Genomic DNA, 57,671 nt, shown 5'->3' with positions numbered 1-57,671 from the left:
GAGCCCGTCCTTGGTGACGAGATAGCGGGCGGGCCTGAGACCGTTGCGGTCGAGCGTGGCGCCGATCTGACGGCCATCGGTGAAGACCACGGCGGCCGGCCCGTCCCAAGGCTCCATCAGCGCGGCATGGTATTCGTAGAAGGCGCGCCGGTCCTCGGACATCAGCGGATTGCCCGCCCAAGCCTCGGGGATCAGCATCATCATGGCGTGGGCGAGCGAATAACCGCCCTGCACCAGGAATTCGAGCGCATTGTCGAAGCAAGCGGTGTCCGACTGGCCTTCATAGGAGATCGGCCAGAGCTTGGAGATGTCGTTGCCGAACAGCTCGGAGTCGACCGAAGCCTGGCGCGCCGCCATCCAGTTCACATTGCCGCGCAGCGTGTTGATTTCGCCGTTATGCGCGACCATGCGGTAGGGGTGGGCCAGCGTCCAGCTCGGGAAAGTGTTGGTCGAGAAGCGCTGATGCACCAAAGCGATGGCGCTCTGGAAGCGCTCGTCGGTGAGGTCCTTGAAATAGTCGCCGAGCTGGGTGGCGAGCAGCATGCCCTTATAGGTGATGGTGCGGCTCGACACCGAGACCGGATAGAAGCCCGCCGTCACCGGCCGGCGCTCGACGTCGTTATAGATGACGTTGGAGATCACCTTGCGGATGATGAACAGCCGGCGCTCGAACTCGTCCTGGTCCGGCGTGGCGGCCGAGCGGCCGATGAAGGCCTGCATGTGGATCGGCTCGGTCGGCAGCACGCTCTCGCCCAGGCCCGAATTGTCCACGGGCACGGCGCGCCAGCCCAGGAACACCTCGCCTTCCTCGGCCACGATCTTCTCGACCACGCGCATGGCATGCACGCGGCCTTCCTCGTTGCGCGGCAGGAAGAAGAAGCCGACGGCGTAATCGCCGGGCGCCGGCAGCTCGAAGCCGAGATTGGCGCATTCGGCGGCGAAGAAGTCGTGCGGGATCTGTACGAGCATGCCGCAGCCGTCACCCGCCTTCGGATCGGCGCCGACGGCGCCGCGATGGTCGAGATTGTGCAGGATCTGCAGCGCCTGGCTGATGATCTTATGGCTCTTGCGGTTCTTCATATCGGCGATGAAGCCGACGCCGCAGGCATCCTTCTCATTGGCCGGATCATAGAGGCCCTGGGCCTGCGGCAAGCCGGGATCGCGCAGGACAGGCATGCGCGTCGATTTGGGATCTTTCGTCACGGTGGCATTGGTTTTCGTTGCAGCGTCGATCGCCGCTGCCGAAACCGTCTGCTGTCCGTGTTGGAAGATCGCGCTCATCGCCTGTTTCCTCTTCGCCTCAATCACCTGTTGCCGTCAGCCCGCACACTCGCCCGCTCATCGCCTGCCCATGCAAGGGTCGGGCCGCGACTATGCCGCCGGATTGTGAAAGCTGTCACTCAATTGTGCACCGCTCCGCGCTGAAACGCGAGAGCGGCGTTCTTGCCATACGGCCAAGCCGGGCCTGTGGGCCATCTTCGGCTGGTCCGCGGGCTGCCCCGAAAGGCGGCAGCATCCATAATGGGACAGCATAGCTGTCCTAATATGGATGGCTGACATGGCATAATTCCAAGCTGGGGACAAGCATATAAAAGCGGCAGCACGACTTTTTCTTGCGCGCAACCCCAGCATGGCAGCAAGAAACGAAATGTGATCACATCGAAGCGAGACAGAGAGTTCTGAAAAATCGCCATTATGGCGAGATCTTGTCAGGTCGATGCGAAGGTGTTTCGCGCCGGATAGGACGTCAGGGGCCTGCGTTCCCGTCAGGCGACGCCGACATCCGTCTGGCCGAAATCATTGCCCTTGAACAGCAGCGGCTCGCCCATGGCTTTGGCCAAGGCATAGGAGAAGCAGTCTCCGAAATTCAGTCCGGCCTTGTGACGCCCCTTGCCGAAATCGAGAAAGGCCTGACGGGCCAATTCCCCTTGATCGATCGTTACCGGTTCGACGACGATGCCGGCGCGACGAAAAAAGGCTTCGGCCTGCCGCATCCCCTCGGAGCCAAGCTGGTTCTCGATCACCATGGACAGTTCGACGTAACTCGCCACGCTGATACGGCAGATCTCTGCGTCGTGAATGCGCTGGACATAAGCCGCCGCTTCCGGCTCGCGATAGAGAATGGCGACGACGGCCGACGTATCGAGAATCATTTCGGCAGGCCTTTTTCGTCGTAGAGCAGGTCGGCATGATCGGCATAGGGGCGCCGCACATGCGAGGCGGCCCGATCGGCGATAGCCAGTAGTTCCGCGACGCTTGCCTTGGCCTTGCGTTGTTCGACCCTGGCGAAGCTGTCGCGCAGCGCCTCGATGACCACGCGTGTCATGTTCTCGCCCGTGGCACGGGAGATGGCCTGCGCCAGCCGATAGGCCTCGGGATCCTTGATGCTGAGGCTCATCGCAATCTCCATTCTAGAAAGGCCCCGAAATTTCTACCTTTCTACCCTGCCTGTCAATCAATAACGGCCTTGAGAGCCCAGCTCTGCGCCCAGGCCCTACCCCCGCATCCCCAGCATCCGCCGCACGATGATCGGCAGAGCGATCGCGGCCACCAGCAGCACGCCGAGAATGACGGCGATGACGATGCCGGGCACGTTGATCAGCGTCAGGCCGAAGGTGGTGAGGCCGAGCACGAAGACCGCGATCACCACGCCGGGCATGGTGCCGGAGCCTCCGGCGATCGAGATGCCGCCGAGCACCACCATGGTCACCACTTCGAGCTCCCAGCCCAGCGCGATGTTGGGCCGGGTCGAGCCGATGCGGGCGGTGAGCAGGGCCGAGGCGAGCCCGGACAGGAGGCCCGTCAGCACGAAGATGAGGAAACGGATGCGATTGACCGGGATGCCGGAGAAACGCGCCGCCACCGGGTTGTTGCCGATGGCATAGAGCATGCGCCCCCACACGGTGAAATGCAGCACGACGGTGAAGACCACGGCCAGGACCAGGAACAGGATGAAGGCCAGGTAAAGCGGCGGCTCCTGGACGATATAGAGCTGGGCGAGGTTGGTGTAGTCCTCCGGATAGGTGGTGATCGCCTGGTCACCCAGCACGACCTGGGCGATGCCGCGATAGAGCGACATGGTGCCGATGGTGACCACGATCGAGGGCAGGCCGAAGCCGGTGACCAGCCAGCCATTGAAGGCGCCGCAGACGATGCCGACGCCAAGGCCGATGGCGATCAGCATGACAGGCCCATAGCCCGCCTGCGCCCCATAGCCGATGGCGAGCGAGGCCAGCGCCACGATGGCGGCGACGGAGAGGTCGATCTCCCGGGTGAGGATCAGGAGTGCCATGCCGAGCGCGATGATCGCCTTCTCCGAGAAGTTCTGGGTCATGTCGGAGAGGTTGTAGAGATCGAGGAAATAGGGCGAGCCCAGCGCATTGACCACGATCACCGCCACCAGCAGCAGGCAGAGGATGGTCTCCCAGCGCAGCAGGCGGTCTGCCAGCGTGCGGGGCGCGCGGTCGAGCACCTGGTAGCGGGCGGTGTCCGTCATCACCGGGCTCCTTCTCTGGCGGCGGCGCGGCGGCGCGCCTCGGGCAGGATCAGCTTGCCGCCCTTGCGCTCGGCGCGGGCATTGACCACCACGGCCGCCAGGATCACCGCGCCGGAGATCGCCATCTGCCAGAAGGGCGAAACGTTGATCACCGGCAGGGCATTGACCACCACGCCGAGGAACAGGGCGCCGAGCAGCGCACCGCTGACCGAGCCGATGCCGCCGCCGATGGAAACGCCGCCGATCACGCAGGCCGCGATCACGCTGAGCTCGTAGCCGAGCGCGATCTCGGTATAGGCGATGCCGAAGCGGGCCACCCACAGATAGCCGCACAGGCCGGACACCGCGCCGGACAGGGTGAAGACCAGCAATTGCTGGCGGGCGAGATCGATGCCGCAATAGCGCGCCGCCACCGGGTTGCCGCCCACCGCATAGAGCCCGCGGCCGATGGTGGTGCGCCCGAGGAAGAGGGCCATCGCCGCCGCCACCGCAATGGCGAACCAGACCAGGCTCGACAGGCCGAGGAAGGTGGCATGCGGAAAGTTCAGGAAGGCCGGGGTCATCTTGTCGGAACTGATCCACTTGCCGCCCGAGACGATGAAGACGAGGCCGCGATAGATGGCGAGGGTACCGAGCGTCACCACGATCGAGGGAATGCCGACAAACGCGATGAACACGCCGTTGACGAAGCCGAAGAAGGTACCGACGGCGATGGCGACCAGGATGACCAGGCCGATCGGCAGGTCGGGCGCCGCGATCGAAAAGAGGGCGGCGACCATACCGCTGAGCGCCAGATTGGCCGCCACCGACAAGTCGATGCCGCGAATGAGGATCACCGTCATCTGGGCGAGCGCCAGCATGACGAGGATGGCGCTGTCCTTGAGCACGCCCATCAGGCTGTCCGTGCTCAGGAAGACCGGTGCCCGCAGCCCGATGGCCAGCACCATGCCTGCGACGATGAGGGCAAGAATGATCTCGCGGCCGTAGCGGCGCCACAGGGTTTTCATGCGTGGCCTCCCGTGGCTGCCGTGACGATGGCGGCGGCGTCCATCTCGGTCCGCGCGAATTCCTTCACGATGCGCCCCTCATGCATCACGAGGATGCGGTCTGACATGCCCATCACCTCCGGCAGCTCGGAGGAGATCAGCACCACGGCGAGGCCTTCCGCGGCTAGGTCCACCATGAAGTCGTGCACGGCGGCCTTGGAGCCGACGTCGATGCCCTTGGTCGGCTCGTCGAGGATGATGACCTTGGGATTGGTGGCGAGCCATTTGGCGATCACCACCTTCTGTTGGTTGCCGCCGGACAGTTCCTGCAGTTTCTGGTCCCAGGAGGCGGCCTTCACCGCGAGCCTGGTGCCCAAGCGGCGCGTATCGGCGATCTCCGAACGCTGGCTCAGGAAGCCGAAGCGGGCATGGCGTATCAGGCTGGCCAATGTGGTGTTCTCGCGCACGCCGAATGGCAGCACGGCGCCCTGGCTCTGGCGATCCTCCGGCACATAGGCGATGCCGGCGGCGATGGCGTCGGCGGGGCTTTTGATGGCACGAGCCTTGCCGCGCACGAGAATCTCGCCGGTATCAGGCCGGGAGAGCCCGAACACGGCCTGCATGGCCTCGGACCGGCCGGCGCCGACCAGCCCGTAAAGGCCGAGGATCTCGCCCTGGCGCAGCGTGAAGGAGATGTCGGCGAACTCGCTCTCATTGCCGAGATCCTTGACCTGGAGCGCGACGTCGCCGATCGGCACCTCGCGCTTGGGAAAGACCTGCTCGATCGAACGCCCGACCATCAGGCGGACGAGTTCGGCCGGGGTCGCCTCGCTGATCGCGCCATCGCCGACATATTCGCCGTCGCGCAGGCAGAGCCAGCGATCGGCGACGCGGAAGATTTCCTCGAATTTGTGGCTGATGAACAGGATGGCCCGTCCCTCGGCCTTGAGCTGGTCGATGATGCGGAAGAGATCGTCGATCTCGCGGGCCGAAAGCGCCGCCGTCGGCTCGTCCATGATGACGATGCGCGCCTCGTGGGACAGAGCGCGAGCGATCTCGACCAGATGCTTCTGGGCCACGCTCAGGGCTTTCAGCGGCTCGCCCGGATCGATGTCGGCATCGAGGCGCTTGAGCAGCTCGCGCGTCCGCGCATGCACGGCGCTCCAGTCCACCAGCCCGCCGGCACCCTTCGGCATATGGCCCATGAAGACGTTCTCGGCGACCGAGAGCTCGTCGAACATGATGGTTTCCTGGTGGATGGCGGTGATGCCGGCCGCCCAGGCGTCACGCGGGCTCGAAAACTGCAGGGCCTGCCCGCCGACCCGAAGCTCGCCCTCGTCCGGCGTGTAGATGCCGGTGAGGATCTTCACGATGGTGGACTTGCCGGCCCCGTTCTCCCCGAGCAGCGCCGTGACCTCGCCGGGATGAAGGGCAAGGCGCACGTCATGCAGCGCCCGCACGCCGGGGAAACGCTTGGAGATGCCGGAGAGGGAGAGAAGAGGGGTGGAGGTCATGAAACAGTCCGGCAACCGGGATCAAGCGCGACATTTACCGCGCCCTCGCCCCGCACGCGGGGAGAGGGTAAGGGTGAGGGGCTGTGCAAAGCGTAATCTTGCATCCGCTACGCTGCCCCTCATCCTTACCTTCTCCCCGTAAGAACGGGGAGAAGGGACGTTTGGCGTCGTGGCATGCTCAAAAAGCCTCGAACTCGCCCCAGCTATCGCTCAAACCTCAGAAGATCTTGGCGTATTTCTCGACGTTCGACTTGTCGAAAGTAAAGGGCTCGCCCATCACCGCCTCGCCGTCCTCGCCGATCTTGGTCTCGCCCATGCGCCCCATCTTCACGGTGGAGCCGGGCTTGGCGTCCTCGCCACCGATGATGCCGGCCAGGATCTGCGTGGCCGAATAGCCGTAATCGACGGGGTTCCAGATCGCAAAGCTATCGCAGGCGCCCTTCAGCACGGCGTCCTTCATTTCCGAGGGCAGGCCGAGACCGGTGATGAAGACCTTGCCGGCGAGGCCGCCGTCGATGATCGCCTTGGCGCCGGCGCGGATGCCGATGGTGGTGGGCGAGATCACGCCCTTGAGATTGGGATGGGTCTTCACCAGGCCCTGCATCTCGCGATAGGACTTGTCGTCCTGATCGTCGCCATAGACGGTGTCGACCAGCTTGAGCTTGGCGTATTCGGGCTTCTCCCACTCCCGCTTCATCGCGGCGATCCAGGAATTCTGGTTCGTCATGGTCGAAGCAGCGGAGAGGATGGCGACCTCGCCCTCGCCCTTGAGGGTCTTGGAAATCATCTGCACCTGCTTGGCACCGATCATCTCGGTAGAGGAGGCGTTGAGGTGCATGATGCGCCCGCCCTTGGCGATGGCGCTGTCGAAGGAGATCACCTTGATGCCGCGCTGCGCCGCCTTCTTGCCGACCGGCACCAGGGCGTTGGCGTCATTGGCGGAGACGATGATGCCGTCGACCTTCTGGGCGATCAGGGCGTCGATCACCGCGATCTGGTCCTCGGCGGTCGCCTTGGTGGGGGCTGTGTAGATGATCTCGATGCCGCCGAGTTCTTTGGCGGCCTGCTGGGCACCGTCGCGGCAGGCATCGAAATAGGAATTGCCGAGATTCTTCACCACCAGGGCGATACGCTTGTTGGCGGCGAAAGCCGGCGAGACCGCACCGAGCGGCAGGGCGCCCGCCAGCAGCGAGCCGCCCAGGATCTTCAAGGCGCTGCGACGAGATTGATCGTCGAACATGTCGTTCCCTCCAGTTTTATTTCCTGTTCTTGGCCAGCCGGCCTTGCCGGTCTGTCTGCCCGCAGGCGGCTTGACGGCCGGACTTGGCCGCCGACTCTCCCGCGCAGAGGCGCCATTCATGCCCGCCTCGCCGGCGAATGCAAGAGTCGGCTGCAATTTGTCTGATTAATTTTGGCCACGTCGCCATCGCCTTGCCCGGACCTTCGCGCGAAGGCCTTGATGACCGCGAGACCAGGGGCTACGACAGTCGAAATCACCCCTCCCCTCACATTGCCAATGGAACCGATGACTTCCCTTCCCACCTTTGCGGCCTGGACCGTCTGCGGCATCGACGAACTCGATCAGTTCAGCGGCTCCGGCGTCAGCCATGTGCTCTCGATCGTCGATCCCGACTGGCCCGACCTCGCGGCCTTTCGCGCCTATGGCGAGCACCAGCGCACCATCCTGCAATTCGACGACATCATCGACCCGATGCCCGGCAAGATCATGCCGGCGCGCGAGCACATGGCCGAAATTCTGCGCTTCGCCCGCGACGAAGCCGGCGCCGTCCTCGTGCCCGAACGCCTGCTGGTGCATTGCCATATGGGGGTTTCGCGCTCGACGGCTGCGATGGCGACGCTGATGGCCCGCTCCGATGCGAGCCTGGCGGAGGACGAGATTTTTACCCGCCTGCGCACGATCCGCCCGCAGGCCTGGCCCAACTCCGTCTTGATCGGCTTCGCCGACGACCTGCTCGGCCGCAGCGGGCGTCTCAAGGAGGCCCTTCGCCGGCACTATGCCTTCCAGAAACAGCACCGCCCCGACATGGCCGACTGGATGGTGCGGCTTGGCCGAGGGCGCGAAGTCGAGATGGCCGCCTGAGGCCAGCCCTTTGGCTTCGTATCAGGCCGTCGACGGGAGCGCCGCCCGCCATGCCGCCCTGTAGCCCAGCAGGGACTCGGTATCGGCATAGGCCATCGCCGGCCGTGCCGGCTCGCGTGCCGGCATATCGGGCCAGGTCGCGAGAAGAGAGGCGCCGTAGGCGGTGCCTGAACTGTCGAGGCTGGGCAGGACCGCCTGCCCCAGGCGTAGCGCCGCGAGCAGGCTGCAATAGACCGGATTGGCGGCAAAGCTGCCCTCGATCAACAAGGGGCCGCTGACAGCGCCGAGCGCCTCCAGGAGATAGTCGGTCAGCAGCACGCAATAGAGGCTGGCAAGCGCCGCCCGCATGCCCTCGCCGGCCGGCAGCGTGCCCCGGATCTCGCCGGGATGCGCCGGAAAGGGGCCGCCATTGGGCACGAAGCTCGGCAGCGCCAGCACACCGGCCGCCATCACGGCCGCGGCATCGGCAAGCGAGCAGGTCGGCGAGGCACCGTCGAGGATCACCGCATATTCCCGCCCGCCCATGAATTTGGCCGCCGGCACCGGCCGGGCCTCGACATCGGCATAGGCCTGCATGTCCCGGGCTGCGTCGAGCCGGCCGGGATCGGCGCCCAAGGCCATGATCACCGCCCAGGTGCCGGAGGAAACCAAGGTGAAGGGCGGCTCGAAGGCGATCAGATGCGGCAGGATCGAGCCGTTGGAATCGTGGATGCCGGCACGCACCCGCACCGTGTCGGGCAGGCCGGTCTCGGCCCGAACCTCGGGCCGCAACGGACCGAGCACGTCATAGGCCGCGATGGGCGGCGGGAACAGCGCCTGCCATCCGCAGCCGACAACCAGAGAGGACAGGCGCCTTTCACGAACGGCCCACAAATCGGAATGGCCGCCGATACCGGTGACCTCGTTGCGGGCGATGCCGGTGAGGCGCCAGGTGAAATATTGCGGATAGGGCACGATGTGCCGGACACGCGCGAAGGATTCGGGATGGCGCCGCTGCTGGTAGAAGATCTGCTTGCCGGAATTGAGCCCCGCCGACATCGGCGGCGACAGGGTTTCGGCAAAGGGCGGGCGGAACGGCGCATACTCGGCCTCGACCTCGCCGACGCCCTCGAACTCGTAGTCCATCACCGGCAGCGCCAGATCGTCCTCACCGATCAGGGCCATGGCAGCGCCATGGGTGGTGACGGCGATGTCGGCGATGGCATGCTCGGCGCCAGCCTGGCGCAGCCCTCCCATCAGGAAGCGCCAGATCGCCTCGACATCCGCATGCGGATAGGGCGGGCCGGCCAGCGGCCGGTTCGGCATCGAAGCCTGCCAGAGGCTGGCGGAGCCGTCGAACAGGACCAGCTTCACATTGGTCTTGCCGACATCGAGCACGGCGGTGACGGACATGGTCGGCTCGCAGGATTACGCCTCAATAGAGATCGGCATATTTATCGAAATTCTTGGCATCGACCACGAAGGGACGCAGCGTGGCGATACTGTTCTCCCCGAGCGCGATTTGGCCGAGACGGCCTGCGGTGACCAGGCTGCCCGTGCCTGTGGTCATGGTGTTCCTGGCCAGCGCCGCGGCAATCTGCATGGCGGCATAGCCGATATCCACCGGATTGGCGGTCGCGAAATATTCCACCGCCTTGGCCGACATCGCGGCCTTCAGCGTGGCCGGCCGGCCGAAGCCGGTGACGAAGACCTTGCCGGCAAGGCCCCTGTCCGAAACGCATTGCGCCGCCCCCACCAGCGCCGCCGGGCTGAAGACCAGCAGGCCCTTGAGATTGGGGCGCTGCCTCAGCACGAAGTCCGCGGCGGCATAGCCGGCCTTTTCATTGTCATTGTCATAGAGCGTGTCGGCGAGCTTGAGCTTGCCATAGGCCGGCTTGAGCCATTGCTGCATGGTCTCCGAAACCAGCCCCTGTCCATCCGCGCCATTGCGCGCACCGGCCAGGATGGCGACGTCACCGCCATCCTTGGCATCGTCGGCCAGCATCTGAAGGAAGGTCTCGGCTTTGCCGCGACTGCTGATGGGATCGACATGGGCCATGCGCGAATTGGCCGGCAGGGCCTGCTCGAAGGAGACCACCTTGATGCCGCGGATCATGGCGCGCTTGCACAGCGGCGCCAGCAGGCCGGCATCGATGGGGCTGATCAGGATGGCATCGACCTTCTGCTTCACGAAGCCGTTGATGAAGAGGGCCTGCTCGCGCACCAGGCGCTTTTCCGGCGCAGCCACGGCCATATCGAGCGTGCCGATCTGCGTCGCGGCCTCCTGGGCTCCGTCGGCGCAGGCCTTGTAGAAGGGATCATCCTTGACCGGCACGATCACCCCGACGCGCAGCCTGCCCTCGGTCACCGGCAAGACAGGCGTCGGATCGGCCTTGGGCTTGGGTTTCGGGCTGGGGGCCGAAAGAGCGCTGGACGACATGCCGGCTAACCCCAGCCCCCCCAGCAGCGTGACGATCTGGCGGCGGCTGAAGGTGTCGGTCATGGTAACTCCGTCCGGGGATGGTGCAAAAAACGGCAAAGAACACCGCAAGCCCGGTCGAAAGACCGGACCGGCAGCGAGAGCGGCCGAATCACGACCGCACCCATCTCATCACATGCCGTGATCTTTGCAATCACGGCGTTACCGCGAAATCGCCTTGCCTCAGGCCATCAGTTCGCGGGCCTGGCGCCCCGCGGCCTGCAGGGCTTCATAGACCTTGAATTTCTTCTCGTGGAAGGCGCGGATCTCGCCTTGCCCGGGCGCATAGGTAGCTCCGAGTGCGGACATGCCGCTCATCGCCTCGGCCAAGGCGGGATAGGCCTTGCCGGCCACGGCGCCGAGCATGGCCGCACCGAGCAGGACGGGCTCCGGCGTCTCGGCTACCGCAACCTCGATGCCGGTTGCGTCGGCGATGATCTGGCGGACCAACGGGCTCTGGGCCGCGCCGCCCGAGATGATGATCTGCTGGAGCACGATGCCCTTGGCCGCCATGGCCTCGACGATCTGCCGCGCGCCATAGGCAAGGCCGCACAGCCCGGCGACATAAAGCCTGACCAGGCTGTCGAGATCGTCCTCCAGATCCAGCCCGGCGATCACCGCACGGGCATCGGGATCGGCATGGGGTGCCCGATTGCCGAGAAACTCGGGCACGACGTGAATGCTGCGTGCCAGGGTGGCATCGCCGGCGAGATTGGCCTGCGCCTCCAGCCAGGCGAGCAGGGGGCGCCCGGCGGTTTCGGCCCGCTCCACGGCCTGGGCATAGGCGGGATGCAGAGTGAGGAGATGGTCGAGCGCCGCGCCGGCGGCCGACTGCCCGCCCTCGTTCAGCCAGAGGCCAGGCACCATCGCCGAGAAATAGGGGCCCCACACACCCGGCACGAAAGCGGCCTCGCGCGTGCTCGCCATGGTGCAGGCCGAGGTGCCGAAGACATAGGCGAGGCGCGCCGTCACGTCGGCACTCTGGCCGTCCTTGCCGGCCGCGCCGACGGTGCCGATGCCGCCGGCATGGGCATCGATCAGCGAGGCGCCGACAGGAATGCCCACCGTCAGGCCGAGATCGGCGGCTGCCGCCTCGGTCAGGCCGGAACCCAGCGGCGAACCGACGTCCACGATGGTGTCGCCGATACGGGCGAAGCCTTCATCGGCCAGCGCACCCAGCCCGATCTTGTGGAAATAGCCGGCGTCCCAGCGCTTCTCATGCGCCAGATAGGTCCATTTGCAGGTGACGGTGCAGACCGAGCGCGACAGCGAGCCGGTGGCGCGCCAGCTCAGATAATCCGGCAGGTCGAAGAAATAGCCGGCCGAGGCGAAGATCTCCGGCTTGTGCTCCCTCAGCCAGAGCAGCTTGGGCGTCTCCATCTCCGGCGAGATCACGCCACCGACATAGCGCAGCACCTCTTCGCCGGTCTCGTTGATGCGCCGGGTCTGGTCGAGCGAACGATGGTCCATCCAGACGATGACGTTGCGGTTGGGATCGTCGGACGGGCCGACGGAAAGCGGCTCGCCCTGCTTGCCCACCACCACCAGCGAGCAGGTCGCGTCGAAGCCGACGCCGGCAATGGCACCCGGCTCGACCGCAGCCTCGGCCAGCGCTCCCTTCACCGAGGCGCAGACCGCCTGCCAGATATTCTCGGAGGACTGCTCGACGATATCGCCGGGCTCGTGCCAGATGGTGATCGCCTGCTTGGCCGAACCGAGCAGCTTGCCGCTGGCGTCGAACACGCCGGCCCTGGCCGACCCCGTGCCTACATCGACACCGATGAAATACTGATCGCCCATCTCGCGGTTCGCTCCCGGATCTATGCTGCAGCCTTCCGCTGCTCTGAGCCTTCAGCTTAAAGGGGTGCCCGGGCTTGGCAACCTCGATTGGCTGGCGGGGCTGATACGAATTTCACCGAGCGCCATTGCTTTTCGATCGGAACACAAGCGAATTGGTGGGGGGACATCATGCCGTCGTGCAAACATTTGGATCGAACCCGCGAAGGCACTGCCCCGGAACGGCCCGCCATGGGCGATTGCCTTTTGACCAACGAAGAGCATCCCCGCCGCACCGCCAGCGTTTGGTAATCGCCGCTACGCCGAACTGCGGCGCACCACTTCAAAACCGATATCGACGATCTGTACGGGAATGGTCTCTTTGCGTATGCGCGCCAGCACCAATTCGCCGGCGCGTGTTCCAATGTCACGCCCAGCGATGCGTATCGTGGTGAGATCAAGGCCACTCGGTTGAGCGATCGAGAAATCACCAAAGCCGGCGACGGCGAGCGCTCCTGGTGTCTCGATGCCGCGCCGCTGCGCGGCCAGCAGCACACCGGCAGCAATGGCATCGAGGGAGCAAAACACGGCATCGGTATCGGGAAAACCAGCCAGCAACTGATCGAGGAGCGCTGGACCGCTTTCCATGCCGGCAACCACAGCGGCAACGGTAATTTCACGTGGCGCTATACCCAGGGCCGCCAATGCACTGCGATAGCCCTCGCGTCGCTGCAGGCCGCGCCGATCCTTCTCGTCACCAGGACCGATGAAAGCGATGCGTCGATAGCCATAGCCATGCAGCGCCATCGTCATTGCGCGACCGGCAGCCGGATTGTCGAAGCCGACCGCCATGTCGACCGGCTCGGCCGGCAGTTCCCAGGTCTCGACGACGGGCACGCCGGCTGTGCTCAGCAGGCGGCGTGCGCGGGGGGTATGCAGCGTGCCGGTCAGCACAACTCCATCGGGACGACGACCGAGGATCGCGCGCAGCAAATGCTCCTCGTCGGTCGCCGAATAATCCGACGAGCCGAGCAGAATGGAAAAGCCCGCCGCTTCGGCGCAGCGCGTGAGGCCCGCAATGGTCTGAGAGAAAATCGCGTTCTCGAACGTCGAGACCACCGCGGCGATCAACCCGCTACGCCGTGCGGCAAGACTGCCGGCCAGGAGGTCTGGCACATAGTCCAGTTCGGCCATCGCCGCTTCGATGCGGGCACGCGTTGTCGCCGCGACAAGTTCAGGCGTGCGTAGCGCACGCGAAACGGTCATCTGCGAAACACCGGCGCGTTGCGCCACATCGTCCATGCGGAGCCTGCGTTCTGTGTTGGGCTGTGATTTGGGGGCTGCCATGCGCCTTCGTTCACTTTATCCGCTTCGGCGCATCACCGCGCAAAGACCGACTCCGCCTCGTATTATTTTTCCTCTCACAACTCAACGCGCTTGACTCAAGATTATGTTACCGCAAACATGTTTGCGCAAACATGATTGCGCAAACAGGCGCTTCCCTTCGAGGAAGAAACGCCGTGCCGCAAGGAGGAAAAATGCTCAACGAAGACCAAATCCAGGCCTATCACGACGATGGCTATATTCTTGTCGAGGATGTCGTCACGGGTGAGGAACTCGAAGAACTGCGACGTCTGACCTATGAGAAGATCGATCAATCGCGAGCCGTGTCGGCAAGCGACGAGGTGTTCGACCTCGATGAGGGGCACTCGAAAGACAATCCGAAGTTGACGCGCATCAAGATGCCGCACATGCAGATGCCCGCATTCTGGGACATCTTGAAATCCAGCAAATTCCGCTCGGTTCTGGAAGCTCTTCTTGGTCCGGCCGTGCGCCTGCAGACCTCGAAGCTCAATACGAAGGCACCGGGCGGCGGGGCCGCCGTCGAATGGCACCAGGACTGGGCGTTCTATCCGCACACCAATGATGACGTGCTGGCAATCGGCCTCATGCTCGAGGACGTCAAGGAAGAAAGCGGCCCCTTGCTCGTCATACCGGGCACGCACAAGGGCCCGGTACTCAGCCACTTCGTCAACGGCGTATTCGCCGGCGCAATCGATCCGAGCGATCCTCTGTTCGAGAAGGACAAGATCATCACGCTGACAGGCAAAGCCGGTTCGATGACGGTCCATCATTGCCGTACATTGCATGGGTCCGCGCCGAACGTGTCGGATCGGGCGCGCCTCATCTGCTTCTATGAGATGTGCGCGGCCGATGCCTGGCCACTCGCGGGGGGCGCCGGCGCCTTCCTCAACATGAATCAGCGCCAGGTCTATGACGCGGTACAAAGCCGGATGATCTTCGGCGAGCAGACCATGCGTCCGCGCCTGAAAGACGTACCTGTCCTCCTGCCGTTGCCACCGGCGCCGGACGCGTCGTCGATCTTCAAGACCCAGAAGAGCGCGGGCGCGGTCAGCGCCTTCGCCAAGGCGGACCAGAAGGCCGAGCGCGCAGCATAAGCGTGCCGTGTCTTTGTGCGTAAAGCGCAGCCGGCGTCCAACGAGGCGCCGGTCATTCGATACAAAACAAATGCCTCCGGGGAGGATACTCCATGCCAAAAGCTGCGGCGGAAATGCATCCGCGCAAGGTCATCGTCGCGTCCTGCGTCGGCTCTGCACTCGAATGGTACGACTTCTTCATCTATGCGACGGCCGCCGGACTCGTGTTCGGCAAGCTATTTTTCGCTGATTTCGGTGGCAAGGGCACGCTGATCGCCCTCGCAACCTTCGGCGTCGGCTTCATCGCCCGCCCCTTCGGCGGCTTGTTCTTCGGTTATCTCGGCGACCGCATCGGCCGCAAGCCGGTGCTGCTGATCACTCTGATGATAGTCGGCATCGGCACAGTCTTCATCGGTCTGCTGCCGACTTACGAACAGATCGGCATCTGGGCGCCCATCCTTCTTGTCACCATGCGTCTGATGCAGGGTTTCGGCGCGGGTGCCGAGTATACGGGCGCCGTGATCCTGCTCGCCGAATATGCGCCAATCGGCAAGCGCGGCTTCTGGTGCTCGTTCGCACCCGCCGGAGTCGGCATCGGGATGATGTTGGCATCGAGCGCGTTCTGGCTCGTCTCGCAACTGCCGCAAGAGCAATTCATGGACTGGGGCTGGCGCCTGCCATTCCTGGCCAGCATCGTTATCATCGCGTTCGGCTTGTTCGTGCGCTACCGTATCGATGAAACACCGGTGTTCGAGAAGATAGCCGCCGAGCCGGAAAAGAAGTCGAAAAATCCTATCATCGAGTCGCTGACGAAGCAGCCGCGCAACTTCTTCGTCGTCCTCGGCGCGCGTCTTGCCGAGAACGGGTTTGGCTATCTGTTCCCCGTATTCGGACTTAGCTACGCGGTGAACACGCTCGAGTTCCCCAAGGATCAATCCTTGTTCGTGTTGATGACCAGCTATGTCGTGCAGGTAGCGTGCGTGATCGGCTTTGCGGCACTCTCAGATCGCATCGGCCGACGGCCCGTCTACATCGCTGGCGCGTTGTTTGGGTGTCTCATCGCGTTTCCATTTTTCTGGCTGCTCGAGTCGAAATCGTTCCTTGCTTCGATCGCCGCGTTCTGGCTGGCGCAGATAGCGGTCGGTATGATGTTCGGCGTTCAGGCTGCCTATTTCTCCGAACTCTTCGGACCGGCACGCCGCTTCTCGGGCTTCGCTTTCGCGCGCGAACTCGGGTCCCTTCTTGCCGGCGGCCCTGCCCCCGCATTGGCGACCTTGATGGTGTCGTGGGCTTCAGGTTCGTCTTGGCCGGTGGCGCTTTACTCCATCTTCCTCGGCCTTTGCACGGCCTATGCCGTATGGATGGGTCCGGAAACCTATCGCGACGATATCGCAGTCGACCAGCTTGAGAGCGACGCCACAACTCTGCGGGCGCGGGCGCAAGTAGCGTAGCAAGGAATAGGAACGAGAAGAATGACAAAGGTCCGGGTTCGCAAGCGCGAACTCGGCATCGCGAACTTTGTTGCGAGAAGGCACCCGAAGTGGCTCGTTTGGCAGCCTCGATCAGCAGACCGAGCCGATAGGAATTTCACCGGGAGACTCGTCGTCAACCTGCCACATTGACCACCTCGACCTCGACGCCGGCCTCCGCCAGCATGTCGTGCGCCGCGGGCGGAATGCCGTCATCGGTGATCAGCCGGCGGATGCGTGAAAGCGGCGCCACCGCCATCGAGCCGCGCGGCTCGAATTTCGAGGAATCCGCCAGGACGATGAGATCGGCGGCGCGATTGAGCAGCTTGGCTTCGGCCCGTGCGATCAGCGGATCGCTCTCGATCAGGCCGAGCGGGCCGATCGAGGCCGCGCTCATGAACATCTTCGAGGCCGTATAGTGCTGGATCGAATCCTCGTCGAAGGGCGAGAGGATCAGGCTCTGGTCGCGATAGATCTCGCCGCCGGGCAGGATGATGCGATTGTCGCTCTCCTGCATCAGCGCCGCGGCGATCGGGAAGGAATTGGTCAGGATCTGCAGGCGCGAGGCCCGCAGGAATTCGACCATGTGGAAGGTGGTCGACCCGCCATTGATGATGATGGATTCGCCGTCGCGGCACAGGGCCGCCGCGCGCTCGGCGATCGCTCGCTTTCGCTCGGCGTTGAGGGCCTGGCTGACGCCGAAGCGCCGCGCCTCGAGCTTGGCTCCTTCCGGCGAGGCCAGCGCACGGACACCGCCATGCATGCGCCGGACCATGCCCTGGGCGGCAAGATGGGTAAGGTCGCGGCGGATGGTTGCGGGCGAGGCCCGGGTGACGGCAGCGAGTTCGCGCGCCGAGATCACCGAGCGTTCTTGCACAAGCCTGACGATGGCCTGCCAGCGTTCCTGTTCGTGCATGCCCCCTCCACTCGCTCACAACCTCGTCCATCCGCTCATTCATGTCAATGATATGAGCGATTTGTTGCACTGCACGACAAATTTTACGCATCGTATGAGCGATAATGATTGACCGTGAGCGACAGCATTCATAAGGTCTAGCAACAATGACACAGGAAACGCATGCCATGGCCTCCGCACGACTCGCAGACCTCTGGGACGACGCCGTCGCAAATTCCCTCGATGAACCAGGCAAGCTGCTCTATCGCTCCAATCTGCTGGGTTCGGACCTGCGCATCACCAATTTCGGCGGCGGCAACACCTCGGCCAAGGTCAAAGCGACCGATCCGCTGACGCGCCAGGAGGTCACCGTGCTCTGGGTCAAGGGCTCGGGAGGCGACATCGGCTCGATGAAGCTCGACGGCTTCTCGACCCTCTATCTCGACAAGCTCGAAGCGCTGAAGGGGCTCTATCGCGGCCTGACGCATGAGGACGAGATGGTCGGCTACCTGCCGCACTGCACCTTCGACCTCAATCCACGCGCCGCCTCCATCGACACCCCCCTGCATGCCTTCGTGCCGAAGATCCATGTCGACCACGTCCATCCCGACGCCGTGATCGCCATCGCCGCCTCGAAGAACGCCGAGAAGCTGACGCAGGAGATCTTCGGCGGCGAGATCGGCTTCCTACCCTGGCAGCGCCCGGGCTTTGACCTCGGCCTCAAACTCTCCAAGCTGGCAACCGAGAACCCCCATCTCATCGGCGTGGTGCTCGGCGGGCATGGCCTGTTCACCTGGCATGACGACGCCAAGACCTGCTACCAGCTCACCTTGCGCATCATCCAGAAGGCAGCCGACTGGCTTGAAGCCAAGGCAAGCAAGCCAGCCTTCGAGGGCAGCAAGACCACGTCCCTGCCCGCTGCCGAGCGCGCCGCCATCGCCACCCGCCTGATGCCGGCCATTCGCGGCCAGATCGGCAAGGCCCAGGCCAAGGCCGGCCATTTCACCGATGCGGCGGAAGTGCTGGAATTCGTCAATTCGAATGCCCTGGACAGGCTTGCACCGCTCGGCACGTCCTGCCCCGATCATTTCCTGCGCACCAAGATCCGCCCGCTGGTGGTCCCCTTCGCCGGCGACATCGACGCCACCATCGCCTCGCTCGATGGCCTGATCGAGGCCTATCGCGCCGATTACGCCGCCTATTACGAGCGTTGCAAGCATGCCGATTCCCCGGCCATGCGCGATCCCAACGCCGTGATCTACCTGGTGCCGGGCGTAGGCATGCTCTCCTTCGCCGCCGACAAGGCGACGGCCCGCATCGCGGCCGAATTCTACGTCAACGCCATCAATGTGATGCGCGGGGCCAGCGGCGTCGACACCTATGTCGGCCTGCCCGAGCAGGAAGCCTTCAACATCGAATACTGGCTGCTCGAGGAAGCCAAGCTCCAGCGCATGCCCAAGCCCAAGGGCCTGGCCGGGCGCACCGCCCTGGTCACCGGTGGCGCCGGCGGCATCGGCCGCGCGATTGCTGCCCGCCTGATGCAGGAAGGCGCCAATGCCGTGCTGGCCGATATCGACCAGGCCTCTCTCGACGCGGCCGTCGCCGATTTCGGCAAGCTGTTCGGCAAGGACAGGGTGCGTGGCATCGCGATGGACGTCACCGACGAGGCCAGCGTGATCGCTGCCTTCGAGGAAACCGCGCGCAGCTATGGCGGCATCGACATCGTGGTCAACAATGCCGGCATCTCCTCGGCCGCTGCGGTCGAGGACACCACACTGGAACTGTGGAACCGCAACATCTCCATCCTCGCCACCGGTTATTTCCTGGTGGCGCGCGAGGGCTATCGCCTGATGAAGAACGAGGGCAATGGCGGCTCCCTGGTGTTCATCGCCTCCAAGAACGGCGTCTCCGCCTCGGCCGGTGCCTCGGCCTATTGCACCGCCAAGGCGGCCGAAATCCATCTCGCCCGCTGCATGGCCCTTGAGGGGGCACCGCACGGCATCCGCGTCAACGTCGTCAACCCCGACGCGGTGCTGCGCGGCTCCAAGATCTGGCAAGGCGAATGGCGCCAGCAGCGCGCCGCCTCCAACAAGATCGGCGAGGACGATCTGGAGGAGTTCTACCGCAAGCGCTCCCTGCTGCAGCGCTCCGTCTATCCCGAAGACATCGCCGAGGCCGTCTACTTCTTCGCCTCGGACCTCTCGGCCAAGTCCACCGGCAATTTCCTCAACGTCGATGCCGGCAATGTGGTGAGCTTCACGCGCTAAGATGCCAGGTTGCAATTGAACTCGTTAGACAGAATTGTTATTTTGTCTAACGAGGAGCCGCCAATGCTGAAATCGTCCCATCAAAGCCCGACACTTCCCCAGAACCCGAGGCGGCAGTCGGTGATTGATACGGCGCGCCGGCTTGGGTTGCTCGGCGGCGAAAATGGCCGGATCGGCGGGCGGGTGCAGCGTGATCTCGTGGCGGCGGCCAAGGAGAAATCGGGAATCGCATCCGACACTGAACTGTTGGAATACGCCCTGGCCAGGGTCGCGCTCGAGGATGATTTCGGGGCTAAGCTCGTCCGCCGCAAGGGTCGGATCGAGAAAGACATCGACCTTGAATTTTGAGCTGGCGCGCGCACTTCGGCGCGTCAAACCCCAACGTGTCGCCGGTACGATCCGGCGACGGCCCCTTGCCGACCTGCCGAGCGTCATGACACCGATTTCGGCCGGCACCGAATTGCTGATCGACAGTTGCGTTTATATCGACATACTGCAAGGCCATACACCAGTGAGCGTCGACGATCTGCTTTCTGCGCGGATCATCAATCACTCCACGATCTGCTTGGCTGAATTGACGCATCTGTTCGGCCGCCTCGACCCGAAGCACCCGGCGACCAGGAACGTCCTGCGCGAAATACGGTACACGATCGAGGGCATTCCGGGTCACCGACTTTCGTCCCCTTCCCATACGGCAATCGGTGAAGCAGGCATGCTGGCCGGCCTGGTGGCCCGCTTGTCTGGCGTCGACAATCGCGCGAACCAATCTCTCCTCAACGATGCAGGCCTCTATCTGCAGGCTGTGGAGAATGGCTGGACTGTGCTCACCAGCAATATTCGGGATTTCGATTATTTCGATCAGCTCCTGCCGGCCGACCGGGTACTCTTCTACGAGAAGACTGCGACCACGCCAAAGCGCTGACAAACGATAGTCCCGGCACCAGCCCACGGGAGAAGGCAGGGGATTGTGCAGCCAACATTCGCGGGCTAAGCGGAGGGGTCTGTTCCATCCGCGGGAACGGCCTCCCACAGCGCTCAAGCAGTTCACCGCTTCCCATGGCCCGGATCGCCTTCCACGCCCCGCTCAAACCAGCCGATCACCCGGTGCCGTCGGGGGATCGGGAAACGGCGCGCCTTTTTCTTGCCGCGCTGCAGGGCGCCGGTTTCGAGACCGGCATCGCCTCGACGCTGCGGACGGCGGACCCCGCCGGCGGGCGGGATTTTTCAGAACCGGCACAGGCGGAGGTGGCCCGCCTGCTTGCTCTCTATCGCGAGCAGCCACAGGAACGCCCGGCCCTGTGGTTCACCTATCACGTCTATTACAAGGCGCCGGACCTTATCGGCCCGGCGATCACCCGGGCCCTTGGCATTCCCTATGTCATCGCCGAGGGGTCACGGGCGCCCAAGCGCGCCCAAGGTGCCTGGTCAAACGGTCATGCGCAGGCGGAAGCTGCCCTCGACGCAGCCTCGCTCATTTTCATCCTCAATCCGAACGACCGGGCCATGCTGGAGGCGGCAAGGCCTGTCGGCCAGGCCCTTGTCGACCTGCCGCCCTTCATCGATGCCGCCGGCTGGCCGCTCATGGAACGAGACCGCCCCGAACCCGGCGCGCCGTCGTCTGCCTGCCGCCTTCTCACCGTCGCCATGATGCGCGAACCCGACAAGCTGGCGTCCTACGAGATTCTGGCGGCTGCTCTGGCCGGGCTCGATGGCGACCTTTCCTGGCATCTCGACATCGTCGGCGATGGTCCGGCCCAGGCCAAGGTCGAGGCACTGTTCGCCCCCTTCGGCCAATGCGTCACCCTGCATGGCCGCATCGACGATCGTGCCGGGCTGGCCGGTTTCTATGCGCAGGCCGATCTGCTCGCCTGGCCGGCGGTGAACGAGGCCTTCGGCATGGTCTTCCTGGAGGCGGCGCTGCAGGGCTGCCCCTCCGTCGCCGGCAAGTTCGGTGGCGTCGGCTCGGTAGTACTGGACGGGCAGACCGGCCTGCTGGCCAGGCCCGGTGACGCCGCCGATTTCGGCCACTCCCTCGCCGGCCTGATGCGCGATACTGCCCTGCGGCAGCGCTTCTCCGGCCAGGCCCTCGCCTTCGCCCGGCAGGAACGCTCGCTCGCCTCCGCCTCCCGCCGCCTGCGCGAGGCCCTGCTGCCCCTGATCCAACCGGAAAAGCCCGACGCATGAGCCGCTCCGTCCTCATCCTCGTTACTCATCTGCTTGGCGTCGGCCATCTCGCCCGCGCGGCCGCCCTGGCGCGCGGGCTGGTCGCCGCCGGCCATCGCGTCACCCTGGTCAGCGGCGGCCGGCCAGCTCCCCTGATCCGGGTCGAGGGGGCATCCTTCGTACAATTGCCGCCCGTGCATTGCGTCGGCGTCGATTTCCGCACGCTGCTCGGCTCCGATGGCCGTGAAATCGGCGAGGACGTCCGCCAGGCCCGCATCGATGCCATTCTGGCTGCCCTCGCCTCCGCGGACCCCGACGTGGTCGTGACCGAAACCTACCCTTTCGGCCGGCGCCAGCTCGCCACCGAATTCCGTACTTTGGTCGAGGCCGCGCGCAATCGAGCCAGGCCGGTGGCCATCCTCGCTTCTATCCGCGACATCCTCAACCCGCCGGCCAAGCCGAGCCGGGCGGAGGAGGCGGAGGCCGTCCTCGCGCGCTTCTATGACGGCGTCCTGGTGCATGGCGATGCCGTGGTCACGCCGCTTTCGGCCTCTTGGCCGACCAGCCTGGGGCTGGAGCGCATCCTGACCTATACCGGCTACATCGCCGACACGGCCGCATCCGTCGAGGCCGCGTCCTCAGGCGAAATTCTGGTTTCGGGCGGCGGCAGTGCGGCCAGCCTGCCGCTCTACCGCGCCGCCATTCAGGCTGCAGCGCTTGCCGACACGCCCACGCACTGGCGCCTGCTGGTCGGGCACGGTGTCGCGGCTGCTGATTTCGAGGCACTCATGGCCAGTGCCGGACCCCGGGTCACCGTCGAGCGAGCCAGGCCGGACTTTCCCGCCTTGCTGGCGGGCGCCGCCGCCTCGGTGAGCCAGGCGGGCTACAACACCATGATCGACCTCGCCCTTGCGGGCGTGCCGGCGGTGGTCGTCCCCTTCGAGCAGGGCAAGGAAGCCGAACAGCGCCTGCGCGCCGAGTGCTTCCACGCCCTCGGCCTCGCCGGCATCGTCCGCGAGGCCGATCTCTCCGGCCCCACCCTGGCGGCAGCCGTCAAAACGGCCCTGGCGCGTCCACCGGGCGAAGCACCGGTCCTTGCGCTGGACGGCATCGCCGGCAGCGTCAGGGCCGTGGAAGCGGCAGCGCAGCGAGCCGAAGACCTGGCTGGGGCCTGGACCCATCTCGACGAGGCCCTGGCCACCCGCCGCGAAGTCCGCCTGTGGTGGCGCGACGATGATGCGGTAGCCGCCACACCGGCGCTCGACCGCCTGCTTGCCCTGGCGCATCGCCACGACCTGCCGCTTTCGCTGGCCGTCATCCCCGCCGCCGTCTTGCCGAGCCTGGCCGAGGCGATCGCCGAAGAACGGCAGGTCGACATTCTCGTGCATGGCTATGCCCATGCCAATCACGCCCCGCCCGGCGCCAAGAAGCAGGAACTCGGCCATCGCCCTGCCGCCGAGATACTGGCGGAGCTCGGCCAGGGCCTCTCGACGTTGCGCTCCCGCTTCGGCGCATGCTGCCTGCCCGTCCTGGTGCCGCCCTGGAACCGGATCGATCCGGCACTGATCGGCGGTCTCGCCGCTCTCGGCTTTCGCGGCCTGTCCGTCGCCGGCCCACGGCCTGCCGCTCGGCTGCATGATCTTACCGCCATCAATATTCACATCGATCCGATCGCCTGGAAACAAGGTGGCGGCCTCGTGGAGCCTGTTCAGGTATTGTCACAGTTCATCAATGCCCTTGAACATGACGAACCCTTGGGCATACTCACGCATCACCTCGTACACGATGCCTGGATTTGGAGCTTTCTGGAACGGTTGTTCGAGAGGCTCAAGAATCACGCGAATATACGTTTCCTGCCGGCACATGCGTTATTTGCATGAAACGCTGGATCGAAAAACGATACACACGCCAGATAGCAGTGGCGCGCGATTGCGCGTGGGAATAGTCTGGCAACCGACAAGCACCGGAAAACGGGCATCGGAGAGACTGCGGAGCGGGGATGATCAACCAGCCGTTGCTGAGCGTGCGCGACCTCAGCGTAGACTTCCAGGGCGACACCGGCCTGGTCCATGCGGTGAAGAACGTGTCTTTCGACGTCTTCGAAGGGCAGACGCTGGCGGTGGTGGGCGAGTCCGGATCCGGTAAGTCGGTGACGGCCCAGGCCATCATGGGCCTGCTTTCCAAGACGGCGCGGGTCACCGGCGGCAGCTGCCTGTTTCGCGATCCTGCCACTGGCACGACGACGGATTTCGTCAAGCTCAATCCGAACGGGCCCGAAATGCGCGCCATCCGGGGCGGGCGTATCGCCATGATCTTCCAGGAGCCGATGACCTCGCTGTCGCCGGTGCACACCATCGGCGACCAGGTCACCGAGGCCCTGATCGTGCATACGGGCTGTTCCCGGCGCGAGGCGAATGAGCGGGCGCTCGATCTCTTCGCCAAGATCCATTTCCGCAATCCCAAGCGCATGCTCACCACCTATCCCTTCGAGCTGTCGGGCGGTATGCGCCAGCGCGCCATGATCGCCATGGCGCTGATCTGCCGGCCGGCCCTGCTGGTCGCGGATGAGCCGACCACCGCGCTCGACGTCACCACCCAGGCGCAGATCCTCGCCCTCATCAAGGAAATCCAGGACGCCAAGAGCGCCGTGAACCAGAGCATGGCGGTGATCTTCATCACCCATGATCTCGGCGTGGTCGCCAACATGGCCGACGAGGTCGTGGTGATGTATCGCGGCGAGGTGATGGAACTCGGCGGCCGCGATGCCATCTTCCAGCATCCGGAGCACGACTACCTCAAGGCCCTGATGCGGGCCGTGCCTCATTTCAACATGAAGCCGGGCGAAAGGCTGAAGCCCCTGCGGGAAATCGCCGTGCCGCCGCGCGGGGCCGCCGCACCTGCTCCGGCCACTGCGGGCAGCGGCCCGGTCCTCCAGGTCGAGAATGTCTCCAAGACCTTCACGATGCGATCGGGCATGTGGTCGGGCCGTGCGGAGACGATCCAGGCGCTGACCAATGTCTCGCTCTCGCTCGAACGCGGCACAACCTTGGGCCTCGTCGGCGAATCCGGCTCGGGCAAGACCACCCTGTCGCGCATGATCATGCGCGCACCCGGCAGCGCACCGGACAGCGGCGAGGTCCGCTTCGACGACGGCAGCGGCCCGCGTGACGTGTTCACGCTGGAAGGCGAGGCGCTCAAGGCCTATCGCCGCTCGGTCCAATTCGTGTTCCAGGACCCGTTCTCCAGCCTCAATCCACGCATGACGGTGTTCGACATCCTGTCCGAACCCCTGCGGATCCACAGCATCGGTACCGCCGACGAACGGCATGAGCGGGTCAAGTCGCTGCTCGAACTGGTCGGGCTCGAACCGCAATATATGCGTCGCTACCCGCATTCCTTCTCGGGCGGCCAGCGCCAACGCATCGGCCTTGCCCGCGCCTTGGCGCTGGAGCCCAAGGTGATCCTGTGCGACGAGCCGACCTCGGCCCTCGACGTCTCGGTCCAGGCCCAGATCCTCAATCTGCTCAAGGACCTGCAGGCCGCGCTCGGCGTCTCCTATCTGTTCGTGTCCCACAACCTGGCGGTGGTCGAATACATGGCCCGCGACATCGCCGTGATGTGCCGCGGGCATATCGTGGAACAGGCGCCGCGCGAGGTGCTGTTCCGTTCGCCTCAGCATCCCTATACCAAGGCCCTGCTGCAGGCCATTCCGGACGTCGACCTCGCCAACCCGCTCGACTTCGCCAAGCTGAAGACCGGCAATGCCTCCCAGCCCGAGAAATGGCCGGCCCCCTTCGCCATCCTTCCGAACGCCCCGCCGCCCATCATGGTGGAGGTGGAGCCCCGCCATTTCGTCCGCCTCGGCGCCGACGCGGCCGACCAGCGCAGGGGAGAAGCGGCGTGAACACCGTCCTCAAGCACATTGCAGCCGCTCTCGGCCTCGCCTTCTTCCTGGCGGGTCCTGCCATCGCGGATCCGCCGCCGGCTCCCGCCGAACCGCCTTCCCTGGTCGCCAAGATCGCCAGCGGCGAGTTGCCGCCGCTGCTCGATCGCATGCCGAAGGTGCCGCTGGTGGCCGACATGCTGGCCCGCAACCGCAGCCTGGGTGATTATGGCGGCGAGATCCGCACCCTAGCGTCCAAAGCCCGGGACCTGCGCTACATCAACGTCATCGGCTATACCCGGCTCGTCGGCTATGACGAGCATCTCAACCTCGAGCCGGACATCCTGCAGGCCGTCGACAGCCAGGACGACAAGGTCTTCACCCTCACCTTGCGCGAAGGCCACCGCTGGTCGGACGGCGCCCCCTTCACCACCGAGGATTTCCGCTTCTACTGGGAGGATGTCGCCCTCAATTCGAAGCTCAATCCCACCGGCCCGCCTGCCTTCATGCTGGTCGACGGCGAGAGGCCGAAGGTGGAGGTGCTCGACGCCACCCATATCCGCTACAGCTGGTCCAAGCCCAATCCGGGCTTCCTGCCGTCGCTGGCGGGACCACGACCGATCTGGATCTATTCGCCGGCTCACTATCTCAAGCAGTTCCACAAGAAATATGGGGATGCGGACAAGCTCGCCCAGATGGCCGCGGACCGGCAGATGATGTCCTGGGCTGCGCTCTACAACAAGCTCGACGATCCCTATGAGAACTCGAACCCGGACATGCCGACGCTCGATCCCTGGCATGTGGTGACCAAGGCGCCGGCCCAGCAATATGTGTTCGAGCGCAATCCCTATTTCCACCGGGTCGATCCTCGCGGGCGGCAGCTTCCCTATATCGACCGCATCGTGGTCTCGATCTCGTCCGGCGGACTGTTCGCCGCCAAGGCCAATGCGGGCGAGGTCGATCTGCTGGCCTGGGGGCTGAGCACCAGCGACATTCCCACGCTCAAGGAAGGCGAGGCCAGCCACGCCTATCGCACGCTGGCCTGGCCGATCGCACGCGGCTCCGCCTTCGCCTTGTTTCCCAACCTCACCTGCAACGACCCGGTCTGGCGCGCCGTGATGAGGGACGTGCGCTTCCGCCGCGCCCTGTCGCTGGCCATCGACCGGCACACGCTCAACAATTCCCTATGGTTCCGGCTCGGCATCGAGGGCAACAACACCGTGATGCCGGAAAGCGCGCTCTACAGCGAAGACGACCGCAAGCGTTGGGCCACCTATGACCCGGCGCTCGCCAAGAAGCTGCTGGACGAGGCCGGCCTCAACAAGCGCAACGCCGCCGGCTTCCGCCTGCTGCCGGACGGACGGGAAGCGGAACTGATCGTCGAGGTCGCCGGCACCGCGCGCGACATCGCCGATGCGCTCGAGATCACCAGCGAGTTCTGGCAGGATGTCGGTCTCAAGGTGGTGGTGAAGGCCGAGGACAGCAACGACCTTGCCAAGCGTTCCTTCTCGGGCGTCACCCTGATGGTGGCGAGCGAAGGCCTGGAGAACGCCATCCCGACCGCGCTGATGCCGCCCAACGGCCTGGCTCCGTTGCGCCAGGACAATTACTCCTGGCCCAAATGGGGCCAATATGCCGAAACCGGCGGCATGGCGGGTGAAAAACCCGACATGCCCGAAGCGGTCGAGTTGATGTCCCTGTGGGAACAGTGGATGAATGCAACCACACTGAACGCCCAAGCCGCCGTCTGGCGCGACATGCTCGCCCTTCATGCCGACCAGCAGTTCAGCATCGGCACCGTGCAGGGCGCGCTCAAGCCCATCGTCGTCAACAAGGCCATCCGCAACATCCCCAAGAAGGCTGTGTTTTCCTGGGAGCCGACAGCACTGATCGGTGTCTATCGCGTCGATGAATTCTACTACGACAACATCGTCGTGACGGGGAATACGCCATGATGCGCTACGTGCTGCGCCGCTTCGCCACCATGGTGGTGACGCTGCTGCTGATCTCGCTTCTGATCTTCATCGTGATCAAGCTGCCGCCCGGCGACTTCCTGACCAACAAGATCAACGAGCTCAGGGCCCAGGGCGAGGCGGCCAGCATCGCCAAGGCGGAGGCAATGCGGGCGCAATACGGCCTCGACAAGCCGCTGCTTCACCAATACGCCACCTGGCTCGGCGTGCTGCCCGGCCCCGACGGTTTCAAGGGCCTGCTGCAGGGTCATTGGGGCTGGTCGTTCGAATATGAGCAGCCCGTGAAGGTGGTAGTGGGCGACGCCCTGCTGCTGACCGTCCTGCTCAATCTGGCCGTGATCGTCTTCATCCACCTCGTCGCCATCCCGATCGCCATCTATTCGGCCACCCGCCGCAATTCCGTCGGCGCTCATCTGGTGACGTTCCTGGGCTATATCGGCCTGGCGACGCCCAGCTTCCTGCTCGCCCTCGCCCTGCTGTTCTATCTCAACCGTTGGTTCGGCATCTCGATCGGCGGCATGTTCGGGCCCGACTATACCGATGCACCCTGGTCGTTCGGCAAGCTCGGCTCCTTCCTCAGCCATATGATCGTGCCGGTGGTGGTGATCGGCCTCGCCGGCACCGCTGGCATGATAAGGCGGCTGCGTGCCAACCTGCTCGACGAGCTCGCCAAGCAATATACGGTCACGGCCAAGGCCAAGGGACTGCCGCCGGGCCGTGCCCTCCTGAAATACCCCTTCCGCATCGCACTCAATCCCTTCGTGGCCGATATCGGCAATCTCCTGCCCAGCATCGTCTCGGGCTCGGCCATCGTTTCGATCGTGCTGAGCCTGCCCACGATCGGCCCGATCCTGGTGCAGGCCCTGCGCATCCAGGACCAGTATCTGGCGGGTTTCATCCTGCTCTTCGTTGCCTTCCTCACGGTGGTCGGCATGTTCATCGCGGATCTCGCCCTCGCCGTGCTCGATCCGCGCATCCGTATCGGCACCGGCAAATAGGACTGTAATGACCGAGTTGCGATCGCCCCATTACGTCAATCCGGCTCCCTTCGACCCCTATGTCGCCAAGAAGATGACGGCCGAGGAGGAGCGCTTCTACCGCGCATCCTCCGCCACGCTGATCTGGTGGAAGTTCAGGCGTAACCGGCCGGCTTTGTTCGCCGGCATCTTCCTGGCGCTGGTCTATCTGTCGCTGCCTTTCGTGGAGGTCATTGCCCCCTATTCCCTGAACCAGCGCAACGCCGACTATCTCTATACGCCGCCGCAGAGCGTGCATCTGTTTCACGACGGGCAGTTCGTCGGCCCCTTCGTCTATCCCGTGAACTTCGCCATCCGCGACATCGAGAGCCCGCAATTCCCGGGCATCTACCAGGTCGACAAGACCAAGCCCCAGGCGCTGCGTTTCTTCTGCAGCGGCGAACGCTACAAGATGTGGGGCTTGTTTGAGGGCAATTTCCATCTGGTCTGCCCGCCCGAAAACGGCACCGCCTTCCTGCTCGGGACGGACCGGCTCGGCCGTGACATGCTCTCGCGCATCATCTATGGCGCCCGCATCTCCCTCACCGTGGGTCTGATCGGCATCGCGGTCTCCTTCACGATCGGCCTGACTCTGGGCGGACTTGCCGGCTATATCGGCGGCATCGTTGACGCCCTGGTGATGCGCCTGATCGAGGTGCTCCGCTCGCTGCCGGAACTGCCGCTCTGGCTCGCTCTGTCGGCCGCCCTGCCGGCCAATTGGAGCCCGGTGATCGTCTTTCTCGGCATCACCATCATTCTCGGCCTGCTCGACTGGCCAGGCCTGGCGCTGGCGGTGCGCTCGAAGGTGAAATCGCTGCGCAACGAGGATTTCGTGCATGCCGCCGAGATGATGGGAGCCTCGCGGGCCCGCATCATCGGCCGCCACCTCCTGCCCAATTTCATGAGCCACCTGATCGCCAGCGCCACCCTGTCGATCCCGGCGATGATCCTGGGCGAAACGGCGCTGTCCTTCCTCGGGCTCGGCCTGCGCCCACCCGTGGTGAGTTGGGGCGTCCTGCTCAACTCCGCCCAGAATCTCGGCGCCATCAACCTGTATCCCTGGCTGCTGATCCCGATGATCCCGGTGATGCTGGTCGTGCTCGCCTTCAACTTCTTCGGCGACGGCCTCAGGGATGCGGCCGATCCCTATCATTGAGGCGTGCGCATTACGGTGATGGTCGTTGGTATGCCGGTCTCCAGACCGGCATACCTTTCCCACCGCCCATTCATAGTTCCGGGGCCGTGGCCTGCACCCCCTCTCTGAAATTCGAATGGAACCGATGCCCAGGAAACTTTTCGGATCGGTGATCCTAATTGTTCCACCCAGACGGATGCGCTAGGGTTTGGATTATGGCCGCGATGAGAGCGGGATCCCATGGCTTTGCAGTCCAAGCTCTTTCGCGGCGATCCCAAGCTGGAAGCAGCCGCGCAACTCGATGCCGCGCATATCGTGCCCGGCTCCCACGGCTCGCATGTCGGCAAGATCCAGCAAGCCCTGACCGAACTCGACGGCGCCACGCTGGCCCGGGACGAGATCTATGGGCCGGCGACGGCGGCAGCCGTGCTGTCCTACAAGCAGAAGCGCAACATCATCAATCGCGCCTATCAGACGCAGGCCGATAATATCGTCGGTAAATTAACCATCGCGAGCCTGGACAGCGAAATGGCGGCAAAGGAAAACGGGCCGGCACCTGTCCCGCCGTCTCCTCCATTCCCCCCCGAGCCCCCCGAGCCTCCGCCGTATCCGAGGCTCAATTTCGCGATGACCGACCCTTCGATCTATGTGACCGTCCAAGGCTCGATCACGTCGGGAACGGCACCCTCGAGGAAAGCCATCGATCCTGGATCTTTTATCGGAACTGGCAAGACCCGGTGGATCGATCTGCCTGCCATCACCGCGAAAACAGCAACCCTCAAAGTGGAAAAAAAGGGGCAGATATTCTGGGTCGTCGCCTGCGTGCCCGATGGCACCATCGTTTCCCACAAGCTTCACATATTCTTCCATCCGACCCCGGTGCAGGTCTATCCCGACAAGCCAGGCGGAAAGCCCGTCGCCCACATCATCGCCGACGACCGGACCTATGACAGCTTGGGCCAGGACTGGAAGGATCTTGCGCAGAGATACCTCAACATAACGGCCCCGCAATTGGGAGCGGCAATAAAGGTGCCATTCCTGATTGTGCTGATGCGCAATGCGGCCGCGAACCATCCGACGGCGGCCAATGACGTCTTCGCGGATCGACCGCTGGATACGCTGTATGAAATCCTGACAGTGGTCCATGACAAGATGATCAATCCGGCCGCGGAGGCGCCGGCCCTTCCCTTGTCGATGGACCACGTGGAAATCGGTACGACCAGTTTCAGCTCCGGCATCGCCTACCATGCCAATTTCTTCAACCGGATCTGGGCTCACGGCAGCTATCTGGAGGCCATAGATCTCGACAGCACCTATATCGTGACCGGGCATAACGACATCTCGCCGCGCAAGGGCGGTCCGACGATCAAGAGGCATACGCAGAAGGAGGGCCTGCCGAGCACGCTCACCCAGGCGCATTTTCCGCCTTCTCGCTGGGATGGCAACGCCCCCAATGCGCCAAAGGGCGCCGACAAAATTCCCGTGCCCCCTTCGACCGGCCACGTTCATCATCTCATCATGGACTATACATTCCATGGCGCCATGACAAACAGCCGGCTCAAGCCATAATACCCATCCCGTAAATCATTACAGTAGTGCCGGGCTTTTGGTGCTGCCCGAAGAGCCAGCCTCATGCGGCCTCCCAGACCGGGAAGGGATCGCTGAGATGGCGATAGGCCTTCGGGTCGAAGCGGCTCCCGCCGGCAGGCTGCACAAGGCAATCGTCCAGGGCCTTGCGGATCGCGGCCTCGTCCAGGCTGGTGCCGATGAAGACCAGTTCCTGGCGCCGATCACCCCAGACGTCGTCCCAGTTGCGCTCGAGGATGCGCCACCAATCGGGGTGGTCGGGCCAGTGCCGCCGCGGGATGGCCGCCCACCAATGCCCCATCGCGCTCACGCGGGCGATGGCGCCGGCCAGCGAGAACTCGCCCACCCAGTCGGGCCGCGTCGCCAGCCAGAAATGACCCTTGGCCCGGATCAGCCCCGGCCAGGTCCTCTCGACGAAGGCGTTGAACTTGTCGGGATCGAAAGGCCGCCGCGCGCGATAGACGAAGCTGGCGATGCCATATTCCTCGGTCTCGGGCACGTGCTCGGCGAAGCCGTAGAGTTCCTTGTACCAGAGGGGATGGCGCTGCGCCTTCTCCTCGTCGAACAGGCCGGTATCGAGCACCGCCTCCAGCGCGACCTTGCCGAAATCGGTCTCGACGATGCGCGCATCGGCATTCAGGGCCTGCACGACCTTGCGCACCAGCGCGAGCCGCTCGGCCGGGACCTGAGAGGCCTTGTTGATCACCACGACATCGGCGAACTCGATCTGCTCGACCAGGAGATCGACGATGGTGCGCTCGTCCCCCGCACCCGCCGTCTCGCCCCGATCGCGCAGGAAGTCGTTGGAGCCGTAGTCGGCCAGCAGGTTCGCTGCGTCGACGACAGTGACCATGGTGTCGAGGCGCGCGACGTCCGACAGGCTCTCGCCCGCCTCGTCCCGAAAGGAAAAGGTGCTGGCGACCGGCAGCGGCTCGGCAATGCCGGTGCCCTCGATCAGGAGATAGTCGAAGCGGCCTTCCTCGCTCAGGCGGCGGACCTCGGAAAGCAGGTCGTCGCGCAAGGTGCAGCAGATGCAGCCATTGGTCATCTCCACCAGCTTCTCGTCGGTCCGCGACAGGCCGCTGCCGCCGTCGCGCACGAGATCGGCATCGATGTTGACCTCGCTCATGTCGTTGACGATCACCGCAACCCGCCGGCCCTCCCGGTTGTTGAGGATATGGTTCAGGAGAGTGGTCTTGCCAGCCCCCAGGAACCCCGACAGCACGGTCACCGGCAGCCTCTTGTCTTCGATCTCCATCATAACTCCATAGGTAATGTTATAACATAACATTACCTATGGCTCCTCCGCTTGGCAAGCCGCTTCGACCTCAAAAGCCATCGCGCTCGTTGCGGTGGCACTCGAACCGTGCAGGCGTGCAACGTCCGCTTGCCTTCCGCCCCGCCCTGGCGGATATGCAGGACATGCAGTCCCCGCTCGCCTCCGCCCTCCTCGCCCGCATCCAAGCACGACAGGCCGTGATCGGCATCATTGGCCTCGGCTATGTCGGCCTGCCGCTCGCCATCGCCATTGCCGGCGCCGGTTTCAAAGTGCTGGGTTTCGACATCGATCTCAGGCGCGTGGCGGCCCTCAACCAGGGCGACGGGCTGATCAAGCACATCTCCAACGCACCGATCCGGGAGGCCATCGCCAAGGGGCTGTTCGAGGCTACCGCGGACTTCACCCGGCTCGACGAGCCCGACGCCATCCTGATCTGCGTGCCGACGCCGCTGACGCGCCAGCGCGAGCCCGACATGTCCTATGTCGCCAACTCGACCGCCTCGATCGCGGCCAGGCTGCGGCGCGGCCAGCTGGTCATCCTGGAATCCTCGACCTGGCCCGGCACCACCGAGCAATTGATGAAGCCGATGCTGGAAGCTGATGGCCTCGTCTGCGGCCAGGATTTCTTCCTCGCCTTCTCGCCCGAGCGCGAGGATCCGGGCAATCCCGTCTACGGCACCCAGAACATTCCCAAGGTGGTCGGCGGCGACGGTGCCGATGCACTCGCCTTGGCCAAGGCCCTCTACGACGCCTTCGTGAGCGCCACCGTGCCGGTCTCCTCGCCGGCGGCGGCGGAGGCGGTCAAGCTCACCGAGAACATCTTCCGCTCGGTGAACATCGCCCTCGTCAACGAATTGAAGGTGATCTACGACGCCATGGGGCTCGACGTCTGGGAGATCATCGAGGCCGCCAAGACCAAGCCTTTCGGCTACATGCCCTTCTATCCCGGCCCGGGGCTCGGCGGACACTGCATCCCGATCGACCCCTTCTATCTGACCTGGAAGGCGCGGGAATTCGACATCGCCACGCGCTTCATCGAGCTCGCCGGCCAGATCAACACCGCCATGCCGCGCCATGTCGTCGACCGCCTCGCGGAAGCCCTCGACAAGCGCTTCAAGCGCGGCCTCAACGGCGCCCGCGTCCTGCTGATCGGCATCGCCTACAAGAAGAATGTCGACGACGTCAGGGAGAGCGCCTCCTTCAAGCTGATCGAGATCCTGGAAGAGCGCGGGGCACAGACCGATTTCCACGATCCCCATGCCCAGGTAATCCCCAAGACACGCGAGCATGCCGCCCTTGCCGGCCGCCGCTCGGTGGCGCTGACGGCCGAGACGCTCGCCGGCTACGATGCCGTGCTGGTCGCCACCGACCATGACGGCATCGACTATGCCCTGGTCGCCAGCGCGGCACGGCTGGTGGTCGACACCCGCAACGCCTGCGCCAAGGCCGGCGCCGACATGGCGAAGGTGGTCAAGGCGTAGATCCTGGAGCGCGGACTTCTCAGCGACATGCTGGCATGTCGCGATGTCCGCTCTTGGAAACACCGCGTTTGCTGAAAGGAAGAGCGGACTGGAAGTCCGCGCTCCCGGAAATCAATGCCCGATCATCCATTTATGCCGGGTCGAAGGCCCCTTCTTGCCGACCTTGCAGATTCCGCAGCCGCAGCCGGCCAGATGGGCCTTCTTCACCACCTTCGGCTCGGTGCCGCTCTTTTCCGAGCGGGCAAGCGCCCGGCGCAGCGTGCCGTTCATCAGGCTGAGCTGCGGGGAAGCGACGTCGCGCTGGCTGAGCTCGCTGCAGCCCGGGCAGGCGCAGGCCTTGGTTGCGTCCGCCATCGACACCCATTCGTCAAAGGGGCCGCAATCGTCGCAGACATAATTGTAGAGCGGCATGGCTGTCTCCCAGGACAAGACGCTTTGGCATCAGAACAGAAAATGCCGCGGGGCGTACCCCGCGGCCGGTTCACAGCTTGCCTTCCAGCAGCAGCAAGCCCGGGATCCAGCCGGTGATGATGCCGGAGGCTACGGTGGCCAGCCCCGTCACCTTGAGGATCGGGCGCTTGAGCGCCAGCAGCAGGAAATACATGAACCAGAGCACGGCCCAGATCGCCCAGTTCAAGCCGAGCCAGGTATCGGTGAGGCTCTGGGCCGAGGTCAGGCCCTGGACGGCGATGGGCACGACGGTGACGGCCACGAACAGGCTGAACCAGCCCAGGCCCCGGCCGTCGACCGTCACCACCCGGTTATAGGCGACCCACAGATAGGTGGTGGTGAACAACAGCGTCAGGGCGGCGGCCTTGATCGAGGCGGCATCGGCCTTGGTGCCGAAGGCCGACGACAGGGCGACGCACAAAGTGACGAAGCCGGAGACGACATTGATGACGACGATCTCCTTGTCGTCGATCCTGCCCATGAGCCACAGACCGTTCAGGAACAGGACGGCACCCACGTAAAGCAGCGCAAATCCGAGCAGCATGATCGCGTTTCCTCTCCACGCAACGCGTCGACCGGAGATGGCATTCCGGCCGAGACGCTGGTTTCATGATATGTGCGAGGCGATGATCAGCTGGTCCTGGCGACGTCGGCGCCCGACACCTTCTTGGTCGGCCCCGAGGCGTTCGGATTGATGTCGAAGTCGAAGATGGCCGTGGGAATGGCCAGCGTCGCGCAGACATTGGGAATGTCGACGATCCCGGCGATGCGCCCTTCCACCGGCGCCGTGCCCAGGATCGAATAGGCCTGTTCGCCGGAATAGCCGAACTTCTTGAGATATTCGATGGCGTTGAGGCAGGCGCGCCGATAGGCGACATGGGCGTCGAGATAATATTGCTCGCCCGTATGCTCGTCGACCGAGATGCCTTCGAAGATGAGGTAGTCGTCGAAATGCGGGTCGATCGGGCTCGGCTTGAAGATCGGGTTGATGATGCCGTATTTGGCCATGCCGCCCTTGATGACGTCGACGCTGATGTCGATCCAGCCGGCCATCTCGATGGCGCCGCAGAATGTGATCTCGCCATCGCCCTGGGAGAAGTGGATGTCGCCCATCGAGAGCCCGCCGCCCTTCACATAGACGGGGAAGTAGACCTTGGAGCCGCGTGACAGGTTCTTGATGTCGCAATTGCCGCCATGTTCGCGCGGCGGCACCGTGCGCCAGGCCTCGGCGGCCGCCCTGCGGGCGGCATCGCCCGACATCTGGCCCATCAGCGCCGTATCGCCGAAGGGAAGCGCGGCGAGCGGCGGCACGCGCTCGGGATCGGTCGCAACCAGTTCGGCCTCACGCCGATTGGCCTCGGCAAGCAGCTTGTGGTCGGGCAGGCAGCCGATCAGGCCAGGATGGATCAGGCCGGGATAGCGCACGCCCGGCACATGGCGCGAGGTGGTGTAGATGCCCTTGAAATCCCAGATCGATTTGGTGGCGTTGGGATAGTGCTCGGTGAGGAAGCCGCCGCCATTCTCCTTGGCAAACAGGCCGTTGAAGCCCCATTCGGAATCCGGCAGGGCGCCGATGTCGAGGATATCGACGACCAGGAGATCGCCGGGCTCGGCGCCCTCGACCCCGAAGGGACCGGAGAGATAGTGCACGCGGGTGAGGTTGACGTCGCGCACGTCGTTGGCACTGTTGTTGTTGCCGATCTGGCCGCCGGTCCAGTCATAGCATTCGACGCGGAAGACATCGCCGGGCTTGAAGGTCTCGACCATCGGAATGTCGGGATGCCAGCGATTATGGGTCTTGATCGCCTGGTCCTCGGGCGCCTTTTTCAGATCGACGGAGAATACGGTCTTGGGCATCGGTTCCTCCTCCTGGGGCCGGCCTGCGGGGAACTCCGGGCCGAACCGTCACGATGTTCTGTGCCGGCGCCGCAAGGGGCAGCCTGGCCGTTCGTGCAAGGGGAGCCTAGGCGGGCCCTGTAACCGCCATGAATCGTCCGACCACGATTTGTGTAATTTTTTGTAACCAGGAAGGCGAAGATGCGCCGCGGATCGACGATCCCTTCGCCATACCACCCGGTTTTCCAGCGGAATCGGCACGAAAGCCCCGATCGCGGCCTTGTGCGCCAGTCGTCATGGCCTTGTGCCCGTCTCGACCACAGGCGGCATTGCGACTATCCTGCCGCCATGCCAGCCACCGACGCCAAGTCTCGCGATACCAAGCCTCGCATTCTCGTGGTCGATGACGATCATCGGCTGTGCCGCTTTCTGGAGAAATTCCTGGCGAGCGAAGGCTTTGCCACTGCCAGCGCCAATGAGGGCCGGGCCATGCGCCGCGCCATGGCGGACGAGAGCTTCGACTTGGTCATCCTCGACCTGACCTTCCCCGCCGGGGAAGATGGCCTCAGCCTGGCGCGTACCCTGCGCAGCCAATACGACCTGCCGGTGATCATGCTGTCCGGCAAGAACAGCACCATCGACAAGGTGGTCTGCCTGGAACTCGGCGCGGACGACTACATCACCAAGCCCTTCGAGCCGCGCGAATTGCTGGCCCGGGTCCGCACCGTACTGCGCCGCTTCGCCCGGCGCATCAACCTGTCTGAAACGATGGAAGGTGCTTCCCCGGCCATCCGCTTCGCCGGCTGGCAGCTCGATCCCACGCGCTACGAACTCTCCTCGCCCGAGGGCGAGCGCGTGCGCCTGACCAGCCAGGAGTTCCAGATCCTGTCGGCCCTGGTCGAGCGGCGCGGGCGCATCCTCTCGCGCGACCAGATCCTCGACATCGTCGCCAATCGCAGTTGGACGCCCTATGACCGCAGCATCGACGTGCTGATCGGCAAGATCCGCCGCAAGCTGCGCGACGATGTGCGCGACGCCCAATACATCAAGACCATCCGCGGCGTCGGCTACATGTTCGCGGCCGACGCGCGGGGCGAGTAGCCCCCTCATCAGGCTGCCGTCAGCCTTGCTCGGGGCAGATAGAGGTTGATCGTGGTGCCCTCGCCCGGCGTGCTGACGATGCCGAGGCGCCCGCCGGCCTGGCGCACGAAGGCGTCGACCATGGCGAGGCCGAGGCCGTTGCCCTCCCCGGAAGGCTTGGTGCTGAACAAGGGTTCGAGGGCCCGGCGCCGAACGGCAAGCGGCATGCCCTTGCCGGTATCGGTCACCGAGAGCAGCACATAGGCGCCCGGCAGCAGGCCCGACGCCACGCGGGCATCTTCGGCCGTCACCATCAGATTGCGGGCGGCAAAGACCAGGCGCCCGCCTTCGGGCATGGCGTCGCGCGCATTGAGGGCGAGATTGAGCAGGCTCGATTCGAGCTGGCCGGTCGGGATCTCGACCGGATGGAGATCCGGTGCGACGTCGAGGACAACAGCGACCTTGTCGCCGAGCGTGCGGACGAGGACGCGCATCAGGGGCGGCAGTTCCCTGCCGAGATCGACGATTACCGTCTCGTCCATGCGCCTCGCCCCGAAGCTAAGCAGGCGCGAGGCGAGCTCAGAGCCGGACCTGGTGGCATCGAGGGCGTCGACGACGAGTTCACATAGGTCCGGCTGGCCCTCGAGCCGCTCCTGTAGCCAGCGCAGGTTGGAATAGAGTACGGCCAGGATGTTGTTGAAGTCATGGGCGATGCCGCTGGCGAGCTGCCCCATCGCCTCCAGGCGCTGGGTCTGGCGGAGGCGCTCGGCGATCCGGCTCTTCTCCTCCACCAGGCGGATGCGCTCGAAGCAGCGATCGAGCAGGGCCAGCAATTCCTCGGTGTAGAAGGGCTTGGACAGGTAGTCATAGGCCCCTGCCTTGAGGGCCTCCACCGCCGTCTCGATCGACGCATAGGCCGTGACCATCACGCAGACGAGATCGGGATTGCGCTGGCGCAGGGCGCGGACGAGATCGACACCGTCGCTGAGGCCGAGGCGGACGTCGACCAGCGCCACGGCGATACGCTCACGGCCGAGCATGTCGAGGGCGGCCGCCGGGTCATGGGCGATCGGGGTGTGATAGCCTTCCAGGCTCAGCAGGCCGGCGAGGCTGGAGGCGAAATCGACGTCGTCGTCGACGATCAGCACGCAGCGCGTACCGGCCTCTTCGCCCGCGGTGACCTCGGATGCGCCGATGATGTCTGCCGGCAGCTCGCTGTCCTCGTCCTTCATGGCCGGACCGCCGGAACACAGGGCAGGACCAGCGATATCAGCGTGCCCTCGCCGGCTTCGCTCTCGACCCTGACTTCGCCGCCATGCTGTTCGAGGATGCGCTTGACCAGCGGCATGCCGAGCCCGACGCCGAAGGCCTTGGTGCTGAACAGGGGCTCGAAGATGCGGGCAGCCACCTCCGGGGACATGCCGCTGCCCTTGTCGGCAATGGCGAGCACCATCCGCTCCCCTTCCTGGCGCGTGGAAATGGTGATGGCGCCCTCGTCCTGTGCCCGGCCCTCGCAGGCCTGCACCGCATTGACGAGCACATTGGAAAAAGCCTGGCGCAGCCGCTCGGCATCCGCCGGCACGGCACAGCCGGCTTCGAGCCGGAGCGTGATCAGGGCGCGGGTCGCCGCGTCCTGCTCGCCGGCCTGCTGACGGACCCAGGCATCGATGGCGACGGGCGCGAGCACCAGAGGGCGCTTGCGCGAGAAATCGAGCAGGTCCTCGATGATGCGTACGCAGCGCCAGGCGTTGCGCTGCAGGCGCTGCAGCTCTCCCATCACCGGCTCGCCGGCGTCGCGCAGCGAACGCCTGAGCACATCCGCCGAGGTCACCAGCGTGCCGAGCGGGTTGCGCAATTCATGGCTGACCGTGGCCGTCATCTGGCCGATCGCGGCCAGGCGTTCATTGCTCGCCAGCTCCTGCTGGGCCTGGTGCAGGCGTTCCAGGGAGGCGACCAGGTCGCGCTCGGCAAGCTCGCGGCTTTCATGCGAGAGCACGATCCACCAGGCGCCGATGCCGAGCAGCGGCAGGAGGGCCAGGAAGACCCTGAGCAGCAGGGCGCCACTGTCGAGATGCGGCTCCTCGGCCCCGGGTTCGATCAGGCGGTAGGTGAGCAGGAACACCGCGGCGGTGACGATGGTGAGCGCAAATCCGACGCCCCCGACCTTGAGCAGCCGCTGGCCCATATGCGGGGCGATCTTGCCGATCAGCGTGCGCCCGAAATAGCGCGAGCGCTGATCCTCCAGCACGCCGCCGGGCGACTTGCAGACATCGTGGCAATGCGAATCGAGGCTGCAGCACAGCGAGCAGATCGGCCGGTCATAGAAGGTGCAATGCACCATGTCGGGGCGCTCATAGTCGAGGCCGCAGATTTCGCAGGTGATGATCGCCTGCCGGCGGGCGGTTCTTTCTTCCTGGGGGCGTGCGAGATAATAGCGCCCGCCGGTCGCCACACCGATCGCAACCGCGCTGACGAGCGCCGTAAAGAAGGCGATCGGCGCGGCATAGGCCTCCGCCAAGGCACCGAAACTGCCGACGAAACAGAGCACGGCGACGACGGAAGCGAGCGCCATCGAGCCGCAGCCGACCGGATTGAAATTGTGAAGATAGGCCCGCTTGAACTCGGTGAAGGGCGGGCTGATCTTGAGCGGCTTGAGAATGGCGAGATCGGCGAAGATCGAGCCGATCCAGGCCGAGGCGATGATGGAATAGACGGCCAGCACCAGCGCCAGGGTCTGGAAGATGCCGAGCAGCATCAAGAGCAACGAGATCAGGATGTTGAAGATCAGCCAGACCACCCGGCCCGGATGGTAGTGGGTGACGCGCGAGAAGAAGTTCGACCAGGCGAGCGAACCGGCATAGGCGTTGGTGACGTTGATCTTGACCTGCGAGATCAGCACGAACACCACGGCGGCGGCCAGCACCACGGCCGTATCGGCGCTCACATACTCATAGGCCTTGATATACATATGCACCGGCTCGAGCGCCGTCGCCTGCGGCAGGCCCGAACTGACCACCAGCACCGCCAGGAAGCTGCCGCACAGGATCTTGAACCCGCCGACCACGATCCAGCCCGGCCCCGCCGCGATCACCGCCGTCCACCAGCGCCAGCGGTTTTCCTCGGTCTTGTCCGGCAGGAAGCGCAGGAAGTCGACCTGCTCGCCGATCTGGATCGACAGGGCGCCGAGCACGCCGATCGCCGAACCGAAGGCGAGGAGGTTGAACTCCCCGCCCCCCGTCGCACTGCCGGCGAAGGCGACCCATTCGCCGAGCGTGCCGGGATGGTCGATGGCGATATAGACGAAGGGGAGCAGATGCAGGCCGATCCAGACCGGCTGGGTCAGCATCTGCAGCTTGGAGATCATGGTGACGCCCATGAAGGTGATCGGGATGATCACCAGCGAGGAGATGATGTAGCCGAGCACCAGCGGCACATTGGCGAAGAGCTTGAGCGCCTGCGCCATGATCGCCCCTTCCAGGGCGAAGAAGATGAAGGTGAAGGTGGCATAGATCAGCGAGGTGATGGTCGAGCCGATATAGCCGAAGCCGGCCCCGCGGGTGAGCAGGTCCATGTCGATGTTGTAGCGGCTCGAATAATAGGCGATCGGCGTCGAGGTCACGAACACGAACAGGCAGGTGACCAGGATGGCCGGGAAGGCATTGGCGAAACCATAGCTCAGCGTGATGGTGCCGCCGATCGCCTCCAGTGCCAGGAAGGAGATGCCGCCAAGCGCCGTATTGGCGATGACAAAGGGGGACCAGCGCCGGAAGGATCTGGCTGCATAGCGCAGCGAATAATCTTCCAGGGTCTCGTTGGCGATCCAGGAATGGTAGGACCGCAAGGCGGGCAGGCGCGGAATGTCCACTAGCCACCCCGCCCGCAAAGGCGCATGCGCCTCAGGCCGACCGTATCAGACATGCCTCTCCCCTCCCGGCCCGGGCACCGCTTTCATGCGGCGGTGAGCTCGATACGGTCCGCGATCCCGGTGTTACCGGATTGAAGCGGCCGAATCTCCTTCGCTCCGACAGTATCATCCCTCGGCGTCGGTATTGTGATCCGCCCCCGCCGATACCGCAAGGCGGCGCCCGCCATTTCCGGAAGCGCGGATGAAGGCGTTCATAGGCGCTGACTTGAGGGGTTGGGCAAGATGAGGCGGTTGGAGATGAAACTCGACATATGAGCCCCCTCGCCTCAAGTTAACGCCTACGGATGACGTCCGCCCTGCTGGAAACCCAATCTTGGATCTTGACGAAACGTCTCGCGCCTTCTATAAATGAGTATGTACTCACTCAAATGAAGTCGAACCGTGGCACGCCCCCTCAGCGAAGCGAAGCGCCAGGCGATCCTGGCATCCGCCACCCGGTTGGTGGCGGCCATGGGGATCGGCGCGCCGACGGCGAAGATCGCCCAAGGTGCGGAGATCGCCGAGGGCACGCTGTTCAAATATTTCGCCAACAAGGACGAGCTGCTCAACCAGCTCTACCTGACCCTCAAGACCGAGCTCGGCGGAGCCATCATGCAAGGCTTCGTTTCGAATGCCAGCATCAGGGAGCGTGCCTGGCACATCTGGAGCCATTGGATCGACTGGGGCGCGAAATATCCGGTGAAGCGCAAGGCCATGCGCCAACTCGGCGTATCCGAGCGCATCACCCCGGCCAGCAGGCAGGCCGGCAGTGCGGCCTTTCGCGACGTCAGTGCCGCTTTCGAACAGGCCCATGCGCTTGGCCCGCTCAAGGACCAGCCCATGGCGTTCCTGAGTGCCTCCTTCGAGGCGCTCGCGGAGACCACGCTGGAATTCACGGCGCGTGATCCGGAAAGGCGCGAAGCCTACAAGCAGGCCGGCTTCCAGATCTTCTGGGGCGGCCTGGGCAGCTAGGACGCCCTTAGTCGCCGAACTCTTTTACACGTTAAATGAGTGAGTGCACACTCTTTATTCACCGAAACGGGAAGTGAACCATGTCTAAGATCTGGCTGATCACGGGTGCCGGCCGCGGGCTGGGGCGTTCGATCCTCGAAGCGGCGCTGGCCGCCGGCAACAAGGTGGTGGCGACGGCGCGCGATCCGGAGCGCCTTGCCGACCTCAAACAGCTTTATGGCGACAGGCTGCTCAATCCGGCGCTCGACGTCACCAATCCGGCCATGGCCCGCCGCGCCGTCGACGTTGCCGTCGCGGCCTATGGCCACCTCGACGTCCTCGTCAACAATGCCGGCTTCGGCCATCTGACACCCTTCGAACAGACCGAGGAGGAGGATTTCCGCTCCCAAATCGAGACCAATTTCTTCGGTGTGGTCAATTTGATACGGGCGGCCCTGCCGGTGATGCGCAGCCAGCGATCCGGCCACATCATCAACATCTCCTCCGTCGGCGGACGCGTCGCCACCCCCGGTCTCAGCGCCTATCAGGCGGCCAAATGGGCGGTGGGCGGTTTCACCGAGGTGCTGGCCCAGGAGGTCGCACCCTTCGGCGTCAAGGTCATCGCCCTGGAACCCGGCGGCATGCGCACGGATTGGGGCTACACGGCCCGCGACGCTGCCAGCGACATCCTGCCCGACTACGAGCCCAGCGTCGGTGCGGTCCTCAAGCGCATGAAGGCTTATGTCGGCAACGAGGTCGGCGATCCCGAGAAAATCGCTCGGCTCGTCGTCGATATCTCCACTCGAGAAACATTGCCGGCTCACCTGCTTCTCGGCAGTGACGCGCTCCACGTCTACCGCCAGGCGGAGGCGGCCCGGCAGAAGGCCGCTGCCGACTGGGCCGAGGTCAGCGCCTCCACCGATTTCGACGGCGCCGAACTTCCGGCACTGCTGAGGGCCTGACACCATGAGCGCAACCAGCGCGACCTGGACTATCCGTGACATGCCGCCCCAGAAGGGGCGGCGCGTCCTGATCACCGGCGCGACCGGCGGCCTCGGCTACGAGACCGCCCTGGCCTTGGCGCAGGCGGGCGCCGATGTGCTGCTGACCGGGCGCAATCCGGCCAAGGGGCAGCAGGCGCTCGCGCGCATCCGCGCTTATTGTCCCGCTGCCACCATCCGCTATGCCGATCTCGACCTGGCGGATCTCGGCGCCGTCACGGCCTTTGCCGATTGCCTGGGCAACGAACAGGAGGGGCTGGATCTCCTCGTCAACAATGCCGGGGTGATGACACCACCCGTCCGGCACGAGACCCGGGACGGCTTCGAATTGCAGTTCGGCACCAACTATCTCGGCCATTTTGCCCTCACCGGCCGATTGCTGCCCCTGCTGCGCCGGGGCAAGGCCCCACGTATCGTCAATCTCAGCAGCGGGGCCCACCGGCTGCTGGCCGATATCCATTTCGACGACCTGCAATGGCGCACCAGCTACAAGCCCTGGCGGGCCTATGCCCAGTCCAAGCTCGCCATGATCCTCTTCGCCTTCGAACTGCAGCGGCGCAGCAACGCCTTCGGCTGGGGCCTGCTCAGCAATGCCGCCCATCCCGGCTATGCCGTCACGGATCTGCAGACCAGCGGTCCGCGCCTCGGCCGCAGCCGCCCTCACCCAATGGCCTGGCTGACCCGGCTGATGCAGCCTTTGATGTCCCAATCCGCCGCCAAGGGGGCACTACCGACCTTGTTCGCGGCGACAGCACCCGAGGCCAGGCCGTCAGGCTATTACGGCCCGCAAGACATGTTCGAACTCAAGGGGCCGGTCGGGGATGCCAGGGTCGGCGACAAGGCCCGGGATCCAGCCCTCGCAGCCCGACTCTGGACCATCTCCGAGAAACTGACAGGTGTGATATGGCCGAACCATCAGCCGAGCTTCGTTTGACCGATCCCGGCACGTCCTGTGCCGATTTTTCCCGCTTCTTCCGAGCCTGGGTGAGCAACCCGCTGCGCGTGGCCGCAGTGGCGCCCTCCAGCGACGCGCTTGCCCGGGTGATGACCCGCGAGATTTCCCCGGCGCTCGGCCCCGTGCTGGAACTCGGGCCCGGCACCGGCGTGTTCACCCGCGCTCTGCTGGCACGCGGGGTCGCCGAAAGCGACCTCACTTTGATCGAGTTCGGTGCCGATTTCGCCCGCATGCTGGAGCGCCGCTTCCCGCGCGCCCGAGTCCTGTCGATGGACGCCGCCCATCTCGCCCGGCATGCGCTCTATCAGGGCAGTCCCGTCGGCGCCGTGGTCAGCGGCCTGCCCCTGCTGTCGATGCCGCCCGACAAGGTGGCGGATATCGTGGCCGGCGCCTTCCATTATCTGCGCCCGGACGGCGCCTTCTACCAGTTCACCTACGGCCCGCGCTGTCCCGTTCCGCGTGCCGTCCTCTCCGATCTCGGCCTTGAAGCCAAGCGCATCGGCGGTGTGCTCTGGAACCTGCCGCCGGCCGCCGTCTATCGGGTCACCCGAAGCGACGGGAAAGCCTGAGGACCGGCAAACCTCAGGCGACAGCCGGCTGACTGCCCGGGCTCACTTGTGAGCCCGGGATCACCACGGTCTGCATCCCGTCGGCGAAGCGGATGCCGGCGGCCTGCAGGGCGGCCTCGATGCGCTTATAGGCTTCGGCCCTGACGTCGAACTGCTTGCCCGGTGCGGTCTGGAACTTGCAGCGGAAGATCTTGATGCCGGGATCGATGCGATAGAGCTTGGCTTTCAACGGCTCGCGGATCATCGGGCCGATATCGGGATCGGCCTGCATGCCCTCGCCCACCTTCTTGATGATCTTGCGGACCTGTTCGGAATCCACGCTCACCGGCAGCGGCAGGTTGAACTTCTCGATCACCCAGTCGCGCGAATTGTTGCGCACGGTGCCGAGCGATCCATAGGGCACGAAATGCAGGGGTCCGTTGTGGTGGCGCAGCGCCACGGTGCGCAGGGTGATGCGCTCGACCGTACCCTTGGTGCTCGAACCGCTCTCGATATATTCGCCGATGCGGAAGACGTCCTCGACCAAGTAGAAGATGCCGGCGATGATGTCGCGCACCAGGGCCTGGGCACCGAAGCCGACGGCGAGCCCGAGCACGCCCGCGCCGGCCAGCAGCGGCGTGATCTCGATGCCGAGGGTCCAGAGGGCGGAGAGCACCAGCAGTACCAACAGCACGATGGCGCTGGTCATGCGTAGCAGCGGCAGCAGGGTGCGCAGGCGCGCATTGGGCCCGGGCTCAGCATGGGGATCGAAGGGCCCGATGCTGCGCAGGCGCCGGTCGATCAGTTCGCGGATGGCGACCCAGCCGACATTGATGACGAGCGCCAGGCCGGCGACACCGAGCAGGTGCAGGACGAAACGCATCAGCGGGCTGTCGCCTCCCGCCATGTTGCGCATCGGCGCGTCGAGGGCGATGAGGGCGGCGGCGATGCCGGTGAGCACCACGCCATAGCGCGACAGCGACAATACGATGTTGGGAATGAGGCCGGCGCCGATGGTGCTGCCGTCGGGCGTGACCTCCTCGGGCCAGAAGAAGAACACCCAGCGCCTGAGCCGCGTCTGCACCGTCGCGACGATGGCCAGGATCGCCAGCAGCGTCGCGAGCGTCGAGCCGGCCGCCAGCCAGACGCCGTAAATGCCAAGGATCAGCGCGGCGGCGAGGAAGCCATAGGGAAAGCGAGGCAGCAGCCGGCCGCTGGCGCTGGCCGTGGCGCGGCCCCGTCTCAGACCGATCAGGACACCGGCCAGCACGATCAGTGTGATGAGCGTGGCCGAGATCACCCGCACCGCCGAAGCCGCATGCGGGGCGCCGGCGACATATTCCAGGAGTTCGGGCAGGAGGTGGCTGAGGGCGAGCAGGAAGACCATGCCGACAAGGGCGGCCACGAAGCGCTGGGCATGGGCGGGATCGATGTCGCCGAGCCGCAATTGCGGATGGCCGGGTGCGGCGATGATATCAGCCATGAGCCAGGCCAGGCGCACGAACACGATGAGCAGGATCGAGGCGATCACGAAGCCGTCGAAGCCGGACGGCCAGTCGAAATAGGCGGCGGCGCCGACAATGGCCACCACGAACAACACGAGGCCGAAGGCGCGCAGGCCGAGGCGCCGCATGGCGAGGCTGAATGCCGCGCGGCGGCTCGTGACGGCGGTAGCCTCCAACGCGATCACCGCCGGCGTGGCATAGGTCCAATAGAGCCATTCTGCCCCCGCCCCGACGATGAGCAGGATGAGGCCATAGGTCAGCGTGACGATGCCGTTGCCCGTCGGCATTGCGGTGGAGACGTCCGAGGCAAGGCGGGCGAACTCACCGGGCGCCAGGGTGAGACTGTCGGCAATGCCGGCGAGGCGATGCTTGGCGGCCTGCAGCAGGCTGGCCACGAAGGCCGAAAGCTGCCCCTGCTGGACCGCTTGGTCCTGGATCAGTGCGGCGGCGGCAAGCGTTTCCGCCTGCGCCCGCTGTAGGACCAAGCCGGCGGCCGAAGCGCCTGCCAGGATGGAAAGGACGCTGCGTGTGCTCATGGCGCGGCCTGCGACGGGATGGGCTGTGGTATCACCCCGCCGGCCGAAGCTGCCGTCCAGCCTGCAGGGTCACGCGCCGCGGTGACGTCGGCATAGGCCGGACGCAGGCGGCTGATCGAAACGCTCTCGCCCAACAATCGGGCCTGGCAGGCGAGGCGCTGGCCGGCACCGGCGTGAATGCGCGCGAGCGTCGCCCGTTCGTCGACACCGATCGGCGACAGGTTGGCCGCGCCTTCGTCGACGGCGACCACACAGGTCCCGCACCGGCCCCGGCCGCCGCAGACATGGGCATGGGGAACGCCGCTGGCCAGGCTGACCTCCAGCAGGGAAAGGCCGGGCCGTCCCTGGCCGAGGAGATCACCGTCATAATGCACGCTGACCACTCGCTGCCGGTTCCCCAGCACACGGCTCAGCATCACGCCGCAAGCCAGCAGCACCAGACCGGCATAAGCCAGCAGGGTAGCGTCGCGGATGGCGCCGATCTCGGCCTGCGCCGCGCTGAAACGCCCCATGCTCGCGGCGATCGCCGCCTGCCATTCGGGCTCGGCGGCGAGCCTGGCCATGGCCTCCTTGCCGCCCTGCACGAAACCGAGCAGGGCGGCGACCGGCAGGATGAAGAACAGCGGCGTCAGGATCAGGCCGAGGCGCCGCCAGGCCGGCTTAAGCACCAGCCAGGTATAGAGCCCCACCGCGCCATGCACCCAGACCACCACCACGGCAAGCACCTGCAAGAGGGCATTGGCCGGAGCGAAGTGCCAATAGGCCGCCAGCACCAGGCCGAAATCGGGCTTGAAGTCGGCATCGATCAGGCTGAACACCTGTGCGAACAGGATGTGGTTGATCAAGAGGGGCGTCGCGAGCAGGCCCAGCCCGATCTGCACCCAGTCCGTGCGCGACAAGGCCAGGCTCCGCCGCCTGGCAATCGCCATGAGGCCGAGGACGCCATGCACCAGGGCCGCGGCCGACAGCAGCGCCAGGCCCGGCATGGTGCGCCAGGGCAGTTGCAGAAACGGCTTGGCCTGTTCCATGGCCTCGATGGAAATCAGGCCGAGCGCCGCGTTGACGAGGTGCATCGTCACGAAGACGAGCAGGACCAGCCCGGCGATCAGCCGCAACCGACGCTGCAGCGAGCGCATGTGCTGGGAAAAGGGAAGCGCCGACAAGGGACCCGCCTGCCGCTTGAGTTCATTGCCGCCATCATCCTACGAAATCCGTAAGATTCAATGATCCCTATCGAAGACCGGGACGCTCCTGTCCCCCAGCCATTTTCAGGTGGTGCAGCGATAGAGAAAATAGCGCCCGGACGGCACGCCGGCCGGCAGGTCGAGGTGCTGGAGCGTGGCATGCCGCAAGGGAAGGCCGCTGGCGACGATGCCGCCGGGCTGCAGCAGATCGGCCGCCAACGGTGGCAACCAGCGCATCGTCTCGGCGTCGACCTCGGCGTAGTTGGTCTCGATGTCGGCATGCACCAGTGCGGCGCCGATGCCGGTGAAACGGGCGGCAGTTTCGAGGATTTCGCCGAGCACCAGGTCTTCCTCAGGCGGCACCGAACTCTTATGGGCGCCCAGGACCCTGTCGAAGGCGACGATGCGCCGGCCGGGCAGTCTTTCCCGCAGATGGTCAAAGGTCCGCCCATTGCCGAGCCCGAGTTCGAGCACCGGACCGGGCAGGCCGGCGATGAGGCCGCAGACATGATCGAGCACGTCGCGCTGGGCGCAGACCCGGCGGATGAAGCTGTCGAGCCGGCTCACGAAAATTCATCCGCAGTTACGACGATGCGTAAATCCGGCGCGACGCTCGGGCCCCCTTCGCCCCGCTTGCGGGGAGAAGGTAAGGATGAGGGGCAGCACAACCGTTCAAAATGATAGCGTGTCACAGCCCCTCACCTCTATCCTCTCCCCGCAAGCGGGGCGAGGGGACTCCTGCGTCGAGTTGCACTGGCCCCCGATCATCTCGCCCAACCCTCGCCCCTGCGGCCATGGGGAGCGATCCGGCCAGCACGCCATCGAACTTGCCGGCCAGCACGGCAATACCCGCTTCGAAGGAAAAAGCTTCGCGCACGCGCCGATAGGCCCCCTCGCCCAGGCACTGGCGCAAGGCCGGATCCGTGGCGAGGGTCCACAGCCCCCCGGCGAGGGCCTGCGGATCGTTCGGCGGCACCAGCAGCCCTTCCTCGCCTTCGCGCACGAATTCCGGCACGCCGGCAAAACGCGTGGAAAGGATGGGCAGGGCCTGCGTCGACGCTTCCATGATCACGTTGGGCAGCCCGTCGCGGTCGCCGCTTTCGCCTTCCTTGCAAGGCAGCACGAACAGATCGGCGGCGCGCAGGGCCTCGATCACCTCGCCTTGCGCCAGCGCCCCTCGCCAGATGATGCGATCGGCCAGGCCCAGTCGCTCGGCCTGGGCCTGCAGCGCCTTGCGCAATTCGCCGCCGCCGATATGGGTGAGGCGCCAATGCAGGCTCGGAGGCAGCTGCGCCAATGCCGTGAGCAGGTCGTCGAAGCCTTTCTTGGCGACGGCGCGTCCCACGGTGACGAATTCGACCGGCGCTTCGGCGCTGCTGCCGTCGCGCCACGGCCGTTCGGCCGGCGGCACAGGAAAACGGCCGAGATCGAGGCCGTGATAGACGAGGCTGACCCGATCTGGATCATCCGCCGGCGCGAGGCGCTGCAAGGCCTCGACCCCGCCGCGCGTGCAGGTGACCCCCCATTGGCTGTCGGCGATCTTTTCGCGCTTCTCCCAATCGGTGGTGGTCCAGATGTCCTTGGCGTGCGCGGAGAAAGAGAAGGTCCGCCCGGTCAGCAGGGCGGCATAGCGCGCCACCGAGGCCGGCGTGTGCAGGAAATGCACATGGAGATGACGGATGGCCGGATCGAGCTCACGCGCCATCACCAGGGCCTGGCCGAGGCGGCGGCCGCGGCTGGCGCTGAAATCGCGACGAAGATCGCGCAGGAACAATCCCATCAGCTTGAACAGCCCAGGGCGCTTGAGGGCACTGAGCGCCCCTGCCAGCACCCGCAGCGGCGCCTGATGCAGATATTCGGGCAGATAGACCGGCCGAGCCTTGATCTGCCGGTTCAGCATGTGCACCGCCCCGTCCGTCGGCTGGCGCAGCGACCAGATCTCGAAGGCAAAGCCTGCCTGCTCCAGCGCCAGGATCTCCTGGGCGATGAAGGTCTCGGACAGGCGGGGATAGCCCTTGACGACGATGGCAATGGGAGAGCGGCTGGAAGACATCAAGATCCGGTCGGAGAGAAACGTGTTGGTCATCGCTCGCGTCGACAGGAACCTCCGGGTGCACGGGCATCCTGCCCGTTCTTCCCATCCTGCCAATGCAGCGTATCCAGGAACGGGCAGGATGCCCGTGCACCCGGAAAGGGTCAGGTTCCGGCCACGCGGCCGAGCGGGACGGCGTTCAGCCTGGCCTCGAACCAGGGCGTCGCCAATTGCTCGATACGGTCGAGGCCCTCGAGCAGGTGCGGCAGGAAGGCCTTGGACGGCAAGGACTGGCTGGGCAGGTTGCGGATGGCCTGCGCCATCTCCAGCGGATCGCGGCGAGCGCCCGGATTGAGGTTGTTGCCATCGAGCATCGAGACCAGCCCGAGGCGGGTCGCATGCTCGGCCCGAATCGTCTGCTCGCGGCGGGGCGTGGTACGCGGCACGATCAGCGCCCGTTTGTCGAGCGAGAGAATCTCGCAGAAGGTGTTGTAGCCGCCCATCGAGACGATGCCCTGGGCCTTGACCATCAGATGCTCGATCTTGGCGTCGAAGGTGATGGCGTCGACATTGGGCAGGCGGGCGATGCGCTCCATGAAGGGGCCACGGCGATCTCGGGCGACGAAAGGCCCGAATACCAGCAGTGCGGGAGTCGGGATGCCGGGATCTCGCTCATAGGCGGAGAGCACCCAGTCGACCAGCTCATGCCCGTCGCCGCCACCGCCGGTGGTGACCAGCACGAAGGGTCCCTTGGTCAGCTTGGGATAGCGGATCAATTGCGGTTGGGGCGGCAATTCGCGGCGCAGGAAGCCGGTATAGACGATGCGCCGGCGGACATGGTCGGGCAGGTCGAGTCCGGCCAGCGGCTCGTAGATCTCGCGCAGGCCATAGACCCAGATGTCGTCATAATAGCGCACGAGGGCGTCGACGGCGCCCTTGCGCTCCCACTCCGGCGCCAGCACCGAGGGTTCGTCCATCACGTCGCGCACGCCGAGCACGATGCGGGCGCCGGCCCGGTGCAGTTCCTCGAGCGCCGGCAGCAGTTCGCCACGAAAGCCCGTCGGCTCCTTGTCGACGATCACCAGGTCCGGCTTCAACGCGCGGGCCGTCTGCAGGATGATGCCCTCGCGCATCGCCACCGCCTCGTCGAGCGACAGGTTGAGGCTGAGGGTGGTGTAGTTGCCGTCGGCATGTTTGACCACGCCGGGCACGCGCACATAATCGACCCCGTCGCCGAACTCGAAGCTGCCGATCACCGGCGAACCGGAGATGATGACGATCGAGGCGTCCGGGTGGCGTTCGACCAGGCGATTGGCGATGGCGCGCGAGCGCCGGAGATGGCCGAGGCCGAACGTATCGTGGCTGTAGATCATCACGCGCGGGCCGCCGGAGCCGCGTTGCGCGCGGCGGGACGGTCCCGGCCCGGGCTGATGCAACATGACGACTAGCCCCCCGAGCTTTTGCTGGATGCTTTACGCATTAAGACCTGATTCTCGCCTGATCGGTTTGCCGGATCTCGACACAAATGAAGCGGGGCGGCGCAGCGCCGATACCCGCTGTGGTTTCATCATAAACATACCGCGTCGCAGCGACAACGGGCAGATAGCTGCTTTCCCAGCCTGCCCGGAGGGGAGGCGATGCCCGAGCACCCCTGCCGTATCGCCGCGCCGATACGGACGCAACCCACAATTTAGTCACGGATTCATAACAAGCTTTTGTCAGTTCCAAGCAGTCGCTGCGTTGACGGACGGCTTGCAAGCTCTTAACTCCACGACACTGGAAACAGGTGTCACCCGTTGGACCCTAGCCTTTTTCGATATGTCTGGCGGCATTCGCGAGGCGAGCAGATCTTCCTGCTGCTGGTGATTCTTGCGTCCTTGCCCTTCTATTGGATCTCGCTGGAAGTCCCCAAGCACATCGTCAACCAGGCGATCCAGGGCGGCGCCTTCGAGGGTGGCAAGCAGACCGCGCGCCTGTTCGAGATGTCGCTTTCCCTGCCTGATTTCCTCGGCGGCACCACCTGGCGGATCTTCGACGGCATCGAGCTCACGCGGGTGCCGTTCCTGTTCGCCCTCAGCCTGTGGTTCCTGGTGCTGGTGCTGATCAATGGCGCCTTCAAATATGTCATCAACATCCGCAAGGGCATCTTGGGCGAGCGCATGCTGCGGCGCCTGCGCTTCGATCTCTTCTCGATCCTGATGCGTTTCCGGCCCGAGGACATCGCTCCTTTGAAGCCGGCCGAGGTGGCCGGGATGATCAAGGACGAAGTCGATCCGATCGGCGGCTTCATCGGCGATGCCTTCATCCAGCCGATCTTCCTGATCACGCAGGCCGGCACTGCTTTGCTCTTCATCATGATGCAGAGCCCGAGCCTCGGCCTGGCCGCCCTCGTCGTCGTGCTGGCGCAGGCGATCATCATCCCGATCCTGCGGCGTGAGCAGATCCGCCTCGGCCGCGAGCGCCAATTGGCGTCACGCCAGCTCGCCGGGCGCATTGGCGAGGCGATCGAGACGGCACCCGCCCTGCATACGTTCGGCGCCACGCGCTACGTCGAGGCCGAAATCGGCGACAGGCTCGGCGGCCTCTACAGGATCCGTGCCGACCTGTTCCGCCGCAAATTCGCGGTCAAGTTCCTCAACAACCTCCTGGCCCAGCTCACGCCCTTCATCTTTTATGCAGCGGGCGGCTATTTCGCCTTGATCGGCACCGTGAGCATCGGCTCCCTCGTCGCCGTGATCAATGCCTACAAGGATCTTCCTGCGCCCATCAACGACCTCATCACCTGGGACCAGCAGCGCCAGGACGTGCAGGTCAAATATGAGCAGGTCTCGGCACAGTTCTCACCGGAGCGGCTGCTACCGCCGGCCAACGGCAAGGCCGCGGCGATCCCTCCCGCCGACACGCCCATCCAGCTCACATCGGTGAGCGTGCAGGATGCCCGCGGTGTCTCGCTGCTCGACCGCCTTTCCCTCACCCTGGAACGGCCTGGTCATATCGCCCTGGTCGGACCGGCCGGTGCCGGCCGCGACATCCTGGCCCGCATCCTCGGACGCCAGTTCCTGGCCTATCAGGGCAGCGTGAAGATCGGCGACGCCGAGATTTCGTCCTTCTCCGACCTCGAACTCAGCCAGATCCTGTCCTTCGTCGGCCCCGATCCCCTGCTCTCGCCCGGTTCCATCCGCGACAACATCCTGTTCGCCGCCCAGCGCCGCCCACCGACCCTCGGCGACATTTCGGTGCTGGTGTCCGACAATGCCCAGTACAAAACCTTCCTGGAGGCTCGCCGTTCCGGCAATCCACTGGTCTCCGCCGACGCCGACTGGACGGACTACCAGGCGCTGGGCATCGCCGGGCCGCAAGAGGTCGATGCGGCGATCCGCAGGGCACTCGACGCCGCCGGCGCCTTCGCCGATATCAACCGCTTCGGCGTACGAGGCCGCTTCGACGACAGCCATAGCGACGCCTTCCTCGAGCGTTTCGTGCGGGCGCGCCAGGTCGTGCGCGAGCGCCTGGCCAGCAAGGGCATGTCCCATCTGGTCGACCCCTTCGACCCGCAGCTCTACAATGCCGGCGCTTCGGTCGGCGAAAACCTGCTCTTCGGCGTGCCCAAGGGCAAGAAGCTGCATATGGACAGCCTGCAGCGCAACCCGTTCATGCGCTCTATCCTCGAGGCTGAGGCCCTGCTGGAACCCTTGATCGATTTCGGCCTGCGCGTGGCGGAAATGGCCGTGGAGACCTTTGCCGGCCTGCCACCGGAACATCCCGTGTTCGAACGCTATTCGGCGATTCGTCCCGAAGACCTGCCGCGCTTCCAGGAAATCGTGGATTCCGTGCATGCGCGCGGCACCACGCGGGCTCTCTCGTCCTCGGCGCGCACGCGGCTGCTTGGCGCGGGCCTGGCCTATATCGAGCCGCGCCACCGCCTGGGCCTGATCACCGAGGCCTTCACGGCACGGGCGCTGCGGGCGCGCCACAGCTTCCGCAGCCACCTGCCATCGCAATACAGCGACGAGATCGAGTTCTACGATCCCGCGCGCTACATGCGCGCCGCGCCGGTGGGCGACAACATCCTGTTCGGGCGCATCAGCTACGGCATCGCCAATGCGCCGGAACGCGTCTATGCGCTGGCGCGCGGCGTGGTCGAGGAACTCGGCCTCGACAAGGATATCTTCGCCCTGGGGCTGAATTTCGAAGTCGGCAAGAATGGCTGGCAGCTGCAGCCGGCCCAGCGTGCCCGCATCGCCATCGCCCGGGCCCTGGTCGCCAATCCCCAGATTCTGGTGATGGAGAACGCGCTTCTGGCCTTTTCCAGCTCGGAAGCGGAGGAGCTTCTCCACAGCGTACGCAGCGCCATGCAGGGGCGCACGCTGATTGCAACCGTTGCGAGCGCCAGCCAGGCCGAGGGATTCGACCGGATCATCGAATTCGACGGGCCAAGAATCGTCACTCGCGATATTGTTACTCTTGCGCAGAGTGCCTAAATGATGCTTGGATTGCATCTGGATTTTGCCTCGATTGCTCAACGAGGGGTTGCTAAAGCGTTTTGCGATGTGAGGGAGTCACCTCGAATCGCAAAGGCGTGTCGAAACAAGGAGCTAGAGCAAATGGGCGTTCACACTTGAACGCGCTTTGCTCTAGGGTTGAGCGGGGAGAGGGACCTTGGATCTCGATCTGGAAGTCAAAACCATCAGGAACGCGCCGATCTTCACGGGCATCGATCCGTGCAAGATGCGGCTGCTCGCCTGCATGAGCGAGCAGTTGACCTTCGAGAAGGGCGACTATCTCTTCAAGATCGGCGAGATTCCCGATGCTGCCTACGTCATCCTCAGGGGCGACGTCGAACTGCTCGCCCAGAATGGCGAGAACCTCATCGCCATCGGTACCGAAGGTCCGGGCGCCATGATCGGCGAAGTCGCGGTGCTCTGCGACGCACGCCGTTTCACTTCGGCGCGGGCCCATACCGACATTTCGGTCATGCGCATCAACAAGGACTGCCTGCTGCGCATGATGCAGGACAATCCGCAGTTCTCCATGTCGATCGCCAAGGAATTGGCGCGGCGCGTCATGCAGATCGCCACGCAGGATGCCCACGTCCTGACGCACTGAATTTCCGCACAGGCGGATACGGCCTGCCGGCGCAGCCATGCGGCAGCCGTTGACTGTTTGCCGAGTGCACCCACAATCGCTTGAATCGTAAAAAATGGGCGGGCAAGGCTCGGTTGTGCCTATGCGCCATGCCCGCCCCTCCTGCCGAGCGCATCTACAAGCCGCCTCCATCCGATTCCATTTCGACGCATCTTTGCGATTCGATGCCTCCATCCGATCGAAAGATGCCCGAGGAGCCATGATGACCCTTGCACTCGACCGCCTTCGTGCCGAAACCCCCGGTGTCGCCAACCGCATCCATCTCAACAATGCCGGCGCAGCGCTCATGCCGGCGCCGGTGGTCGATGCGATGACCTCCTATCTGCGACGCGAAGCCGAGATCGGCGGTTACGAGGCCGCCGAGGAATCGGCAGCCCGGCTCGACAGCGTCTATGACAGCCTGGCCCGCCTCGTCGGCGGCGCGCGCGACGAGATCGCCTTGACGGAGAATGCCACCGTCGCCTGGCAGATGGCATTCTACGCCCTCCCCTTCCGGCCGGGTGACCGCATTCTCACCACCACGGCCGAATATGGCGCCAATTACGTCGCCTTCCTGCAGGTCGCCAAACGGACTGGCGCGGTGATCGAGGTCATTCCCGACGATGCCAACGGCGTGCTCGATCCCGCTGCGCTCGAGGCCATGATCGACGACAGGGTGCGCCTGATCGCCATCAACTGGATCCCGACCAATGGCGGCCTGGTCAACCCGGCCGCCGCGGTGGGAGCCGTGGCCCGGCGCCATGGCATTCCCTATCTGCTCGATGCCTGCCAGGCCGTGGGGCAGATGCCCATCGACGTCGAGGCTCTCGGCTGCGACATGCTGTCGGCGACCGGCCGCAAATTTCTGCGCGGGCCGCGCGGCACCGGCTTCCTCTATGTCCGCCGCAAGCTCTGCCTCACGCTCGAGCCGCCGATGGTCGACCATTTCGGCGCAATTTGGGTCGACAAGGATCACTACCGCCTGCGCGATGACGCGAGGCGCTTCGAAAGCTGGGAGAACAATTACGCCGCCCGGCTCGGGCTCGGCGTCGCCGCCGATTATGCCCTTGCCGTCGGCATCGAGGCGATTCGCGATCGCTGCCAGGCGCTGGCGCAACGGCTGCGGGCGGGTCTGCGATCGCTCCCGCGCCTACGCGTCTTCGATCTCGGCCCACATCCGGCAGCCATCGTTTCCTTCACGGTCGACGGCCTGGAGGCGGACGAGGTCCGCAGGCGCGCCACCGAGGCCGGCATCAATCTCAGCATATCCCGGCCCGGCAGCACCTTGCTCGACGCGCTCGCCCGCCATCTGCCGATATTGGTGCGTGCATCGCCGCACTACTACAACAGCGAGGACGAGATCGACGCCCTGCTGGCGCTGCTGGAGAAGATGCATTGATGGCAGGCTCGGACCGGAACACCCCGGGGGCGGTGCCGCGGATCGCAAAGTCGCGTCGAAACAAAGAGCTAGAGTAAAACTGCGTTTTCGCTAAAACGGGCTTTGCTGCCAGGCCCGCATGGGCTCTCCCCTTTGACCGACTGCCGCATCCCGGCACTCATCTTCACGAGTTCGACCGCATGAGCGACACCGAGAGCGCACCCGGGCAAATCGAATGGCGATTGCCACGGGAGCGCGAGTTGCGGCTATGGGCCGGCGTCGTGCTGTTCGCCTTCGTGACCACCCATCTGCTCAACCACGCCCTCGGCGTGTTCGGCGTGACGACCATGGAGGCCGTGCAGCGCTGGCGAATCTGGGCCTGGCAATCCTATGGCGGCACCGTGCTCCTCTATGGAGCATTGCTGACCCATGCGACGCTCGCACTCAAGCGCCTGACCACGCGGCGCATTTCGCGCATGCCACTCGAGGAACTGGTGCAGATCGCCCTCGGCCTGGCCATTCCCTATTTCCTGATCTCCCATGTGCTCGGCACGCGCATCACCTCCCTCTACGGCTACAGCGAAAGCTATGGCGAGGTGCTGGCGCGGATCTGGCAGGGCGGGCCGGCCAAGCAGATCTTGCTGCTGCTCTGTGCCTGGACGCATGGCTGCATCGGCATCGGCCAGGTGCTGCGCAGCCGCTCCTTCTATGCGCGCTGGCGCGACCTGCTGATTCTGGGCATGGGCATGCTGCCCACCCTGGCGCTGGCCGGCTTCTTCTCCGCCAGCCGCGAGCTCGAGGCGGCCGGACGCACGCCCTCGCCGATCGCGACCGACCACACCATGGCCCTGCTCGTCGCGGGGCAATGGCTGCTGCTCGGCCTTGCCGCCGTGATCGCCTTCGTTGCTTTCGTGATGATTCTGCGGGTCGTGCTGCGACTGCGGTCGGGCACGGTCTCCATCCGCTATGTCGGCCACGGCACCTTCAAGATCCCGCGCGGTACCACCGTACTCGAGGCCAGCCGTGCCAACGCCATCCCCCATCCGGCCCAGTGCGGCGGGCGCGGGCGCTGCTCGACCTGCCGGGTGGCCGTCACCTCGGATGCGAGCGCCCTGCCGGCCCCGAGCAAGGCCGAGCGCACCATGCTGGAGCGCATCTCGGCACCCGCCAATGTGCGCCTTGCCTGCCAGCTTCGCCCCGACCACGACATCTCCGTGCAGATCCTGCTGCCGATCGTGCCGTCAGGCATGCGCGGGCGCAGCGGCGACGA

The 57,671-nt window shown here is 65.0% G+C and carries 45 protein-coding genes and 1 pseudogene (2 of these 46 running past the window's edge); 23 read left to right on the top strand and 23 right to left on the bottom strand.

Annotation, left to right across the window (positions count from 1 at the left end; translation table 11 throughout):
• The 7 genes from QM672_RS19150 to rhaS all read right to left on the bottom strand — a co-directional run.
• Positions 1 to 1,281: part of a glutamate synthase central domain-containing protein coding region (locus tag QM672_RS19150; RefSeq protein ID WP_415084450.1), annotated on the bottom strand (this coding region is incomplete at its 3' end). 427 nt of the annotated region lie to the left of the window's left edge; the window shows 1,281 of its 1,708 annotated nt.
• 485 nt (positions 1,282 to 1,766) lie between these two features.
• A complete protein-coding gene (locus QM672_RS19145; RefSeq protein ID WP_367626186.1) occupies positions 1,767 to 2,153 on the bottom strand; it encodes a type II toxin-antitoxin system VapC family toxin in 387 nt (128 codons plus the stop codon).
• Positions 2,150 to 2,398 (bottom strand): type II toxin-antitoxin system VapB family antitoxin, encoded by a 249-nt coding sequence (locus tag QM672_RS19140; RefSeq protein ID WP_311934575.1) that lies wholly within the window; start codon positions 2,396 to 2,398, stop codon positions 2,150 to 2,152. Before QM672_RS19140 ends, QM672_RS19145 begins: the two co-directional genes overlap by 4 nt.
• A gap of 96 nt (positions 2,399 to 2,494) precedes the next feature.
• Positions 2,495 to 3,496 carry an ABC transporter permease gene (locus QM672_RS19135; RefSeq protein WP_311934574.1) on the bottom strand — a complete coding sequence of 334 codons (1,002 nt, stop codon included), beginning with the start codon at positions 3,494 to 3,496 and terminating at the stop codon, positions 2,495 to 2,497.
• A complete protein-coding gene (locus tag QM672_RS19130) occupies positions 3,496 to 4,503 on the bottom strand; it encodes an ABC transporter permease (protein ID WP_311934573.1) in 1,008 nt (335 codons plus the stop codon). Before QM672_RS19130 ends, QM672_RS19135 begins: the two co-directional genes overlap by 1 nt.
• Positions 4,500 to 5,996 (bottom strand): sugar ABC transporter ATP-binding protein, encoded by a 1,497-nt coding sequence (locus tag QM672_RS19125; RefSeq protein ID WP_311934572.1) that lies wholly within the window; start codon positions 5,994 to 5,996, stop codon positions 4,500 to 4,502. The genes QM672_RS19130 and QM672_RS19125 overlap by 4 nt, the downstream gene beginning before the upstream one ends.
• Positions 5,997 to 6,213: 217 nt before the next feature.
• Positions 6,214 to 7,206: a rhamnose ABC transporter substrate-binding protein gene (rhaS, locus tag QM672_RS19120; protein WP_322432595.1), complete on the bottom strand. Its 993-nt coding sequence runs from the start codon at positions 7,204 to 7,206 to the stop codon at positions 6,214 to 6,216.
• A 315-nt stretch (positions 7,207 to 7,521) separates the two neighbouring features.
• Here rhaS and QM672_RS19115 point away from each other — a divergent pair, with 315 nt between their 5' ends.
• Positions 7,522 to 8,097 carry a tyrosine phosphatase family protein gene (locus QM672_RS19115; protein WP_415084446.1) on the top strand — a complete coding sequence of 192 codons (576 nt, stop codon included), beginning with the start codon at positions 7,522 to 7,524 and terminating at the stop codon, positions 8,095 to 8,097.
• Between the two features lie 21 nt (positions 8,098 to 8,118).
• Here the strand turns inward: QM672_RS19115 and QM672_RS19110 are convergent, their stop codons facing one another.
• From QM672_RS19110 to QM672_RS19095, 4 genes are all read right to left on the bottom strand, one after another.
• The gene (locus QM672_RS19110) at positions 8,119 to 9,489 is read right to left on the bottom strand and encodes an FGGY-family carbohydrate kinase (RefSeq protein WP_415084444.1); all 1,371 of its coding nucleotides are present in this window, start codon (positions 9,487 to 9,489) and stop codon (positions 8,119 to 8,121) included.
• 22 nt (positions 9,490 to 9,511) lie between these two features.
• The gene (locus QM672_RS19105) at positions 9,512 to 10,579 is read right to left on the bottom strand and encodes a substrate-binding domain-containing protein (protein WP_415084442.1); all 1,068 of its coding nucleotides are present in this window, start codon (positions 10,577 to 10,579) and stop codon (positions 9,512 to 9,514) included.
• A gap of 159 nt (positions 10,580 to 10,738) precedes the next feature.
• Entirely contained in the window at positions 10,739 to 12,355 is a 1,617-nt protein-coding gene (locus tag QM672_RS19100; RefSeq protein ID WP_415084440.1) for an FGGY-family carbohydrate kinase, read from the bottom strand.
• 294 nt (positions 12,356 to 12,649) lie between these two features.
• Positions 12,650 to 13,633, bottom strand: coding sequence for a LacI family DNA-binding transcriptional regulator (locus QM672_RS19095; protein ID WP_311934567.1), 984 nt, complete (start codon positions 13,631 to 13,633; stop codon positions 12,650 to 12,652).
• Positions 13,634 to 13,809: 176 nt separating this feature from the next.
• Here QM672_RS19095 and QM672_RS19090 point away from each other — a divergent pair, with 176 nt between their 5' ends.
• Positions 13,810 to 14,790 carry a phytanoyl-CoA dioxygenase family protein gene (locus tag QM672_RS19090; protein WP_415084438.1) on the top strand — a complete coding sequence of 327 codons (981 nt, stop codon included), beginning with the start codon at positions 13,810 to 13,812 and terminating at the stop codon, positions 14,788 to 14,790.
• A 92-nt stretch (positions 14,791 to 14,882) separates the two neighbouring features.
• Positions 14,883 to 16,220 carry an MFS transporter gene (locus QM672_RS19085; protein WP_311934565.1) on the top strand — a complete coding sequence of 446 codons (1,338 nt, stop codon included), beginning with the start codon at positions 14,883 to 14,885 and terminating at the stop codon, positions 16,218 to 16,220.
• A 154-nt stretch (positions 16,221 to 16,374) separates the two neighbouring features.
• Here the strand turns inward: QM672_RS19085 and QM672_RS19080 are convergent, their stop codons facing one another.
• Positions 16,375 to 17,154, bottom strand: a complete 780-nt coding sequence (locus tag QM672_RS19080) for a DeoR/GlpR family DNA-binding transcription regulator (protein ID WP_367626192.1) — start codon at positions 17,152 to 17,154, stop codon at positions 16,375 to 16,377.
• Between the two features lie 167 nt (positions 17,155 to 17,321).
• Here QM672_RS19080 and QM672_RS19075 point away from each other — a divergent pair, with 167 nt between their 5' ends.
• The 10 genes from QM672_RS19075 to QM672_RS19030 all read left to right on the top strand — a co-directional run bounded on the left by QM672_RS19075 (position 17,322) and on the right by QM672_RS19030 (position 31,139).
• Positions 17,322 to 19,400, top strand: a complete 2,079-nt coding sequence (locus QM672_RS19075) for a bifunctional rhamnulose-1-phosphate aldolase/short-chain dehydrogenase (RefSeq protein WP_415084435.1) — start codon at positions 17,322 to 17,324, stop codon at positions 19,398 to 19,400.
• Positions 19,401 to 19,463: 63 nt separating this feature from the next.
• Positions 19,464 to 19,748 carry a hypothetical protein gene (locus QM672_RS19070; RefSeq protein ID WP_311934562.1) on the top strand — a complete coding sequence of 95 codons (285 nt, stop codon included), beginning with the start codon at positions 19,464 to 19,466 and terminating at the stop codon, positions 19,746 to 19,748.
• Entirely contained in the window at positions 19,738 to 20,322 is a 585-nt protein-coding gene (locus tag QM672_RS19065) for a hypothetical protein (RefSeq protein ID WP_311934561.1), read from the top strand. Before QM672_RS19070 ends, QM672_RS19065 begins: the two co-directional genes overlap by 11 nt.
• Before the next feature lie 134 nt (positions 20,323 to 20,456).
• The gene (locus QM672_RS19060) at positions 20,457 to 21,584 is read left to right on the top strand and encodes a glycosyltransferase family 4 protein (protein ID WP_415084432.1); all 1,128 of its coding nucleotides are present in this window, start codon (positions 20,457 to 20,459) and stop codon (positions 21,582 to 21,584) included.
• Entirely contained in the window at positions 21,581 to 23,443 is a 1,863-nt protein-coding gene (locus QM672_RS19055; protein ID WP_415084430.1) for a glycosyltransferase, read from the top strand. Before QM672_RS19060 ends, QM672_RS19055 begins: the two co-directional genes overlap by 4 nt.
• Positions 23,444 to 23,562: 119 nt before the next feature.
• The gene (locus QM672_RS19050) at positions 23,563 to 25,467 is read left to right on the top strand and encodes a dipeptide ABC transporter ATP-binding protein (protein WP_415084428.1); all 1,905 of its coding nucleotides are present in this window, start codon (positions 23,563 to 23,565) and stop codon (positions 25,465 to 25,467) included.
• Positions 25,464 to 27,401 (top strand): ABC transporter substrate-binding protein, encoded by a 1,938-nt coding sequence (locus QM672_RS19045; RefSeq protein ID WP_415084426.1) that lies wholly within the window; start codon positions 25,464 to 25,466, stop codon positions 27,399 to 27,401. The genes QM672_RS19050 and QM672_RS19045 overlap by 4 nt, the downstream gene beginning before the upstream one ends.
• Positions 27,398 to 28,417, top strand: a complete 1,020-nt coding sequence (locus tag QM672_RS19040) for an ABC transporter permease (protein WP_367626198.1) — start codon at positions 27,398 to 27,400, stop codon at positions 28,415 to 28,417. The genes QM672_RS19045 and QM672_RS19040 overlap by 4 nt, the downstream gene beginning before the upstream one ends.
• Before the next feature lie 7 nt (positions 28,418 to 28,424).
• Entirely contained in the window at positions 28,425 to 29,591 is a 1,167-nt protein-coding gene (locus QM672_RS19035; RefSeq protein ID WP_311934555.1) for an ABC transporter permease, read from the top strand.
• A 219-nt stretch (positions 29,592 to 29,810) separates the two neighbouring features.
• Entirely contained in the window at positions 29,811 to 31,139 is a 1,329-nt protein-coding gene (locus QM672_RS19030; RefSeq protein WP_415084423.1) for a peptidoglycan-binding domain-containing protein, read from the top strand.
• A gap of 61 nt (positions 31,140 to 31,200) precedes the next feature.
• On the opposite strand, the gene zigA is transcribed toward QM672_RS19030, so the two are convergent.
• Positions 31,201 to 32,415: a zinc metallochaperone GTPase ZigA gene (zigA, locus tag QM672_RS19025; RefSeq protein ID WP_415084458.1), complete on the bottom strand. Its 1,215-nt coding sequence runs from the start codon at positions 32,413 to 32,415 to the stop codon at positions 31,201 to 31,203.
• A gap of 164 nt (positions 32,416 to 32,579) precedes the next feature.
• Here zigA and QM672_RS19020 point away from each other — a divergent pair, with 164 nt between their 5' ends.
• Positions 32,580 to 33,917 (top strand): nucleotide sugar dehydrogenase, encoded by a 1,338-nt coding sequence (locus QM672_RS19020; protein WP_415084456.1) that lies wholly within the window; start codon positions 32,580 to 32,582, stop codon positions 33,915 to 33,917.
• 111 nt (positions 33,918 to 34,028) lie between these two features.
• On the opposite strand, the gene QM672_RS19015 is transcribed toward QM672_RS19020, so the two are convergent.
• The 3 genes from QM672_RS19015 to fmdA form a co-directional block, all read right to left on the bottom strand.
• On the bottom strand, positions 34,029 to 34,328 hold the full coding sequence (locus QM672_RS19015) for an FmdB family zinc ribbon protein (RefSeq protein ID WP_149252734.1): 300 nt from the start codon (positions 34,326 to 34,328) through the stop codon (positions 34,029 to 34,031).
• A 70-nt stretch (positions 34,329 to 34,398) separates the two neighbouring features.
• Positions 34,399 to 34,911: an AmiS/UreI family transporter gene (locus QM672_RS19010; RefSeq protein WP_415084420.1), complete on the bottom strand. Its 513-nt coding sequence runs from the start codon at positions 34,909 to 34,911 to the stop codon at positions 34,399 to 34,401.
• A gap of 86 nt (positions 34,912 to 34,997) precedes the next feature.
• On the bottom strand, positions 34,998 to 36,224 hold the full coding sequence (fmdA, locus tag QM672_RS19005) for a formamidase (protein WP_367626202.1): 1,227 nt from the start codon (positions 36,222 to 36,224) through the stop codon (positions 34,998 to 35,000).
• A gap of 327 nt (positions 36,225 to 36,551) precedes the next feature.
• Between fmdA and QM672_RS19000 the strand changes: the two genes are divergently transcribed.
• Positions 36,552 to 37,304, top strand: coding sequence for a response regulator transcription factor (locus QM672_RS19000; protein ID WP_311934549.1), 753 nt, complete (start codon positions 36,552 to 36,554; stop codon positions 37,302 to 37,304).
• 8 nt (positions 37,305 to 37,312) lie between these two features.
• Here the strand turns inward: QM672_RS19000 and QM672_RS18995 are convergent, their stop codons facing one another.
• Both QM672_RS18995 and QM672_RS18990 read right to left on the bottom strand, forming a co-directional pair.
• On the bottom strand, positions 37,313 to 38,515 hold the full coding sequence (locus QM672_RS18995; protein WP_311934548.1) for a sensor histidine kinase: 1,203 nt from the start codon (positions 38,513 to 38,515) through the stop codon (positions 37,313 to 37,315).
• Positions 38,512 to 41,148, bottom strand: a complete 2,637-nt coding sequence (locus QM672_RS18990) for an ATP-binding protein (protein WP_415084417.1) — start codon at positions 41,146 to 41,148, stop codon at positions 38,512 to 38,514. Before QM672_RS18990 ends, QM672_RS18995 begins: the two co-directional genes overlap by 4 nt.
• Before the next feature lie 441 nt (positions 41,149 to 41,589).
• Between QM672_RS18990 and QM672_RS18985 the strand changes: the two genes are divergently transcribed.
• The 4 genes from QM672_RS18985 to QM672_RS18970 all read left to right on the top strand — a co-directional run bounded on the left by QM672_RS18985 (position 41,590) and on the right by QM672_RS18970 (position 44,663).
• Complete coding sequence (locus tag QM672_RS18985; RefSeq protein ID WP_311934546.1) at positions 41,590 to 42,159, top strand: TetR/AcrR family transcriptional regulator; 570 nt, start codon at positions 41,590 to 41,592, stop codon at positions 42,157 to 42,159.
• A gap of 80 nt (positions 42,160 to 42,239) precedes the next feature.
• The gene (locus tag QM672_RS18980) at positions 42,240 to 43,100 is read left to right on the top strand and encodes an oxidoreductase (protein ID WP_415084415.1); all 861 of its coding nucleotides are present in this window, start codon (positions 42,240 to 42,242) and stop codon (positions 43,098 to 43,100) included.
• A 4-nt stretch (positions 43,101 to 43,104) separates the two neighbouring features.
• Complete coding sequence (locus tag QM672_RS18975) at positions 43,105 to 44,073, top strand: SDR family oxidoreductase (protein WP_415084413.1); 969 nt, start codon at positions 43,105 to 43,107, stop codon at positions 44,071 to 44,073.
• Positions 44,070 to 44,663: a class I SAM-dependent methyltransferase gene (locus QM672_RS18970; protein ID WP_415084411.1), complete on the top strand. Its 594-nt coding sequence runs from the start codon at positions 44,070 to 44,072 to the stop codon at positions 44,661 to 44,663. The genes QM672_RS18975 and QM672_RS18970 overlap by 4 nt, the downstream gene beginning before the upstream one ends.
• Before the next feature lie 13 nt (positions 44,664 to 44,676).
• On the opposite strand, the gene QM672_RS18965 is transcribed toward QM672_RS18970, so the two are convergent.
• The 5 genes and pseudogenes from QM672_RS18965 to QM672_RS18945 form a co-directional block, all read right to left on the bottom strand.
• The gene (locus tag QM672_RS18965; protein WP_415084409.1) at positions 44,677 to 46,683 is read right to left on the bottom strand and encodes a mechanosensitive ion channel domain-containing protein; all 2,007 of its coding nucleotides are present in this window, start codon (positions 46,681 to 46,683) and stop codon (positions 44,677 to 44,679) included.
• Complete coding sequence (locus QM672_RS18960; RefSeq protein ID WP_415084407.1) at positions 46,680 to 47,846, bottom strand: 2Fe-2S iron-sulfur cluster-binding protein; 1,167 nt, start codon at positions 47,844 to 47,846, stop codon at positions 46,680 to 46,682. The genes QM672_RS18965 and QM672_RS18960 overlap by 4 nt, the downstream gene beginning before the upstream one ends.
• A 105-nt stretch (positions 47,847 to 47,951) precedes the next feature.
• Entirely contained in the window at positions 47,952 to 48,434 is a 483-nt protein-coding gene (locus QM672_RS18955) for a class I SAM-dependent methyltransferase (protein ID WP_415084405.1), read from the bottom strand.
• Between the two features lie 253 nt (positions 48,435 to 48,687).
• Positions 48,688 to 49,920, bottom strand: a pseudogene (locus tag QM672_RS18950) (glycosyltransferase family 4 protein); the annotation flags it as partial.
• A 143-nt stretch (positions 49,921 to 50,063) separates the two neighbouring features.
• A complete protein-coding gene (locus QM672_RS18945) occupies positions 50,064 to 51,338 on the bottom strand; it encodes a glycosyltransferase family protein (protein WP_311934539.1) in 1,275 nt (424 codons plus the stop codon).
• Between the two features lie 357 nt (positions 51,339 to 51,695).
• Here QM672_RS18945 and QM672_RS18940 point away from each other — a divergent pair, with 357 nt between their 5' ends.
• The 4 genes from QM672_RS18940 to QM672_RS18925 all read left to right on the top strand — a co-directional run.
• Positions 51,696 to 54,380 (top strand): ABC transporter transmembrane domain-containing protein, encoded by a 2,685-nt coding sequence (locus QM672_RS18940; protein ID WP_367626213.1) that lies wholly within the window; start codon positions 51,696 to 51,698, stop codon positions 54,378 to 54,380.
• Between the two features lie 178 nt (positions 54,381 to 54,558).
• On the top strand, positions 54,559 to 55,005 hold the full coding sequence (locus tag QM672_RS18935; RefSeq protein ID WP_311934536.1) for a cyclic nucleotide-binding domain-containing protein: 447 nt from the start codon (positions 54,559 to 54,561) through the stop codon (positions 55,003 to 55,005).
• 238 nt (positions 55,006 to 55,243) lie between these two features.
• A complete protein-coding gene (locus tag QM672_RS18930; RefSeq protein ID WP_415084402.1) occupies positions 55,244 to 56,422 on the top strand; it encodes an aminotransferase class V-fold PLP-dependent enzyme in 1,179 nt (392 codons plus the stop codon).
• A gap of 179 nt (positions 56,423 to 56,601) precedes the next feature.
• Positions 56,602 to 57,671: the 5' portion of an adenylate/guanylate cyclase domain-containing protein gene (locus QM672_RS18925; RefSeq protein WP_415084400.1), read on the top strand. Its footprint extends 598 nt past the window's final position; the window shows 1,070 of its 1,668 coding nt (coding positions 1–1,070); it begins with the start codon at positions 56,602 to 56,604; its stop codon lies off the right edge, out of view.

The sequence above is a fragment of the Labrys sp. (in: a-proteobacteria) genome (genome assembly GCF_047605565.1).
Taxonomy (GTDB): domain Bacteria; phylum Pseudomonadota; class Alphaproteobacteria; order Rhizobiales; family Labraceae; genus Labrys; species Labrys neptuniae.
Note: the sequence above shows the minus strand (reverse complement) of the source record. Positions and strands in the feature narration are given on the sequence as shown.

Bases quoted from the DNA above. Each gene is read 5' to 3' on its own strand.
- QM672_RS19145 (WP_367626186.1), bottom strand. From the start codon at position 2,153: ATGATTCTCGATACGTCGGCCGTCGTCGCCATTCTCTATCGCGAGCCG.
- QM672_RS19140 (WP_311934575.1), bottom strand. From the start codon at position 2,398: ATGAGCCTCAGCATCAAGGATCCCGAGGCCTATCGGCTGGCGCAGGCC.
- QM672_RS19135 (WP_311934574.1), bottom strand. From the start codon at position 3,496: ATGACGGACACCGCCCGCTACCAGGTGCTCGACCGCGCGCCCCGCACG.
- QM672_RS19130 (WP_311934573.1), bottom strand. From the start codon at position 4,503: ATGAAAACCCTGTGGCGCCGCTACGGCCGCGAGATCATTCTTGCCCTC.
- QM672_RS19125 (WP_311934572.1), bottom strand. From the start codon at position 5,996: ATGACCTCCACCCCTCTTCTCTCCCTCTCCGGCATCTCCAAGCGTTTC.
- QM672_RS19115 (WP_415084446.1), top strand. From the start codon at position 7,522: ATGACTTCCCTTCCCACCTTTGCGGCCTGGACCGTCTGCGGCATCGAC.
- QM672_RS19110 (WP_415084444.1), bottom strand. From the start codon at position 9,489: ATGTCCGTCACCGCCGTGCTCGATGTCGGCAAGACCAATGTGAAGCTG.
- QM672_RS19105 (WP_415084442.1), bottom strand. From the start codon at position 10,579: ATGACCGACACCTTCAGCCGCCGCCAGATCGTCACGCTGCTGGGGGGG.
- QM672_RS19100 (WP_415084440.1), bottom strand. From the start codon at position 12,355: ATGGGCGATCAGTATTTCATCGGTGTCGATGTAGGCACGGGGTCGGCC.
- QM672_RS19095 (WP_311934567.1), bottom strand. From the start codon at position 13,633: ATGGACGATGTGGCGCAACGCGCCGGTGTTTCGCAGATGACCGTTTCG.
- QM672_RS19090 (WP_415084438.1), top strand. From the start codon at position 13,810: ATGATTGCGCAAACAGGCGCTTCCCTTCGAGGAAGAAACGCCGTGCCG.
- QM672_RS19085 (WP_311934565.1), top strand. From the start codon at position 14,883: ATGCCAAAAGCTGCGGCGGAAATGCATCCGCGCAAGGTCATCGTCGCG.
- QM672_RS19080 (WP_367626192.1), bottom strand. From the start codon at position 17,154: ATGCACGAACAGGAACGCTGGCAGGCCATCGTCAGGCTTGTGCAAGAA.
- QM672_RS19075 (WP_415084435.1), top strand. From the start codon at position 17,322: ATGGCCTCCGCACGACTCGCAGACCTCTGGGACGACGCCGTCGCAAAT.
- QM672_RS19070 (WP_311934562.1), top strand. From the start codon at position 19,464: ATGCTGAAATCGTCCCATCAAAGCCCGACACTTCCCCAGAACCCGAGG.
- QM672_RS19060 (WP_415084432.1), top strand. From the start codon at position 20,457: ATGGCCCGGATCGCCTTCCACGCCCCGCTCAAACCAGCCGATCACCCG.
- QM672_RS19055 (WP_415084430.1), top strand. From the start codon at position 21,581: ATGAGCCGCTCCGTCCTCATCCTCGTTACTCATCTGCTTGGCGTCGGC.
- QM672_RS19050 (WP_415084428.1), top strand. From the start codon at position 23,563: ATGATCAACCAGCCGTTGCTGAGCGTGCGCGACCTCAGCGTAGACTTC.
- QM672_RS19040 (WP_367626198.1), top strand. From the start codon at position 27,398: ATGATGCGCTACGTGCTGCGCCGCTTCGCCACCATGGTGGTGACGCTG.
- QM672_RS19035 (WP_311934555.1), top strand. From the start codon at position 28,425: ATGACCGAGTTGCGATCGCCCCATTACGTCAATCCGGCTCCCTTCGAC.
- QM672_RS19030 (WP_415084423.1), top strand. From the start codon at position 29,811: ATGGCTTTGCAGTCCAAGCTCTTTCGCGGCGATCCCAAGCTGGAAGCA.
- zigA (WP_415084458.1), bottom strand. From the start codon at position 32,415: ATGGAGATCGAAGACAAGAGGCTGCCGGTGACCGTGCTGTCGGGGTTC.
- QM672_RS19020 (WP_415084456.1), top strand. From the start codon at position 32,580: ATGCAGTCCCCGCTCGCCTCCGCCCTCCTCGCCCGCATCCAAGCACGA.
- QM672_RS19015 (WP_149252734.1), bottom strand. From the start codon at position 34,328: ATGCCGCTCTACAATTATGTCTGCGACGATTGCGGCCCCTTTGACGAA.
- QM672_RS19010 (WP_415084420.1), bottom strand. From the start codon at position 34,911: ATGCTGCTCGGATTTGCGCTGCTTTACGTGGGTGCCGTCCTGTTCCTG.
- fmdA (WP_367626202.1), bottom strand. From the start codon at position 36,224: ATGCCCAAGACCGTATTCTCCGTCGATCTGAAAAAGGCGCCCGAGGAC.
- QM672_RS19000 (WP_311934549.1), top strand. From the start codon at position 36,552: ATGCCAGCCACCGACGCCAAGTCTCGCGATACCAAGCCTCGCATTCTC.
- QM672_RS18995 (WP_311934548.1), bottom strand. From the start codon at position 38,515: ATGAAGGACGAGGACAGCGAGCTGCCGGCAGACATCATCGGCGCATCC.
- QM672_RS18980 (WP_415084415.1), top strand. From the start codon at position 42,240: ATGTCTAAGATCTGGCTGATCACGGGTGCCGGCCGCGGGCTGGGGCGT.
- QM672_RS18975 (WP_415084413.1), top strand. From the start codon at position 43,105: ATGAGCGCAACCAGCGCGACCTGGACTATCCGTGACATGCCGCCCCAG.
- QM672_RS18965 (WP_415084409.1), bottom strand. From the start codon at position 46,683: ATGAGCACACGCAGCGTCCTTTCCATCCTGGCAGGCGCTTCGGCCGCC.
- QM672_RS18945 (WP_311934539.1), bottom strand. From the start codon at position 51,338: ATGTTGCATCAGCCCGGGCCGGGACCGTCCCGCCGCGCGCAACGCGGC.
- QM672_RS18930 (WP_415084402.1), top strand. From the start codon at position 55,244: ATGATGACCCTTGCACTCGACCGCCTTCGTGCCGAAACCCCCGGTGTC.